Consider the following 56,271-nt stretch of genomic DNA (forward strand, 5'->3'; position numbering starts at 1 on the left):
CCTGCCAGAGACCTGGCCACGGTGAATGGAACCCACAGCATTTGCAGCATGATCAGCTTGAAGAACAAGCTGGCCACGAAGATTCCGTCCATGGAGTCGACGAACCGGGTTCCGAGAGCAATAGCGCCGCAGGCCATGAACATGAACATGGAAGAAAACAAGGTGAGCTTAAGTCCATCTTCGCGGGCCTCTACATGAAGTTGCAGCATGTACTCGTCGAGTTCGATAGTGGGTAAGTCGGCGGAGTCGATAGTCTTGCGCAGCTTGGACACGCCGAAGCCGGTTACACAGGTACCCAAGCAGGCCAGCATGAAGGACGTGAAATCGTCCCAGAACTGCAGCGGGATGGATACGACGATGATTGCAAGCCCGACGTCGGCGAGGCGTATGAGGCGGTTGCGCTTTGTGACGCGAGCTTTGGTGGTGGTGGACGTCATGGCCTAGTCCTTTCGGTAGATCTCGGTGGATAGCGGCTGGAATTCGGTGCGCGAGAAGACGGCTTCGACGGGGAGGTCGAATACTTCACAGATGCTGAACGCGAGGTCGAGGCTGGGAGAGTGATCGCCACGCTCAAGAGCACCGATGCTTTGGGGGTTGACCCCGACGGCGTCGGCAAGCTGGGCGCGCGACATGTCCCTCTCGACCCGGAGCAACCGAACTCGATTGAAAATTGGGGAAGACGGCTTTTTCTTTGGGGACATAAACCAAAGTGTTGTATAAACCCAACACTTTGTCAAGGAGTATGAGGGCTTTGTTAGCATAGGCGGCATGCACTCCGCGCTTTCCCCAGACATGCATCCGGTCTCCCGGAAGCTGACCACAGCTCGCTATATTCACCACCTGAGCTGGTCGGCAGTCTTTGCTATCGCTTTCGCGGTTGCGGGGTACTTCGCCAGCTCATTTTGGTACTGGTTCGCCGGAGCCTGGGTAGTGTGGTTCGTCTACTTGCTCTGGCTCATCCCCGCACAGGTGCGCAACATGGGGTGGAAGGAAACCGACGATGAGCTGGTGATTACCCGCGGCAAACTGTGGTACCGCCTGACCATCGTCCCCTTCGGTCGCATCCAGTTTGTGGACGTTTCCGCCGGACCCATCGAGCAGGCGTTGGGATTGAAGCGCGTGAAGATTCACACGGCGTCGGCAAGCTCAGATGCGCGAATCGCGGGTCTCGTTGCAGAAGACGCGGATGCGTTGCGCGAGCGGCTTGCCGTCAAGGCACGCGAACGGATGAGCGGACTATGAGCGGCCGGCATCGTCTGCGCAAGGACCGCGCGTCCGTGGACGCGGAAGGCTTTCGCCGCGTTCACCGCCTGACCCCGTTGCTGCGCTTTTGGTCGCTGATCCTGGCGCTGGTGGCATTGTTTGTGGTCAACATCAACGCAGAAATGCTTTCCGACGTCGCCACCTACCTGCACGGCGGGCACTGGAGCGACATCGGATTGGGCACAGTCATCGCCATCGGTGTTTTCGTAGCGGTGTGCCTGGGCATTTGGTTCATATCGGCCATTTGGTGGCGCAAGCTGGGTTACAAGCTCGACGAGCATGAAGTCTCCTTGCGTCACGGCGTGATTTCCTCGTCCTTCCGCTCTGCTCGCTATGACCGCATTCAGGCCGTGGACGTGGTGGAGACGGTCATCGCGCGCATCTTTGGTCTGGCGGCGGTGCGCGTGGAAACCGCAGGCGGCACTGCGTCGGTCATCGAGATCTCCTTCCTGCGTAAGGCGGAAGCCGAGCAGCTGCGCCAAGAGCTGCTCGCGCACGTGCATCGCCCGGCAGCAGGAAACGCCCCGGCAACCGTGGAACCCGACGCGGCCGGTGACGACCTCATCCCGGAGATTCCCGTGGGCCGTACCCTCGCGGCGGAGGCGCTGCGCCTGCCCACGCTTATCGCCGTTGCGGTCATGACGATCCTCGTCATCTTGCCCTTCTTCCGCGCGGCGGCGCTGCCCATCGTGGTGGGATTTGTGCCGAACATCTGGAATCTCATTGATACGTCGTGGCGCTTTAACTCCCGCTATGACGCGCAGGATGAGGTGCTCAATATTGCATATGGCCTAGCCGATCGCCGCCGGCAGACCATCCGCCGCTCCCGCATCCATGCGGTGCGCGTGACGCAGCCGCTGCTGTGGCGCATGTTGGGCTGGTACGAGGTTCAGGTCTCCGTCGCGGGCTATGGCGCGAAGGCCGGCGGCAAGCAGTCGGGTTCCACGCGAATTCTGCCGGTGGGTACGCGCGACCAGGCACTCGCGCTCTTGGAGCTGGTCTCCGATCTCGACGCCGCGCAGATTGAGGAATTTGCCCGCCCCGAGGGGCACACGCGCCCCACGTACGTTTCACCTGGCAGGGCTTGGTTGGCATCGCCTGTGGACTTGCGTCAGCAAGCGGTCACGCTGGTGGGCACCGAGGTGGCGGTTGTGCATGCCGGGCGCCTGGCGCGCCGGGTGATGGTCGTGGGCACCCCGCACATCCAGGAGCTCACGGTCAAGGCGGGCCCGCTCAACCAGCTTTTGGGCGTGCGCAACATCAACTTCGACTTGGTCCGCGGGCCGGTGGCGATGGCAGGACGCCAGCTAGCGCTTGCCGACGCCGCCGATCTCCTTGAGCGCCTGCGCAAGCGCCAGCTGCCGAGCATGGCGCAGGAGGCTAGGATGCTTTCGCCGGAGCCGGGTGACTCGGCCGACGCAGAGTAAGCAACACTGGGGCGCCGGTCTTGCGCGGGGCGCCGCACAGCGCGGAGGCTGCGCAGGAGCCGCAGGCCGTGGTGGGGCAGGTGCTGAGCGTTTCGGCACTGAGCTCGCCGGTGGCAAGAAGGTGCGACATCACCAGGTTGACCGTGCCGATTTCTAAGCCCGTGGCTTTGGCGACTCCGGCGCGGGTGGTGATTCCTGCCGCGATGGTTGAGCGGACTGCTTCGATGGGGGAGTTCACAGCAACCTCAACAATTGGAAGACCACGACAGCCAAGACCCACGCCGTGGTGAGCTGAACTGCGAAGCCGAAGAGCGTCCAACGCCATCCGATTTCGCGCTTTTGCGCAGCCAGAGTGGCCACGCAGGGGGTATAAGCCAGCAGGAAAAGCATGTAGGCCCACACTGCCGCGTTGGTGTGGCCGCCGGAGGCCGCCGCGAAGTCGGCGCGCACGCGATCGCTGAGCGAGCTTGCGGCCTGTTCCTCGGGAGTGGCGTCGGTGACGTCCTTGACCGCGTAGGTCTGCGACCACGTGGAGATGAGTGCCTCCTTGGCCACGAAACCGGTGACCAGTGGGCCGGCCAGCGACCAAGAGTCGAAGCCCGCCGGCGCGAAGACCGGAGCGATGGTGCGCGAGACCGCGCCATAAGCAGACTCCTGCGGGGCCGGGGTGGTGTAGCCGCCATCGACGGAGGTCGCGGCACCCACCGGGATGGTCATGAGCAACCAGATGACCACGACCGTGGATACGATGATGCCGCCCGCCGTGTGGAGGAAGCCCTTCAGGCGCGTCCACATCACGGATAACGCCAGGCGCACCGTGGGCAGTTGGTAGGTGGGCAGGTCGATGACCAGGGGATCCTGTGGAACCGCACGCCATAGCGTCTTGCGCAGTGCTAAGCCCACCAACACGAGCAGAGCGATGGAGACCACGTACAAGGCAAAGACCACGCTGCCGGCGTGGGCTGGGAAGAAAGTCTGCGCCAGCATCACAAAGACCACGAGGCGCGCCGAGCACGACGTGAACGGTATGAGCAAAGAAGTCATGATGCGATGGCGGGGCGAGCCCAGAACACGCGTGGCCGCAATGGCCGGCACGTTACAGCCAAAGCCCACCACGATGGGGATAAACGCCTTGCCTGGAAGGCCAATGGCACGCATGAGGCGGTCGGTGACCACCGCGGCACGCGCCATGTATCCAGAGTCTTCAAGGACGGCGAGGCACAGGAACATCAAGGCCATGAGCGGCGCGAAGGTGAGCACCATGCCGACGCCGCCGATGAGGCCATCGACTATAAGGCCCTCGACCAGCGGATGGTGAAGGCCGACTGCCTTCAGAAGGTGGCGTGCTGCGTCAGAGATGGGTCCTGAGACCAGCGCCTCCAAGCCGTCCTGCAGAGGAGCGGCCACCGTGGTGGTTATCTGGAAGACCAGCCACATCACCGCGAGGAAAAGCAACGGGCCGGCTACCGGGTGCAGCGCTACCGCATCTAGGCGCTGCGAACGCGTGACCGGCTGCGACTCGGTGTGCACCGCTGCTTTGGTAGCGGCGTCGAGATCCGCAAAGCGGGCGTCGATGCTGGCGTCCTCGCGCCGGACCTGTGGCTCCTCAGTAAGGGAAACCTGCACCGTCTCACGCAGGCGTTCCAGGCCTTCCCGCCGGCGGCCATCAACGCAGACGACCGGGATTCCCGTGGCCCTCGCGAGCGCATCGGCATCGACCCGCAAGCCCTGGTCTTGTGCTACGTCCAGCTTGGTCAGCGCGATGCTGAGCCGGCAGGGAAGCTCCGCGAGCTGGAAAGCCAAGTTGAGCCCGCGCGCAACCGCAGTCGCGTCGACCACCACGATGACGCGATCGGGGCGCTCGGCAGGGGCGGCGTCGTAAAGCATGGCGCGGGGTCAGCGCCTCATCCGGGCTGAGCGGATCCAGCGAGTAGGTGCCGGGGAAGTCAATGAGATCGGCAACCTCGGCCGGGCAACACGAATGCGCAATGTTCCAGGCGCCGCGGCTGACCTCCACCGAGGTACCCGGCCAGTTGCCGGTCTGCACCTTGGCGCCGGTCAGCGCGTTGAAAAGCGTGGACTTGCCGGAGTTGGGAGCGCCCACCATCGCGATGATGGCTGCGCCCGCGGGAGCCAGCGCCCCGCCAGGATTTCCGTGGCAGCTAGGGGAAGTGGAGCTCATTACTAGACCCCGATGGATTGCAACGTCTGCCGGTCGATGGCGTAGCGGCAGGTATCAACAGTTACGATGCGTGCCCCGCCCGCCACGTGCGCGCCCAGAGTCAGGCACGCGCCCGGCCGGATCCCGAGCTCGCACAAGCGACGCGCCATCGCTGGGTTCTGCACACAGTCGAGGCATTCGGGGCGGAGGGTAACAGTGCAGCCAACAGGCAGGGAGTAAGCCGATGAGTGAGTGGTCGACTCGCCTGAGCTCAAACGCAAAGGCAACATGACAAAGAGTCCTTTCGAATCACTTATAAAGTTACCCTTGCCGAATATTAGGTTGGCCACACTTTGTGAACTTTATCCCAGTGCGTTTTCCCAGCTGCCGATCTGGCGCAGCTTCTGCTCAAAGGGAGCAATTCCGCTTAACGACGTCGACAAGCAGAGGCACCACAGGGCGCTGCGCCAACTCCATGCCTGCCTGCGCAAAACCGAGCACGTTGTGCGCGGCAGCCTCAATTGCCGTGATGAGATCGGTGAGACTAGACCGCGCCCTTGAAACCCAGTTGGCGCCAGGCCTCGTACACGGCGGTGGAGGCCGCGTTGGACAGGTTCATCGAGCGGCGCGCCGGGACCATAGGGATGCGAACCTGCTCGGTGATGCGTGGGTGATTGACGTGCTCCGGCGGCAGGCCAGTGGGCTCGGTGCCGAAGAGGAGGACGTCGCCTTCTTGGAACTCGACGTCGGTGAACCACTTGTCGGTGTGCGTGGTGAATGCGAAGACGCGCGCACCAGGTAGGGCAGCCATGCAGGCGTCAAAGTCCTTGTGGATCTGCAGATCTGCGAGGTCGTGGTAATCCAGGCCAGCGCGTTTGAGGTGCTTATCGTCGAAGTTGAAACCCAGCGGCTCGATGAGATGCAGGGAGGCACCCGTGACGGCGGCGGTGCGGATGGCGTTGCCGGTGTTGGTGGGAATCACGGGATTATCAAAGACGATGTGCAGCTGGCTCATAGTGCTCAGTCTAGGATGGACTGCATGAGCGCTACCAAACTAGATGGCAATTTGTACCGCGACGAGATCTTCGAGGACCTGAAGGCTCGCGTTTCCGCCCTGCAGGCCAAGGGCATCCAGCCTGGCCTGGCCACCGTGCTGGTCGGTGACGATCCAGGCTCCCACGCTTACGTGAAGATGAAGCACCGCGACTGCGAGCAGCTGGGCATCAACTCTATCCGCAAGGACCTGCCAGGAGATATCACCCAGGAAGAGCTGGAGAAGGTCATCGACGAACTCAACAACGATGACGCCTGCACCGGCTACATCGTGCAGCTGCCGTTGCCGAAGCACCTGGATGAGAACAAGATTTTGGCCAAGATTGATCCGGAGAAGGACGCCGACGGCCTTCACCCAGTCAACTTGGGCAAGCTGGTTCTCAACGAGGAGGCTCCGCTGCCGTGTACTCCGAACGGCTGCATCCATCTCCTGCGTCGCTTCGGAGTGGAGCTCGATGGCGCCAAGGTTGTGGTTATTGGCCGTGGCGTGACCGTGGGTCGCCCGATTGGCCTTATGCTTACCCGCCGCAGCGAGAATGCCACCGTGACCTTGTGCCACACCGGCACCAAGGACTTGGCTGCTGAGACCAAGGCCGCTGACGTCATCATCGCGGCTGCGGGCAATGCTCACATGCTCACCGCGGACATGGTCAAGGAAGGCGCTGCGGTCCTCGACGTGGGAGTCTCCCGCGTGGATGGCAAGCTGGCTGGCGACGTCGCGCCCGACGTGTGGGATAAAGCCGGCTACGTGTCCCCGAACCCAGGCGGCGTCGGCCCGCTGACCCGTGCCTTCCTGGTGTCCAACATCGTGGAGCGCGCAGAAAAGCTGGCGGGCCTGGCTTAAATGGCCTCCGAAAAAGGGGGTGCCCACCGGGCGAAGGATCTCAACCTGGATAACCCCCACGACGTTAAGTTGCGGCCTTCGCGCTTGCCGGCCGGCGTGCAGTGGGTTGCCGTGGGGCTCTTCGTCGCGGGCGTTGCGCTGTCTGCGGTCTTTGCCATTTCTGCACACTGGCGCCGCGCCACCGTGATTCTGGGGGCGTCGCTGTTGTGGCTGTCGCTGGTGCGTCTGACATGCGACTCACGCATCGTCGGCGTTCTCGCTGTGCGCTCGCGGCGTTTCGACGCCGCCTACACAGCCTGCCTGGGAGCGTTGATGACGTTCCTGGCGGTGTCCGTGGATTCGCTGGGTTCTTAGATGTAGTACTCGTCGCCCACATACATCGGACCCAAGTCCAGGCCGTCCGGCGCGGAGAGCGCCAGGAAGTTTCGCAGGATGCGGTCCATCTGGCGCGACTCAGCCAGGAAGGCATCGTGGCCGATGGGGGAGACCACCTTGGCCATGGCCAGCAGATTGCCGATGTTGCGGGAGATGTGTTCCTGCTGGTGGTACGGGTAAAGAATGTCCGTGTCCACGCCCACGACCATGGTGGGCACGGTCGAGGAAGCCAGTGCCTTGTTGAGGCCGCCGCGCCCGCGCCCGACGTCGTGCCGGTTCAGCGCCTCAGTCAGCGTCACGTAGGAGCCGGCGTCGAAACGCTCGGTGAGCTTGTCGCCCTGGTAATCCAAGTAGGAATTCACGGCGAAGCGCTGGTTGGGCTCGCGGTATGGGCCAAGCGGGTTCTCGTCGCGCTGGGCTTGGACTCCGAAGCGCTCGTCGATTTCCTGCTCACCGCGGTAGGTCAGGTGCGCGATGCGGCGGGCCGCCGCGAGGCCCTCGCGCGGGGCCTTGTTGTATTCGTAGTAGTCGCCGCCGTGCCAGAAAGGATCGCGCTCAATCGCAGAGATTTGCGCGGACTGGATGCCGATCTGCCATGCGGAAGCGCGGGCAGACACCGCGATGACACAGGCCGCGGAGAGAAACTCCGGATGCAGCAGGCTCCACTCCAAAGTGCGGGCGCCGCCCATCGAGCCGCCGATGACGGCGTGGACGTGCTCGAACCCCAGCTCCTGCAAGAACTTATGCTCGGCTTCGACGAGATCGCGGATGGACAACGCCGGAAAGCGCGAGCCCCAGGCCTTGCCGTCTGGGTGCGGGGAACACGGGCCAGTGGAGCCCTTGCAGCTGCCGAGCGCGTTGGTGACAATCACGCACCACTGCTGCGTATCCAGCGCCTTGCCTGAGCCGATGAGGTCGCCCCACCAGTCGGCGGCGTTGGAATCACCGGTCAGGGCGTGTTCGATGACCACGATATTGTTTGCGCCATGTGGGTCGCCGGCAAAGGCGCCCCAGCGTCGATAAGCGATGGTGACGTCCGCAATGGAAGCTCCGGCTTCCGTAGCGAAATCACCGATCTTGACGTGGTCCAGCTCGCCCTCAGGGGCGAGCTCCGGAATCGTGGTCACGCGAAGAAACTCCCTTCGTTGTTGCGCAGTTACAGGGCAGCGAAAGCCTGCTCGAGGTCAGCGATGATGTCCTTGACATCCTCGATGCCGACGGACAGGCGCACCGTTGCCTGGGTAATACCAGCGGCGCGCAGGCCCGCCTCGTCAGACTGGGAGTGAGTGGTGGTTGCCGGGTGGACCACCAGCGAGCGAGTGTCGCCGATGTTGGCCAGGTTGGAGTGCAGCTTCAGGGCGTCGATGAACTTCCACGCCACTTCCTTGGCGTCCTTGCCACCGGTCTCGATCTCGAAGGAGAGCACCGAGCCGGTGTAGCTGTAGCCCAGCTTCTCCTTTACGGACTTGTACGGGGAGGAATCCAGACCCGCGTAGTTGACCTTGGCGACCTTGTCGTGGTCCTCCAAGAACTCAGCGACTGCCTGAGCGTTCTCGTTGTGGCGCTGGACGCGCAGCTCGAGAGTCTCCAGGCCGGTCAGGGTCAGCCAGGCGTTGAATGGGGAAGCGGCTGCGCCGGTGTCGCGGATGATGCCAGCGCGGGCACGCAGCGCGAATGCCGGGGCTCCAAGGTCTGCGTACTTCAGGCCGTGGTAGCTCTCGTCCGGCTCGGTGAAGAACGGAAAGACGGACTTGCCGTCGCGCTCGACGGTCCAGTCGAACTTACCGCCGTCGATAAGCACGCCGCCGATAGCAGAGCCGGAGCCGGAGTAGAACTTGGTAGTCGACGCCACGACGATGTCAGCGCCCAGCTCCAGTGGACGAGCAAGCACAGCGGTGGCCATGGTGTTGTCCACGATGAGCGGCACCTGGTTGGAGTGTGCGACCTCGGAGATAGCCGGGATGTCGAGCACGTCGGCGATCGGGTTGCCAAAGGTCTCGCCGTAGAAAGCTTTGGTGTTTGGCTGCACAGCTGCCTGCCAGGACTGCGGATCATCCGGGTTCTCAACCAGGGTGGTCTCGATGCCGAGGCGCTTGAGGGTGTGGGTAAACAGGCTGGAGGTTCCGCCGTACAGGCGCGGGGAGGCGACGATGTGGTCGCCTGCGCCAGCGAGGACCTCGATGGCTGCGGTCTCAGCAGCCTGGCCGGAGGCAAACACTACGGCGGCGACGCCGCCTTCGAGAGCTGCTAGGCGACGCTCGAGCGCGTCAACGGTGGGATTGGTCAGACGCGTGTAGATGGGGCCGGCGTCGCTAAGCGCAAAGCGTGCTGCAGCATGTTCTGCGGAATCGAAGACATAAGAGGTGGTCTGGTAAATCGGGACGTTGCGCGAGTTGGTCGAGCCGTCGAGGTCTTGACCCACGTGCAGGGAACGGGTGGACAGTGCCCAGTTTTCGAAGTTGCTGTTGTCGTACTTGGTAGTCATGGAGGTAAGACTAGACCAAGCGGTACAAAAGCGTATAGGGCTGCCGGAATTTGGCCTTGTTTCCGCTGGCGAAGTAGTGAATAAAAACAGACAAAGCGGTCGGCATGAACCGACCGCTAACCATTAGCGAGGATGGCGCCGAAGAGAAGTAGCGCTGTTGCAATGGAGCTCATGGTGACAGTAACCGTTTTGCGGGGGGCGAACTGCTCCCCATAATCCGGACTGAGAAATCAGAAACCAGATTGTGGGGAGTATTTCTATGCTTCCACCGATTCGCCAACGGCTAGGCGCCGGTAGCCGCTAACGCCAGCTTTCTGGAGCATGCCGTCGGTGAGCTGCTTGCCGACGTCGCTAAGCACAGCGTCATGAATCGGCACCACTGTCCGCGCGCCGATGGTCATGGCGTAGTCCGCGGCATCCGCGCCACGCACCCAGGGTGCGGCAATCGGGAGGAAGAGCAGCTCTACGCCCTCGACATGCACCCATTGATCGCCAGGGTGGAGAACACCGCCGAAGAAGAAACCCACGTTTTCTGGGCGTGGAATCGCCGGGTGAATCTCTTCGTGCAACCCGCCGACTGCCTGGACTTTTATCCCGAGCACTTCGAAAGTCTCGCCCGCGCGGACCGCAGTGCCGTGGCCCACGGCGTCGACAGTCTCTTGCGTGCCCCATACCGGCAGGCCACAGTCGCGCACGGCCTCGATGTCGAGGTGATCCGCATGCGCGTGGGTAACCAACACGGCATCTGCCGAATCCAAGCACGAGGAGTCCGTGAATCCACCGGGGTCGATGACAAAGCGGCCCGCAGGGGCGTCGACTGCGATTGCGGAGTGGCCGAGCATGGTGACTTTCATGGTCCCAGCCTAACCAAACGTGAAGGAATAGAGTTTGACGCCCTCGCTGACTTCGATGTCGAGAACTTCGGTTTGCGGGGCGTTCTCTTTAACGAGGTCGAGCGTTCCGTCTTCCTTCACAGGGAACTCACGCGTGGTGCCGTCTGCGTGGCGCACCGTCACGGTTCCTTTGCCGGAGACCACCAGCTGGACCCACGCCGCGTGGTAGTTCAGGCGCAGGCGCGCATCCTTGCCGGCAGTAATCGGCTGGTCCTCGAGCGTCCACGTTCCGCCGAGGGAGTACTGGCCACGCTCCGGCGTTCCGAGCTCGAAGTCGTGTGTTCCTGGGGCGTAGTTGCGGTTGGCGAAGTAACGCGCACGCGCCGTGCCGAGGTAGGTCTCTGGATTGCGGCCCTCCGTGGAGGCTTGGTCGGCGGATTCCAGCGGCGCGGGGAGTTGGACGTTCGGGTCGCGCTCTTTAAGCAGCTCGCGGATGTGATTTTCAGTTTCGGCGTAATCGCCCTCGCCGTGGTGAGATTCGCGCAGGATTCCCTGTGCGTCAACGAGGTAGTGCGCTGGCCAGTACTGGTTTTCGAATGCACGCCAGGTGGTGAAGTCGTTGTCTTGGGCAACGGGGTAGTGGATTCCCTGTTCCCGCGCCGCGCGCTGGACGTTGGCGGCCTCGCGCTCGAAGGAATATTCCGGGGCGTGGATGCCCACTACTTCGAGCCCAGAGTCCTTGTAGTGGTCGTATATTTTGGTCAGATGCACGTTGTTGCGTTGGCAGTTGATACAGGCATAGGCCCAGAAATCGATGAGCGTCACCTTGCCGTTCGTGCGCGGGTCCACGGGCTCATCCGTGTTGAACCAGCCGGTCAGCCCCTGGAATTCGGGTACTTGCTGTCCCGCCTTGCTTGACGACGCCTCTTTCGCCAACACCTCCTGCCCAAACTCCGGGGAGGGCAGTTTCTGCTGCAGCCACGCCGGCGCACCGACGGCGATGGCACCTGCCATGGCGATGACCACTACGCCCGAGCCGAAACGGAAGCCCCGCTGATGTGATTGGAAGAAGTCCACGCGTTTGCCCACTTCGTTGCCGCCGAGGGCGAATGCCATCAGCGGAATAGCCACGCCGACGGCAAAGGCGAGGCAGAGGATGAGGATGTGGGCGTCGATTGTGCCTGTCGCACCGGCGACGGAAATAGCCGCCAGCACCGGACCCGCACACGGCACAAAGACCACGCCGAGCGCTAAGCCCACCGCGAATCCGCCTTTGTCGCGCGCTTTAGCTTGCAGACCGCCTGCTTTGGGAAGCTTGAGGAACGGCCACTCGAGGATCTCCTGGAATTTGGGGAACATCATGCCCAGGCCCACGAGGACCAGCAGCCCGATGCCCACCTTCCACACTAAGTCGCCGGGCAGGTGCAGCGCGTTGAGCAGTGTTGTGGCAAAGAGCGTCACCGCTGTAAAACTCGTTACCAGCCCGCCGATGACCAGCCATGGTCGCGACCTTCCGCCGTTTCCGCTCACCGCAAGAACCAGCGGCAGGATGGGCAGGATGCATGGTGAGAGACCAGTGACTAGGCCACCGACAAGCCCGATGGACAGGGTTGACAACATGGGAAACCTTTCTGTTGGGGTATACCCATCTGTTCGGAGCGGAACCAGCGGACGGATTGGTGAAAATTTTTCCAATCCACTTTCCGCCCCCGCTCCGAATGACTTTGTGAAGGGGCCAGAAACGCTGGCCCACAGTCAAAAGGAGAAAACTCATGAAGAAGCTCATCGCTACCGCCGCAGCCCTGGCCATCGCCGGAACCGGTCTCGCTGCCTGCAACGACAACAAGGAAAGCAAGGACGAGATGATGACGTCCGAGATGATGGCACCGTCCTCCGGTGCGATGATGTCGGAAGAAATGTCCAAGTAAGTCCAAATGTCCGCGCCAGCGCCTACGGCGGAGGTAAACTCAACGTCCGTGTCCACCATGTCCCCACAACAAATCGCCCGGCTCAACGACCAGCTCGTTGCGACCGCGGCAGGGGACAGGCATGCCTTTTCGCAGCTTTACGACGTCCTCAGTCCTACCGTCTTCAGCGTCTGTCTCCACGTGCTCAATAATCAGGCGCTGGCGGAAGAAGTCGCTCAAGATGTGTTCGTGGAGACGTGGAATAAGGCGGCCAACTTCGACCCAGAGCGTGGGAATGCACGGTCATGGGTTGCGCGGTTGGCGCATGGGCGCGCGGTAGATCGGTTGCGCTCGCACGTGGCGAGCGTGGAGCGCGACGATAGGGACGCGCATCTTGAGGAGCCAACACGCTTTATCGACGTCGAGTCCGAAGCGCTGGAGCACGTGGAATCGCAACGCTTGCGCGCGGCTGTCGACGCCATCGGCGAGCCTCACCGCACCGCAGTCCTGCTGGCTTTCTTCGGTGGATTGAGCCATGCTGAGCTGGCAGAATCAACAGGAGTGCCGCTGGGTACCGCGAAGACGCGCGTGCGCGACGGAATCAAGAAACTCAAAGCCACACTGGGAAAGGAGGAGCGATGAGTAACACCCGCGAATTCGACGACGAGTCCTTCGAGGCGTTCCTCGACGCTCTTCCCGACGTCGAGCCGCCAGAGCATCTCAAGCACTCCGTCTTCGCCGCTATCGATGCCGGCGAGCACACCTCGCCGACTGCGCAGCCCATAGCGGAGGTGGTGGAGTTGCCGCGTCGTCGTACGCGTGGCTTCTTCGCAGCTGCCGCGGCGGCAGTGTTGTTGATGGTGGGTGGAATTGGCGTCGTCCAGCTGCGTCCGCAGGAAGACGCGCGGATTCAAGCCGCGGGAGTGGAACAGATGCACGCCATCATGGCTGCTGATGACCTCCTGACCGGCAACGCGGATGCCTCCGGTGCAACGTTAGACATTGTGTCCTCGAAGGAGATGGGCAAGTCTGGCGCGATGGTCGACGGCCAGCCTGCACTCGCTGACGGCATGGGCGCCCAAGTCTGGGCCGTGGCCTCCAATGGTGAGGTGACGTCGGCGGGCGTCATCGGCCAAGACCCGCACGACGATGTGTGGATGCCCTTCGACGGCGATGCCACCAAGGTCATGATCACTGAGGAACCCATGGGCGGCAGCGCCAAGCCCACGGGCCGGATGCTCGCCGAGGTCCGCCTCAGCTAGCCATACCAGCATTACCCAAACTGGCTCGAGAATCGTTTCATCGCTTATGGTGTGCTGAGGCAGTCGCGCACGATATGCAATGCGGTGGTGAGCTCGACGTCGCTTAGGTGTCCGAATCCCAGCACGATGCCCTTCTCAGCAGTGGCGCCGCCCCAGTAATCGCGAAGCGGCGTCAGCGTCAGCCCGCGGGTGGCGGCTCGGTCTACAACGGATTCGTCGCACAGCAACACTGCATGGAGGCCGCCGTTGATGGGAAGGAGGGTGGCGGGGGCGTCGGAAAGCATGGCGTGGACGAGGTCGCGGCGCCGCTTGTAGGCCCGGCGCATCCGCCCGGTGTGCCGCCGCAGTGCGCCGCTAGCTAGATAGTTCGCCAATGCCGCCTGCGGGATGGAGCCCACGGACTGGCCGAAAACCTCACGGACGTCCTGGACCGCGGGCAACAACCGCTCCGGAACCACGAGGTAGCCGCACGCAATCGACGGCGAAATCACCGAAGAAAACGTTCCCAAAAGCACCGTATGCTCCGGCGCCAGCGCTGTCAGTGCGGGCAGAGGCTGGCCTACGTAGCGCAACTCGGAATCGAAGTCATCTTCGATCAGCAACGCGTTCTCGCGGCGCGCCCACTCCACCAGCGCGCCCCGGCGAGCAGCGGGAAGCGACGCCCCGTAAGGGTATTGGTGGCTCGGCGTGACGATGAGCGCATCCAGCGGGCCGGGCACGGTAACGCCCTCGGCGTCAGTAGGCACCTCCACCAGCTCGTGGCCCAACGCCTCGGGAATACGCCGCAAGCTCGGGTAACCCGGCGACTCCACACCCACGCGTAGGTGGCCGCCGAGCGCGCGCAGCAACAGCGTCAAACCGTCGCGGGCGCCGGCCGTGACAACGATTCGCTGCGGATCCACCCGCAGCCCGCGCATGTGCCGGACGTGGTGGGCGATTTCGTGGGGGAGTGAGGTGGCGTCGGAAAGCGGATGATTGGCCGCTTCACGCCACGCGGCCCGCCATTCGGGGGTAAGGATGCCGTCGGTATCCGGCAGCCCGGGCGTGAGCCTGACTGTCGACGCCGCCGGCGCCGGGCGCTCCACCTTCACCTCCCGCAGCTGTGAATGTGGCAACCGTGGATTGACGACGGTGCCGGATCCCACCTCGGCGGTGAGGTAACCCTCGGCGGTGAGTTGTTCGTAGGCGGTAACCACGCTGCCTCGGGAAACGCCGAGTTTCGCGGCAAGCGCGCGGGTGGAAGGAACCTGTTCACCCGGCAGCAGAATGCCCGCCGTCACCTGGGTGCGCAGGGCTTCCGCGATTTGGACGGGCAGTGCGCGTGTATCAGAGGGGGCAAGCCGTATAGACATGGTCCCAGCATAAGTGGTCTAATTCAACACGCTTGAATTGGCTCTTGTCTTAGACCATTTCTTAGTGTGAGGATGGTCCGCATGACTGAAAATACTTCTTCTAAAAATGAAACGACGCGAGCAACTACTCGCGTAAAGCGCGGACTCGCAGACATGCTTAAAGGTGGCGTCATCATGGACGTCGTGACACCGGAGCAGGCAAAGATTGCCGAGGACGCCGGAGCTGCAGCTGTTATGGCGCTGGAGCGCGTCCCGGCAGACATTCGCGCGCAGGGTGGCGTGGCCCGTATGAGCGACCCAGACCTCATCGAGGGCATTGTCGACGCCGTCTCCATCCCCGTCATGGCCAAGGCCCGTATTGGCCACTTCGTTGAGGCGCAGATTCTCGGCGAGCTGGGCGTGGACTTCATCGACGAGTCCGAGGTTCTTTCGCCGGCGGATTACGTTAACCACATCAACAAGTGGGACTTCGATGTGCCTTTCGTCTGCGGTGCGACCAACTTGGGCGAGGCGCTGCGTCGCATTACTGAGGGTGCTGCGATGATTCGCTCCAAGGGCGAGGCCGGTACTGGCGACGTCTCCGAGGCCGTCAAGCACCTGCGCACCATCAAGGGAGAAATTGCGCGCCTGCAGAACCTGGACCGCGATGAGCTTTACGTTGCGGCCAAGGAGCTGCAGGCACCGTACGACCTGGTAGCCGAGGTGGCAGAGGCCGGCAAGCTGCCGGTGGTCCTGTTCGTTGCGGGTGGTGTTGCTACGCCTGCCGACGCCGCCCTGGTCCGCCAGATGGGCGCCGAGGGTGTCTTCGTCGGCTCCGGCATTTTCAAGTCCGGCAACCCGGCTGCGCGTGCGGAGGCCATCGTGAAGGCCGCGACCCTCTACGACCAGCCTGCCGAGCTGGCGAAGATCTCCCGCGGCCTGGGCGAGGCCATGGTGGGAATCAACGTCAAGGACGTGCCGGCACCGCACCGCTTGGCTGAGCGCGGATGGTGATTGGAGTACTGGCGCTGCAGGGCGGCGTCGAGGAGCATGCGGCGATCTTGAGCTCGCTGGGCGCACAGGTGCGTCGGGTGCGGCTGCCGCGTGACCTGGACGGGCTGGACGGAATCGTATTTCCGGGCGGCGAGTCCTCCACGATCGACCGTCTTGCTAGGGCCTTCGACCTTGCTGCGCCGCTTCGCGACGCCGTCCGCTCCGGCCTCCCCGTCCTCGCCACGTGTGCAGGTTTGATTTACTCCGCCCGCGAGCTGGAGAACCCAGCGCCCGGGCAACAGACGCTGGGGATTCTGGATGTGACCGTGAAACGCAATGCCTTCGGCAACCAGCGCTTCTCCGAGGAACGCACCGTCACCGTCGACGGCGTTTCTGTGGAGGCTAGCTTCATCCGAGCGCCCGTCGTCACGCGCGTGGGCTCGGGTGTTGAGGTCATTGCCACCATCGCGGGTGACGTCATCGTCGGCGTGCGCCAAGGTCACGTCACTGCCTTGAGTTTCCACCCGGAAGAAAACGGTGAGACTCGCATCCACGAAACGTGGCTCAACTGCTGTTTAGGAGCTACTAGTACCGGATAGCCGGCGCAGTTGGGCGTCGTAAAGCGCAAGCAAATCCTTCATACGTTGAAACCTCACGGGGGTAAACGAGCGGAAAAGCGCCGACGGGATAGTGACCTGAGATACATTTAAGCGTGTTAATTCTGTGAAACACAGCGAAAGGCGAATCCGGTGACAAATCCGCACATCGACCAAGTCCGAGAAGACATCCGCCTCCTAGGCCGAGTGCTGGGCCGAGTACTCGCGCAGCAAGAGGGCGAGGACGTCTTTGAGCTGGTCGAATCCACCCGCAAGATGGCCTTCAATGTAGCCCACGGCAACGCCAAGCCCGAGGACCTCGTGGCGGTTTTCCGGGACCTGGACATCAATAAAGCCAACCTCGTGGCGCGCGCGTTTAGCTATTTTGCACTTTTGGCAAACCTTGCCGAGGACCTCGCGGACGAGGCAGTGGAGGCGCCGGTGAGCTTGCGCAAGACCTTCGCCAAGCTGAAGGAGGAGGGCGTCGCCCCCGCGGATGCGGCCGCCGTCATCCGCGACGCGCAGGTGGCGCCCGTCCTCACCGCGCACCCCACGGAGACCCGCCGGCGTACGGTCTTCGATACCCAGACCCGCATTAAGCAGCTGCTTATCGACGCCCACCGCGGTGGTGACATGGACGCCATCGAGCGCGAGATGTACCTGCGCATGACGTTGCTGTGGCAGACGGCGCTTATCCGCATTGCCCGGCCGACGCTGGAGGATGAGGTCGACGTCGGGCTGCGCTACTACAAGCTTTCGCTTCTGGAGCAGGTCCCGGCGCTCAACCGCGCGATTCGCCATAGCATGCGGGAGACCTTTGGGCTGCAGCTTCCCGACGCCCCCGTCGTGCGACCCGGCTCCTGGATCGGCGGTGACCACGACGGCAATCCGTACGTCAACGAGCGCACGCTGACCTACGCTACCCGTAAGGCAGCGAAGACGATTTTGCGCTACTACGAGTCGGAGCTCGATGAGTTGGAGCGCGAGCTGTCTTTGTCGGATCGCTATTCCTCGTGTTCTACCGAGCTGCTGTCCTTGGCGGAGATTGCTAACAACGACTGGGAATCGCGCGTGGACGAGCCTTATCGCCGTGCGATTTATGGCATCCGCAATCGCGTGCGTGCAAACCTGCATGCGTTGGGAGAGAAGAAGGCGCCGAAGGGCGACTTCACCCCGTACGCTTCGCCGGAGGAGCTGCAGCGCGACCTCGACGTCATCGATCGCTCGCTGCGCCAGTTCAACGACGACATCATCGCCGATGACCGCCTGGCCCGCATCCGCTCGGCCGTGACTACGTTTGGTTTCCATCTTTATTCACTGGATATGCGTCAGAACTCGAAGTCTTTCGAGCAGGTGCTCACGGAGGTCTTCGCTGCCGCAAGCCTGTGCGATGATTACGCCGCGCTGAGCGAGGCGGAGAAGGTCGAGCTGTTGGTCCGCGAGCTGCAGACCGCGCGCCCGTTGCTGTTTCCTGGCGCAGACCAGGACTTCAGCGAAGTCACGGCCAAAGAGCTGGGCATTTTCCGTGCGGCGTCGCAGGCGGTGCGCAAGTTTGGCCCGCAGTCGGTTTCGCACTGCATCATTTCGATGACGGGCTCGGTATCGGACATCCTGGAGCCGATGGTCCTGCTCAAGGAAGTGGGCCTGAGCGAGGTCGACGTTGTTCCGCTCTTTGAAACCATCGATGATCTGAAGGCTGGCGCGCGCATCCTGGAGCGGCTGTGGGCCGTGCCTTTCTACCGCGAGCACCTGCGCGCACGTGGGGACATTCAGGAGGTCATGCTGGGCTACTCCGATTCCAACAAGGACGGCGGCTACCTGCAGGCGAACTGGGCGCTTTACGACGCCGAGCTTTCCCTCGTCGAGCTGTGCACCCAACATGGGATCGAGCTGCGCCTGGCGCACGGCCGTGGCGGCGCGGTTGGCCGCGGTGGTGGTCCGACTTACGATGCCATCCTGGCCCAGCCCAAGGGTGCGGTGTCGGGTTCGGTGCGCATCACCGAGCAGGGCGAGGTCATCTCCGCCAAGTATGGTGCTCCGGAGACGGCGCGTCGCCACCTTGAGGCGTTTGTGTCCGGCGCGTTGGAAGCATCGCTGCTGGATACGGAGCCCATCGCCGATACGGAGCGCGCCTACGCAATCATGCGTGAGCTCGCAGCGTTGTCCGGCGAACGCTACGACGATCTCATCGGCGACCCTGGCTTTATCGAGTACTTCACCCAGTCCACGCCGCTGCACGAAATCGGCGACCTCAACCTCGGCTCGCGCCCGGCGGCCCGCAATCAGACCACTGCGATTTCGGACCTGCGCGCGATTCCGTGGGTGCTGTCCTGGTCGCAGTCGCGTACCAACATCCCGGGCTGGTTCGGCGTGGGCAGCGCAGTGACACAGTGGGTGGAGCAGGCGCCGGCCAGCGAGCAGGCGGCACGCTGGGAGGAGCTGCGCGAGCTGTATCGCACTTGGCCTTTCTTCCGCTCGGTGTTGTCGAATATGGCGCAGGTGATGGCGAAGGCGGAGCTCTCGCTCGCTCGTCTCTACGCGGACCTCGTCGACGACAAAGCCGTTGCCGACCGCATCTACGCCCTCATCGCCGACGAATTCGCCCTCACCCGCGAGGTCTACCTGCACATCACGGGCAATGCAGACCTCACCGCGGAGAACCAGCGCCAAGCGCGATCGCTCAAGCGCCGCTACCCATACCTGCTCCCGCTCAATGCGGTGCAGCTGGAGTTGCTGCGCCGCTACCGCGCCGGCGATGATCAGTTCCTCGTCTCGAAGACCATTCAGGTCACGATGAATGGACTAGCTACTGCGTTGCGTAACGCAGGCTAGTTGAATTTGCTGGTGGGGATGGGCGCGGCGTCGTAAGGCGGCTGCCATGCCACCCTGCCGCCGACGCGGACCATCCGCCCGCGCATGGGCGGGGCAGTGGGGTCATCGTCGTTGACTCCGTTGTGATACGGACATAATGGAACCAAATTTAGGATATTCGTCGATCCGCCCCGCGCCCAGGCCACCATGTGGTGAATCTGGCACTTCTCAAATGGGACCGGGCAGTCCTTCCACGCACAACATGGGCTCTCCGCCATGAGTGCCAGCCGCTGCTTGTCCGTGGCGAAGCGGCGCGTGCGAAAGACATCCAGCGGTCCGTGCTCGCGGCTGACAGCCACGATGACGCCTTTTTCTAGCAGCGCGCGCTCCACGAGCTGCGAGCCGGTCAGCGTGGCACCGTTGGTCATGCGCACGATGAACTCTTCGCCATCCTTGTCCGTGTTTCCTTTGAGCAGCTGCGCATAGTCGTCGACCTGCAGCACCGCCATGGTCATGACCTCAGTTTTCACGCCTTTGCCGTCGAGGTTTTCCAGAAAGCTCTCGCCGGGACGCTGCTGGTCGATGCCCTGGAATACGTCGGTTAGCTGCATAGAATCCGCCGTCACAGTCAACGTGGCCAAGCCGTTGCCATGCTGGGTCAGCTTCGCGCGCTCGGCGTACTCGCGGGGCTTGCGCCACTCGCGCAGGCGCTTGCGCGCAACCTTTTCCACCAGCTCGGCGCTGGTCTGGCACAGTTCCACGCGCAGGTCCCAGGCCTTGTTATGGTCGCGAACCTTGGCCACGAAAGACTCAATTTGCCGCAGCGTAACCAGCCCATGGCCGCGGCTGCGCGCCGCTGCTACCGCCGTGCGCTGCTTCTTGGTGGAGTGCGTGGGCCCGAAGTAGGAGTGATGGAGGGCGAGGAGCTCGGCGGCGTCGGCAGGCGCGGCTCCTAATGCCAGCAGATCGGATTCAGACATGCCCGCGCACTCGGCCACCAGGTCAATGGCCCGGCCGAGTGCGGCGAAGAAAGTCTGTAATCTCATGACCTCAACGCTAAAGCGCGGTCAAGCCCGCTTCAATAGTCAGTTTTCGCGAGAGGCCAAATTTGTGGATAACTCAGGAGCTCGCCGCAAGTTATCCACATTCGCAAGCTAGCTGGCTAGTTAAGAGCCCAACAAACCGCGGCGGCGCAGCAAGGGCTGCACGTCCTTGTCGCGTCCCCGCAGCTCGCGGTAGACCTCGGTGAAATCGCGCGAGGCGCCCTTGGACAGGATGAGTTCGCGGAACTTTTGGCCAGCTGCGCGGGCTTTAGCATCGTCCCCGTCGGCCGAGTCTGCCGCGCCGACTTCCTTGAACCAGGAGAAGCCGTCGGCGTCGAGGACCTCAGCCCACAGGTAGGAGTAGTAGCCCGCGGAGTAACCGCCGGCGAAGATGTGATTGAAGTACGTCGAGCGGTAACGCGGCGCGATGAGCGGGTTGTTCAGCCCGGCCTTGGTCAGCGCGTCCTTTTCAAACTGTTCGATGTCCGCGGCCGTGAGCTGGGCAGCTTCCTCGTGTGAGAGCGAGTGCCACGCCAAGTCCACAATCGACGCCGCCAAGTACTCCACCGTGCCGAATCCCTGACCGAACTCGCTGGCAGCCGTGACTGCTGCGAGCATCTCGTCGGAGATAACCTTGCCGGTATCAACATGGCGCGCGTAACGCTTCACCAGTGCCGGCTCTAATGCCCAGTTCTCGTTGATCTGCGAGGGGAACTCCACCCAATCGCGCGGGACGTTGGTGCCGGCGAAGGTGGGGTAGCGGACGTCGGAAAGCAGCCCGTGCAAAGCGTGGCCGAACTCGTGGAAGACGGTGTGCAGCTCGTCGAGGCTCAGCAGCGGCTGGGAGCCGTCGGCAGGCTTGGTGATGCCCATGACATTGACGATGACCGGCTTGCGCTCCAGTAGACGGGACTGCCCCACGAACTCGCTCATCCATGCGCCGCCGCGCTTGGTGGGGCGCCCGAAGTAGTCGGTGACGAACAAGCCGATGCCGTTGTCGCGGTCAGCTTCGGGCTCCTGGCCCGCGTCGAAGACTTCCCACACGCGTACGCCCTCGGCGTAGCCCTGCAGGTCCTCGCGCGGGACGACGGTGATGCCGTAGAGGCGCTCGGCGGCGGCAAACACGCCGTCGACAAGCACGCGATCCAGCGGGAAGTACTTGCGCAGCTCCGTCTCATCGAGGGAGAAGTCGCGGGCGCGGACCTTAGATTCCCAATACGGCCAGTCGGCGGCGGTGAAGCCCTGGCCGTTGAGTGTTGCTTCCTCTGCGAGGAGCTTCTGCTCGCCTTCGGCGTTGGCCGCGGCGGCGGGGGCGAGGTCGAAGAGCATGGTGCGGGCGGCGTCGGCAGTCGCAGCGGTTTCTTCGGCGATCACGTAGTCGGCATGGGAGGCAAAGCCCAACAGCTCGGCGCGTTCGGCGCGCAGCTGGACGGCCTCGATGAGACCTGGGATGTTGTTCTCGGAGCCCCTGCTTGCCGACGCCCCATACAACCTCCCCCTCGCATCCTCCCGCGCCAATCGGCTCAGCTCCGACTGCACGGTCGGCAGCTCGAGCGGGATGACGAAGCCCTCGCGGCCCAGCGCCTCAGCATCGGCTTTGGCGGAGGCGATGCGTTCGGCGGGCAACCCCTCGAGTTCCTCCTCGCTGAACTCAACGGCTTTCGCGCGAGTAGAGGCCATGAGGTTGCGGCCGAATTCCTCCGAGAGTGCGGACAGGCGTTGGTTGATGTCGGAGAGGCGGGACTTGCCGGCGGCGTCGAGATCCGCGCCCTTGCGCTTGAAGGTCCGCAGGAGGTGGTCGTGGAGACGGTGGCCTTCGGGGTCGTCGTCAAGCGGCGTTGCCTCCTTGATGCGCGCGTAGAGCTTTTCGTTTTGATACATGCCGTCATAGTGCGCGGCGAGGCGGGGGTAGATATCGGCGGCAATCTCCTCCATCTCATCGGTGACGTCGGTGCCGGAGAGGTTGCCGAAGACGGCCATGACGCGGTCCAAGTCCTGGCCGGAGCGCTCCAATGCTTCGACGGTGTTTTCCCACGTGGGGGCGGCGGAATTATCAGCAATGGCGGCGATTTCGGAGCGATGGCGCTCGAGTGCCTCGTCGAAGGCGGGGCGGAAGTGCTCTACCTTGATGTCTGCGAAGGGCGGAAGCTGGTAGGGCAGTGGCGAAGGGTGGAGTAATGGGTTAGTCATAGATGAACACTGTACCCATTAGCCCCGCTCTATGTGATGGCTTTCACTATCTAGCTCGTGGGAAGCAACTCGGGTTCCTGTGCTCGCGTTGGCGTGGTGGGGCGGTTCATGAGGATGACGTCAAGAACAAGGAACGCGGCCAGAGTGATGCCCAACAGCGGAAGGAAGGCGCCGACGGTGGCGGCAAAGACAGCGCCGAGCGCCGTGGTGGCCCAAGAGAACTGTTTCATCGAGCCCGGCACGAAGCGGGGGCGGCGCTTGAACCACATGTAATAGCCCAAGACCACGAGGGCGGCGATAGCCAGGCCCAGCGCGAACAGCGCGATCTGCAGCGGTAGGCCGAACATGATGCCCATGTGCAGGTAGATGCCCCAGCTGCTGAGCTTGCTAAACAACGGAAGGCTGGAGAAAGGCTGGCGGTCGATGACCTCACCGGTGGAGCCGTCCACGGAAATAGCATCGGAGGTGGTGCGCCATTCGACCCAACGCTCGCTGACCTGCCAGGCGGAGTGGGCGTCCTCCGGCGGGTACAGGCGCAGCGGGCCGGTCAGTCCCTCGGCGCGGCCGGTGGCGAGGACGCGCTCAGCCTCAGCAGCCACGCTGGCGCTTTCCGACGTCCCACTCATGTGGCCGCCATGTCCCTCATGGCCTTCGTGGCCGGTGTGCTCATGCGTTTCTGTACTTGCGCCGGGGAGGGCAGTTTCAATGGGGGTGGCCTTCCAGTGCATACGTTCCACGAGGGAGTTGACGTTGTCGCCGGCCAGGCCCGACCAGGTGATGCCAGTAGCAGACAGTCCAAGCAAGCCGATGAATATCCAGGCACCGATGATGGAGTGGAGGCGCGTAGCCTTCGAGCGTGCGGAGCGCTTCGGCTGCTGTTGCGTGGATTTCGCGGTTGCCTTGTTCTTGGGGCGGCGGCGAATCCACCACATGTAGAGCCCGCCGCAGGCCATGACCCACAGCCAGGAGGCGGCCAGCTCCGAGTAGAGCTCACCGACCTTGCCCAGGTGGAAGCTTTCGTGCAGGGAGGAAATCCAACGGCGCAGCGGCATCTCACCCAGTCCGGAGTAGGTTGGGTAGTCCCCGATAACTTCAGCGTTGGCGGGGTTGATGAAGACGGTTCGCTGGAGGCTTTCATCAATTCCCGGGTCACTAACCAGCACGCGGGTGGAGTCCGTGGGCGTGGTAGCGGGCCACACCTGGGTCACAGGCATATCTGGGTGCTCGTGTTGCGCGGCCTGGATTTGCTCCTCGAGGCTGAGCGGGTGCTCGACCGCCGGAACGTTCATGACATCGCGATAGGCTACCTTTTCCAAGGTGGGGGCAATGGCATAGAGGCAGCCAGTCAATGCCGCGACGAGGATGAAGGGGCCGACGAACATGCCGCCGTAGAAATGGATGCGTTGAATGAAAGATCGCAGAGCCGTCCGACTCATATGTAGTGCTCTTTTCAGTATGTACAGGTAGGGCCCGTGGCGAGTGCCTAAGGATGAATGCTTCCGAGCGCTCAAGACGGGCGATGGACAGGCGCTGATATCAACTGCACTACTAGTCGGAGGTGATGGCTTCTCGGTTCCCGCGGATTGAAAAACTTTTTAAATAGTTGACGTTTTCGGTGCCGCAGGATGGGGATCTGCTCGATATCAGGCTTAAGAAGCAAGAAACAGTCAAGAAAAGGTTATCGCAGCTCAACGGGTGAAAACGGTATCGAAAGGCGCCGTTTTGAGCCAGTTTGCGGCTTATGAAGCAAGAAAGCGGTTCCTAATTGCTCCAGAATGGAACATAACGCAATGACCGCGGGCCTGCGCTGGGATCGTAAGGGTGGATGAGTCCTTCCTCGACGGTGGCAGCAAGCAGGCGAGTGGCCTGAGCCGCTTGCGAGTCTTTCAGCCCGAAGCGCTGACGGATTGAGGAATTGTTAACGGGGAGGTTCTCAAGGAAGCGAAGGCAAGCATGTTGATAGACGGCTTGGGTCTTTTCTTCCATGGTCATCAGTGCAAAGGGGCGGTAGGCGCTGAGGGAGACGGTGGTACTTCCGTTGGCGCGGACGAGAGCCGGCGGGAAGTGCTCGGTTTCGAGGGAGGACACAATTTTGTCCCAGCCACTTCCGCGTTGTTCGACAAGATGCGCCAAACGTAAAGCTTCACCGAGATGAGTATTGCGTGTGGTGGACGCCGAGTCAATGAACCGTTGGGGGTCGATAAGCGGGGTCCCTGGGTTGGTTACTTCGACCCGATCGCTGAAAATCTCCACGGTCAAGAACCGGCCGCGCTGCTCGAGATCCTGGTGCATGAGCGCATTTGCTAGGACCTCGCGGAAGGCCACCGTTGGTAGCAGTGGAGTTACTACGCGCTTACCACTGGGATCAATATGTTCGCCGCCTGGGCGAATGGTGTTGAAGAGCGTGACTATGTGGGTGAAGGAAGACGCATAACCTTCGGTGAATTCCCATTCTCGTTCCACCGCCGTGCGTGAAGGGCCGTTGAAGTATAGGACGCGGGGAGCGCGCCCGCGCAGCTCTGGAAAGTCCTGAAGGGAACGTGCGTACATGAGCGCAGACCACGCCGGAATATGCCAGCCTTGCTCATGTGAGTAGGAGATGGCTTTGGCGTTCCTTAACGTGTCGATAAGGGCGGTGCCTGTCGTATGCGGGAGTTCCGGCCGATTGAGGAAGAAAGCCTCAGGATCAAGGAGGTCGGTAATCGATTCGGGCTCAAGGCCCTCGGCCACTACTGTGTTCTCGAATTCGAACTGGTTGAGTTTTGTCCAGAGCTGACGTTCCTCGTTAGGAAAGTCCATGAGGATTTTCATGTAGCTGCCCTTGCGGAAATACCGTTTCCCTTCGAAAGAATACGGGGCGGACAATGCGGCGGGGATGCGCAGAAGCACAACGAGGTGTCCATCAACGGTTACCTCGTCGAATGTCACATCAGGTGCTGGACTAATGACGCGGTTGAGCCAGGGGAGTAGGTCTTCGTTGCCTTTCGCCTTTGCCTGTTGCCAGTCAAACGACGTCCCAACGACAGCGTGGTCATCGTTTACTCCCCATATGAGGTATCCCGCTGGTTCATCGTGCAGGCGTGCCGAATTTCCCAAGGCGCAGGCATACTTTGCAATCTCCGCGCCGGAGGACAGCTTGTTTACCTTGAACTCGAGCCACGGTAGCTCAGCCGGAAGCGCTATAAACCGTTTCACGCGGGCAACAAGTTGTTCCTCAGGCGCAGAATTGATGGGAGTCATGAGTAAAAGTATGCGCGAGAAGCAAGAAACAGTCAAGAAAAAGTCTTCGCAGCTCAACGGGTAAAAATAGCGCCCGAATCTGTGGCTTCGGGCCGGTTTGCGGCTAATGAAGCAAGAAAAGACCGCCTCGAACTCCAGGGAGGAGACGAAGCGGTCTTTTGTTAAGCGCCTAGCGCCGAATTACTTCTTCAGGCCATCAATGATTTCGTTGAAGGCAGCAACCGGGCGCATGGTCTGGTTGAGCTTCTCCTCGTTCGGGGCGTAGTAGCCGCCGAGGTCGACGGGGGAGCCCTGGACGTCGAGAAGCGCCTGCTCAATCTCGCCTGCCTTGGCCTCGAGGGCCTCAGCGACCGGCTTGAAGGCCTCGAGGCCAGCTCGGCGTCGTCAGTCTGTGCAGCCAGCTCCTTGGCCCAGTTGAGGGTCAGGAAGAAGTGGGAGCCGCGATTGTCGTTCTCGCCCACCTTGCGGGACGGGGACTTGCCCTCATCCAGCAGGGTCTCGGTGGCCTTGTCCAGGGCAGCGGCCAGGACACCTGCCTTGGCGTTGCCGTTGGTGTTGTGCTCGTGGCGGAAGGACTCAGCCAGAGCCAAGAACTCACCGATGGGAATCCCAGCGCAGGTGGTTCTCCTTCTGCACCTGCTGGACGTGCTTCGGGGCGGAGTCGCCGGCACCGGTCTCGAACAGGCCGCCGCGCTGCGCAACGCGGGGTAGGTTTTCGGGGGCGCGAGGCGGATCCCCTGGAACCCGCCCAAGAAGCAAGAAAGAGGCAAGAAAACGTTTCTCCGGTTAGGAGAGTTTTTGGAGTGGTTTTCGGGCTGTTTTGGTACCCTTTCCCGGTTACGAAGCAAGAAAGATTTTGAGCGCACGGGCCCAGGGATAAGCGTGCGACTGATCTGCGATAGGAGGCCCGGTTCGGTTTTGGGAAGTAGTCCGTATTGGCGGCCCATTTTGGCCGTGAGCGAGGTTCGGGACTTGAGTTTTCGGGAAGGGCCCAGAAAGTAGATGACGATCAGTAAGACCGTTCGATGATGAAGGGATGTTCCAATGGGTAATTGTGAGGGCAGTAACCCGCGCTAAGGGACGCAACCATGCGTGGGCAGTCGTCGCTGCACCGTGCCTGGGAAGCCTCAAAGCCGGCGAAAATTGATATTCGATAGTGTTGCAAATCACAAAGGTAGGTTTTCCTACTTGTACAACACAAACCTGAGTTTGATAATTGCCATACGGCGGAAGTCCCTCCGCCGTTGAATACCTGCCGAAGGGAGAAACCATGAAGATTCAAAATCGAAACCGCATCACTGGTGCAGTTTTGGCGGGTGTGTTGACCTTTGCCGGCACGGGTGTCGCTGGGGCGACGATTGTCAGCATTGACGGAGGAACCTGGGATTACGGCAGTGATTCTTCCACAGTGTGGTCCCACTACTTTCATAACGGCGTTCGACATGGATCTACAGCTGTGGGGAAGTTCCGGTCAGATAGTGGCTGTGTGAACAAGAACGTCTGGTCACGCGCCACTGCTCCGCGTAAGGGAGTTGGCAATGAGTCCTTCTACCGTCATTGCTAGAACATGTCCTTTCTGAGATCAAGCCTATTAGCCGTGGGGATATTCGCCACGGCTATTCTGGCGACTACTGTGGCTTTCCTCGGCGCGAGGCTTTACTCAACGATTGATGGTCACTTGGGTGAGTACGGGGTTCAGGTGGAGTCAGATCGCGTCGCTTCGGAGCGAGTGAGTTTCTATTCCGAGCTGGCCGAGTTTGCGCGAAATAATGACTTCGACATCGCGATTAACTACTCGTCGCTCGCTGTCTCAGGTGGTGAGCAACGAGTCTACTCGTCCTCGCTTCCGCCTGACGGTGGCCGGATGGAACGGCCTCGCTTTGAACGGGGGGAAGTTGACATATTTTATCCGCTGGAAGACTTTCCATACTCTGATCCGAGACAACCTCTCCATATCAAAGGGTCGGCGGCGGACGAGCAGCACTTGCTACGGTGGTTAGATGAGCAGGGGCTTGACGCGGTGCCTCTTACCAGGTATTTCACGGAAATCTTTGCATCTTCGACTATCCCTATTCTGCTGATCTTGTCTGTCCTCCTGTGTCTGGTTCTCAGCGCAGGCCATGTTCTTGCCCGCTCACGTGAGGTTGGTGTTCATCGACTACTAGGGCTCAGCGTCGCAGAAACGACCAGTATTGAAATCAAGCGACAGAGCATCACACTTGTGCTTGCTTACCTCGGGGCCCCACTGCTCGTTGCAGGTCTGCTTTATGCCTACAACGGGTGGGCGGAAGGCTGGGTGTTTTGGAGAATTTATTTCACGATTAGCTTGATTCTGTCTGCATGTTTGCTCATTGGTTACCTGGGTGGCCAGTTTCTGGTTCGCAGGACATCGATACCCCAATCCGTCAAGGGCAAGATCCACGCGCGGCCAATTCTCTACTCCCTGACCGTTGTCCGCGGCGTGTCCCTGGTTGCTGCGCTCAGTGTGGTTGCAACCCTGGTCGGGTTTTCAGCGGAGCTTGAGGCGCGTCATCGCTTGCAGGGGGCGTGGGATGCACACCGTGGGCAGCAAGAGCTGGCGTTGAACGTTAACACAGCCTTCGAAGATTGGTCAGATAGAGAGGCCGCAGCGCCATTTCGGGCTGCCGACGAGGCAGGAGACATTCTCCTCGTTGACCCGTATTGGATTACATGGCCCGTAGAACTAGAGGCACCAGTTCTATTAGTGAACCAGGAATTCGCGCGACAGGCGGGAGCGTCGATGTTGGATGGCACTGTTGTGACGGTCTGCTCACCGGGAAAGCTGTCTCTGCAGTCGACAAACGTGATCGAGGATACGTTAAAGTTCGAGGCTAGTTATACCAATGAACCAGCACCCGACATAGAGTGGCGGGACGGATGCAGCTTGGGCTCGGTATTCACTTACGATGTTGATTACCGTCCGCAAATAGATAACCCGATTCTCGTCATCCTTCCACGGGGTCTTGCCCCGTTGGGGGACCACAACTTGATGTCGAAGGTATCCCAGCAAGTCCTTCTCACTGCCTCCCCTGATGTGCCTTCGCAAATGTTGAAGGGTGCTACTGGGAATACGCTTGCTTTCTTCAGGCCGCGCGAGGACTCATGGCAGTCGAGTATTCGCGCCGCCGAGCAGAATGTGGCTCTGTGGGGGCTGAATGGCTTTGCGGTAGTCCTGCTTGTGACGGTCTTGGTTGGAGCCACGGTCCTTACTTTTCGCGTTACCTACCGGCGCAAAATCCACGTTGCCTATGTTTGTGGGCGAAGCCCTTGGTGGGTTGCAAAAGAAGCAGTAGCTTTTGAGGTTGTATTTTTCGTAGCGACAATTGGCTGGCTGCTGTATATGGTCCGCGATCATCAGGTTCAAGCTGAGAGCCGCGCGCCCTCAACCTGGAGTATCGGGTTTGAAAATCAATGGTCACCATTGACCATCGTCGCAGTCGTGGGTTTCAGCGCAGTATGGTTTTTGGTTTCTATGGTGCTAATGCTTAGAGCTGCTTCACAGTGGGATGCAAGAGGAGGAGTGGAACCGCAATGACAATTCAGGTAAGCGAAGTATCCTGCGGATTTGGCGAGCGGACGGTTTTGCAAACTTTCTCGGCCACCTTTAAGGCAGGACAAATCACGGCGCTCACAGGGCCCTCCGGCAGTGGCAAAACAACCTTGCTCAATATGTTAGGCGGACTGACTACGCCGGATTCGGGAACGATCGAGTTCGAAGGGCTCGACATCGCATCTATGAATCCGGGCGCACGTCGCAGATTTCGGCGAGCAAACGTCGGGTACCTGTTTCAAGACTATGGTTTGGTACCCGATCTCTCTGTTATGGAGAATATCAAGATTGCTGTCCCCCGCGTCTCCCGCGAGACGATGGCAGCGGCGCTGACTGAAGTTGGGCTTGGAGGGACTGAAAAGCGAACGGTGAGTGAGCTTTCTGGTGGCGAGCAACAGCGCATTGCTTTGATGAGACTCATTCTCGCGCAGCCGAAGATTGTGTTAGCTGATGAACCGACCGGGGCCCTCGATGAAGCAAACGCGCAACTCGTTCTTAAATATCTACGTCAATTTGCTCAGGGTGGTGCAGTGGTCGTCGTGGCCACCCATTCTGCATATATTGCGAATAGTTCAGATGTGGTGTTTGGGCTCTGATGTGGCGGAAGAATATAGCTGGGAAGCCATGCCTTTTCATTGGGGCGGATTACAACATAACGGAAGCTTTGACAGATTGCTTCGGATGGGCCGAAATGGGGTGCATTAACAGTCTCAAGGATATCAACACTCTGGATTTCGGCGGTGGATCCGTGAAGAGTACATCCGTTCCGGTAATTGCTGCATGTATGTTTGCTAAGTCAAAGCGGTTAATAGTCAAAGGTGCTGGTACCGATGAGGTCTACTCGAAAACAACTGCAGATATGGTCAGGGCAACAGCTATCGCAGCGACGTCTTCGCATGAAATCGGTACTACACACTGTGATGTATTCGAAGTCGAAAATGACGAGGTGATTACTTCTCCAGAGAAGAGTGAATCGCCACCAATATTGTACTTTGTTGAGCGCTCCATGCACACCGTACGAACGCTTTTTAGCGCGATCGAAGCAGGGGCTAATGCCTACTTCATCTGTGAACAACCTACCGAGAATTTCAAAACTGATCTTGAAATGAGGCTCACCTACCTCGATCGCGGATTGATGCTTGACCACCAGCTCCCTGTATCCACAGTTCTTCGGGCTCAAAATCTCACGCCTTTCCAAACTCGGGTGATGCAATGCCTGCGCGACGGTGTGTTGTCCGACAGGGACATCGCGGCGGCACTTGGCACTTCCGAAAAGATGGTGGGAAAACTCATCGGGCAATTGTTCGGGATATTCGGATGCAACCGGCGCAGCGCGTTAGCTAAACAATCCATTTATGTTTGAATGTGCATGTTCTGGATCAAGCTTGTGGAAACTTATGCCTTGCGTCTATTTGATCTGATGTCGCAAAACGGTGCTTCAATGAAACTATCTGTATCCAAGCCTCGAAAAGGCAGCAGCGGCGGCAGAATCAGTTCAGTTCATCGAGCGTCACCCCCTGTGCCATTAGAATGCGCAGTCGCTCTGTGGCGCGTGGGCATCACCCAGTGAGTTCGGGAAGGGGTGGCTTTTGGGGATGGAGGACGAGACTGGGCTGGGCAAAGGGGCTCCCAGCCCGGCCAAACAAAAACCGGCTGGCCCAGGGTATGGCACCCCGGGCCAGCCGGCTAACTAGCATCGACAGCCCAGGCCAACGGCCCAGACAGTCAACCGAGCGCTTACTTCTTCAGGCCGTCAATGATTTCGTTGAAGGCAGCAACCGGGCGCATGGTCTGGTTGAGCTTCTCCTCGTTCGGGGCGTAGTAGCCGCCGAGGTCGACGGGGGAACCCTGGACGTCGAGAAGCGCCTGCTCAATCTCGCCAGCCTTGGCCTCAAGGGCCTCAGCAACCGGCTTGAAGGTCTCAGCCAGCTCAGCGTCGTCGGTCTGTGCAGCCAGCTCCTTGGCCCAGTTCAGGGTCAGGTGGAAGTGAGAACCACGGTTGTCGTTCTCGCCGACCTTGCGGGACGGGGAGTTGCCCTCGTCGAGGAGGGTCTCGGTGGCCTTGTCGAGGGCGTCGGCAAGCACGCCTGCCTTAGCGTTGCCGTGAGCGTTGAGCTCGTGGCGGAAGGACTCAGCCAGTGCGAGGAACTCACCCAGGGAGTCCCAACGCAGGTGGTTTTCTTCCTCAACCTGCTGCACGTGCTTCGGAGCGGAGCCGCCTGCACCGGTCTCGAAGAGGCCGCCGCCAGCCATCAGCGGAACCACAGACAGCATCTTTGCGGAGGTGCCGAGCTCGAGAATCGGGAAGAGGTCGGTGTTGTAGTCACGCAGCACGTTACCGGTGACGGAGATGGTGTCCTCGCCCTTACGGATGCGCTCGATGGAGATCTTGGTTGCCTCAACCGGGGAAGCGATGGAGATGTCCAAGCCCTCGGTGTCGTGATCCTTCAGGTACTTCTCCACCAGGGTGATGAGGTTGGCGTCGTGACCGCGCTCTGGGTCCAGCCAGAAGATGGTCTTCATACCGGACAGGCGTGCGCGGTTAACAGCCAGCTTGACCCAGTCCTGGATCGGAGCGTCCTTGGTCTGGCATGCGCGCCAGATGTCGCCAGCCTCGACGTCGTGCTCGATGAGGACGTCGCCAGCGGAGTTAGTCACCTGCACGGTGCCGTTCTCCGGAACCTTGAAGGTCTTGTTGTGGGAGCCATACTCCTCAGCTTTCTGAGCCATCAGGCCGACGTTTGGAACGGTACCCATGGTGGACGGATCGAATGCGCCATTAGCCTTGCAGTCCTCGATAACAGCCTGGTAAACGCCAGCGTAGGAGGAATCCGGGATAACAGCGAGGGTGTCCTGTTCCTCGTTGTTCTTGTTCCACATGTGGCCGGAGGTGCGGATCATGGCCGGCATGGAAGCGTCGATGATGACGTCGGAAGGAACGTGCAGGTTGGTGATGCCCTTAGCGGAGTTCACCATAGCCAGGTCCGGGCCGTTTTCGAGAGCAGCGTCGAATGCGGCCTTGATCTCCTCGCCATTCTCGAGGGACTTCAGGCCCTCGTAGATAGCGCCGAGGCCGTTCTCACCGTTGAGACCAGCTGCGAGCAGCTCCTCGCCGTACTTGTCATAAACGTCTGCGAAGAACGCGCGGACCACGTGGCCGAAGATGATTGGGTCGGAGACCTTCATCATGGTGGCCTTCAGGTGAGCAGAGAAGAGAACGCCCTCTTCCTTAGCGCGAGCCACCTGAGCCTTAAGGAACTCGTCGAGAGCCTTGGCGGAGATAAAGGTGCCGTCGATAACCTCGCCCTTGAGAACCTTGAGGCCCTCGAGCAGGACGGTGTCATTGAGCTTGATGGTCAGGGTGTCATCAGCCGGCATGATGACGGACTTCTCGTTGTGGCGGAAGTCGTTATCAGACATGGTGGCAACGTTGGTCTTGGAATCAGCGGTCCAAGCGCCCATCTTGTGCGGGTACTTCTTAGCGAAGTTCTTCACAGCAATCGGTGCGCGGCGGTCGGAGTTGCCCTCGCGCAGAACCGGGTTCACAGCGGAACCGGTAACAACGGCGTACTTCTCCGGAGCGTCCTCGTAATCCGGAATGTCGAAACCGTCAGCCTGCAGCTCGGCGATAGCCTTCTTCAGCTGTACCAGGGAAGCGGAGATGTTCGGAAGCTTGATGATGTTTGCTTCCGGGGTCTTAGCCAGCTCGCCGAGTTGAGCCAGTGCGTCTTCGACCTTCTTCTCACCCAAGCGCTCTGGGAACTGAGCCAGGATACGGCCAGCCAGGGAGATATCGCGGGTCTCAACCTCGATGTCCGCGGTGGAGGCAAAAGCCTCAACGACCGGCTTGAAAGAGTAGGTGGCGAGCAGCGGAGCTTCGTCCGTGCGGGTCCAGATGATCTTAGACATGTTTCTCCTAATAGTTCGAAAATGTTTCAACCTAACAGGATACCTGTCTTGTTACAGCTGTGCGGGCAATTACCCCTCAGAGACCCCACGCTTCCAATAGCCCATGAAGGACACCGCCGAGCGCGGCACGCCTGCCTCCTTGACCAGCATGCGACGCATGCGCTTGACGATGCCGCTTTCGCCCGCTATCCACCAATACGCACCGTCCGCGGCACGGGTGCCGAGCTCTTCGCCTGAAGCAGAAAAGCCTGGGGTCTCCCAGAGAACTTCGCGCTCAGGGGTGGCCTGTTGTGGGGTGTCCGGAGCGGGGTCGATGCCGGTGAGGGAGGAGAGGGCGTCGATAAGCGTGGCTTTGCCACCGTGCGGGAGGAACTCGATGGTGACGCCGGCAGGAGCGGCGAGGGGCTGCGCGTCCTGGAAGTAGGGCACCGCGATGTGCACGCTGCCGCTAAGCCCGTCGGGCCACTCGTCGAGGATGCGGGCGATGGCAGGCAGGGCGGTCTCGTCGCCAAAGACACGGACCTCGCGGGCCTCGCCGGGCTGGAACTCGATGCCGGGGCCGGATTCGTCGTCGGAGTGTGGGGCGATGACGTAGATTTCATCGCCCGGTGCGGCTGTCGACGCCCACATGGATGCCGGGCCCGTTTCACCAGGCGCGGTATGCAGCACGAAGTCGATAGTGAGGATGCCGCGTTCGCGGTCGAGCTCGCGCACGGAGTAGGTGCGAAGTGCGCCACGGGTGGCCGGATCGAGCTGCTGCCAAGCGGCGTACCAGTCCTCCGTGGCGGGAAGCTCCGGCAGGCCGTGGGCGCCGGGGATGATGAGCTTAATGCGCAGGTCACGGATGACGCCGGAGGGCCCCATCTCTGTCAGGCCGGTGAGGCGTACTCGTTGGAAGCTGGGGGAGATGCGCACAGAGTCCAAGACAGTGGCGCGGAATGGCTGGTAGGGCATTACTTTACCTTTCTCTTACCAATGGGCATGACGGCCGGAAGCCCCGAGACTGGGTCTTCGACGATGACGGAGTCCACGCCGAAGACGTCCTTGACCGTTTGCTGCGTCATGACGTCTTGGGGGCTTCCCTGGGCGTAGACGTTGCCGTTTGAGACCGCGATGAGTTCGTCAGAATAGCGGGCGGCCAGGTTGAGGTCGTGAATGACCATGGCGATGGTGGTGCCGTGGGTCTCGTTGAGTTCGACGAGCAGGTCGAGGACCTCGAGCTGGTGTTTGATGTCGAGGTAGGTGGTGGGCTCGTCGAGCAGCAGGATGTCGGTGCGCTGGGCGAGTGCCATGGCGATCCACACGCGCTGGCGCTGGCCGCCGGAGAGTTCGTCGATGGAGCGCTCCGCGAGTTCAGCCACCCCGGTCATCTCCATGGATTCCTGCACGATGTCGTAGTCTTCCTGGCTCCAGCGGCCGAGCAGCCCCTGGTGTGGGGTGCGGCCGCGGCCCACGAGGTCCGCCACCACGATGCCGTCCGGGGCGATGGGAGACTGCGGCAGTAGGCCCAGCGAGGTGGCCAGCTGTTTGGTGGGAATCTCGGAGATGGCTTTGCCGTCGAGGAAAATCTCGCCGCCGGTGGGCTTGAGCAGGCGGGACAGCGAGCGCAGCAAAGTGGACTTGCCGCAGCCGTTGGGGCCCACGATGGAGGTCACCTTGCCGGGTGCGAGGTCGACGCTGAGCCCGGTGATGATGTCGCGCTCGCCGTATCCGAGGGAGATGTCCTTCGCGGTGAGCTGAGCAGGTTTGTGCATGACAGTCCTAACGATTCGAGCGAGTGAGCAAGTAAATAAGGAATGGCGCACCGAGCACGCCGGTGATGACGCCGACGGGGTAGCGGGTGCCAAAGAAGTATTGACCAGCCATGTCAGCGACGAGCACCAGGATGGCGCCCACCGCACCGGCAGGGGCGATCATGGAGGGGCCAGCCTTGAACAGGCGGGTGGCAATCGGCCCGGCCATGAATGCCACGAAGGCAATCGGGCCTGTCGACGCCGTGGCCACCGCAATGAGGATCACCGAACCCACGATGGCCGAAACACGCACAACGTTGAGCCGCAGGCCAAGGCCGACGGCGAGGTCGTCGCCAAGCCGCAAAACGTTGAGCTGGTGACCCAAGAAAATCATGACGGGCGCGATGATCAGCACCGTAAGAAGAAGTGGCAGGCCGCGCTCCCAGGACATGGTGTTGAGCGAGCCCGTGATCCAACGTGTGGCCGTAGGCAGGTCGTAGGACGGGGCCTTCGACAGCACGAAGTTGGTCCACGCCTGCAGAATCGCCGACATACCAATGCCGATGAGGATAAGGCGCGTGCCGGTGAAACCAGACTTCAGCGACAGCAGGTAAATCAGCGCGGCGATCGTCAGCGAGCACACCAGCGACACCAAAGACACGGTGGTCTGGGAGACGTTATAAAACACAATCGCCGTGATGCCCGCGGCGGAGGCACCGGAGGAGATACCGATGATATCGGGAGAGGCCAGCTGGTTGCGCAGCATGGTCTGGAAAGTCACGCCGGCGATACCGAAAGCGATGCCCGCGGCGACGGCTACGGTGGCACGCGGCAGGCGCAGGTCGCCGACCGTAAAGGACGCGCCGGGGACGGTCTCACCGAAAACAACACGAATCACCTTGCCCGGACCATAGAAGGTCTCGCCCACCATGAGGCTGGTGGCCCACAAAACCACGATGATGACGGCGAGCACGCTCAGGCGCCAGGCAAAGGAACGCGCGCGGGCGTGGCGTTGCTGTTGCAGCGTCGCGGAGGTGGAGGCCGAGGAGGTTTGATTCGGCATTAGAGATCACGCACCTTGGTTCGGCGGACAATCCAGATGAACAGCGGTGCGCCTAGAAGTGGGGTGAGGATGCCCACGGCGACCTCGCTCGGCTTGGCGACGACGCGCCCCACCGTGTCCGCCGCCACCAACAGGAAGGCGCCGGCCAGGCCGGTCATGGGCAGCAGCAGGCGGTGGTCGGTGCCGAGCACTAGGCGCATGACGTGGGGGACGATGAGGCCTACGAAAGCGATGGGGCCGGCAATCGCGGTGGCAGTACCGCACAGAATGACCGCGCCCACGGCGGAGAGCAAGCGCGTACGCACAACGTTGATGCCGAGGCCGGTAGCGACGTCGTCGCCAAGCGCAAGTGCGTTAAGTCCCGTGGCGCAGGCCAGGACAATGATGAGGCCGATGACGAGGAACGGCACGGCCATACTAATTTGGGACCACTGCGCGCCACCGACGGAGCCGATTTGCCAGAAACGGAACTTGTCCATGACGTCGGTGCGCGGGAGCAGCACGGCGCTGACCATGCTGGAACACGCGGTGGCCGTGGCAGCGCCTGAGAGTGCGAGCTTGAGCGGCGTGGCGCCGCCGCGGCCTAGGGAGCCGACGACGTAGACGAAGGTGGCGGCAGCGAAGGAGCCGATAATCGCCACGATCATCGTGGGCACGGGGCGGGAGAGCCCGAAGAACGCGATGCCCACCACGACGGCCAGCGCGGCGCCGGAGAGGATGCCGAAGATGCCAGGGTCGGCGAGCGGGTTGCGGGTCATGGCTTGGAACGTGGTTCCGGACATGGCGAGCGCGGCACCGACGAAGAGCGACAACACGGTGCGTGGGACACGCAAATATGCGGCGGCCTCACTGGCTGTCGCGGTCGAACCGCCGAGGGCCGAGAGGGCGTCGGAAGGGGAAATTGTGCGCACGCCAAACATGACCGAAGCCACCACTGCGAGAGCGGTGGCGGCTAAGAGTCCGATGATGACGGCGATTTTCTTGGCCGCCACGTGATTTAAGCCTGCAGACCGGAGTTCAGCTGCTCGAAGTACTTGTCGATGCCCCACGGAATAGACAGCGGGGACTGGTTCGCCGAAGCGCCCAGCGGGCCGTTCTCGAGGAAGACCACGTTGCCCTTCTGAACTGCCGGGATCTTGCCCTTGAGCGGATCCTTCTGCAGCTCCTCGAGGGTCTTCTTGTCATCGTCGGCGTTTCCGGTGGAGTAGGCCACGATGAGGTCAACGTCGTTGAACTCTTCTGGCTTCTCAGCGGAGACCTCGACCCAGAACTGCTCGGCGTTCTCGGAGTTCTTTTCCACGATGTCCGGGGTGCCCAGGCCATGCTCGGCCAGGAAGCCCATGCGTGGGTCGTCGGTGGTGTAGAAGCCGATCTTGGAAGCATCGGTGCTACCGCCGAAGGCGGTGAACAGGACCTTCTTGTCCTTGAGAGCCGGGTACTTGTCCAGGGCCTTCTCGGTTTGGGCATCGAGATCCTCGATGAGCTTTTCGCCCTCGTCCTTCTTACCGATGGCCTCAGCGTTCAGCTCAATCATGTCCTCGAGGGAGGTCGCCCACGGGACGTCCGGGTAGGCCACGACCGGGGCAATCTTGGACAGGGTGTCGTAGTCCTCCTGGGTCAGACCGGAGTAGGAAGCGAGGATGACGTCCGGCTGGGTGTCAGCGACCTGCTCGAACGGGATGCCGTCGGTCTCATCAAAGAGGACCGGAGTCTCCGCGCCGAGCTCCTTGAGCTTCTCCTCGGTCCACGGCAAGACGCCGTTGTTGTCATCGTCGCCCCAGGTGGTCTTGGACATGCCCACTGGGACAACGCCCAGCGCCAAAGGAACCTCGTGGTTAGCCCAACCCACGGTAGCCACGCGTTCTGGTGCCTTCTCGATGGTGGTCTCGCCGAACGCGTGCTTGATGGTCACCGGGAATGCGGCGGAGTCCGCGGAGTTAGACGACGACGCGGAGTTGTTCTCTCCAGTGGAAGAGCTGTCCGAGGAGCAGGCTGCCAAAGTGAAGATGGTGGCCGCTGCCGCGACGGTGGCGATGATGCGTTGCGCTCGCACTAGGGAACTCCTTTGAAGAGTAGGTAAAGCTTTTCTAACTTAGGCAAGACTATTGCACCACACTCGTGTTGTGTAATTTGACCTCTGTGATGTGTGACATAAACCCATCATGATGTGGGAAAAGCACATTTGGGCGGCCGTGGCTTACGAAGGATCCCTCCCGCGCGCTAAGGTCTCCGCTCGTGAATTCTGTCTCCTTAAGCTCCCAAAACAACCACGACCGCGCCGACCAACCGCGCGTGCCCCGCCAAACTGAAATCTCGTCGACCCGCCGCACCCTCGTCACGCTCGCCCTGGCGCTGGGTGCCTTTTCCATCGGCACCACGGAGTTCGTCTCCATGGGTCTGCTGCCGCTCATCGCGGGTGACTTTGGTATTACGGAAGACACCGCCTCGACACTAATCACCGTCTACGCCATCGGCGTCGTCGTCGGCGCTCCCGTTATCTCAGCCGTGACGGGCAAGCTGCCGCGCCGCCGCCTCATCATCTTGCTCATCGGCTTCCTCCTCGTGGGCAACCTGCTCACCGCCTTGGCACCGAACTACGCCACGCTGCTGGCCGCTCGCTTCATTGCAGGTCTGCCGCACGGCGCGTACTTCTCCGTGGCCAACCTGTCCGCCGCCGCCATGGCGCCGAAGGGCGGTCGCGGTAAGGCAATGGCTGCCATCGGCATGGGCCTGGCCGTGGCCACTGTTATGGGCGTTCCCGCGGCCCAGGCACTCGGCCAGAACCTGGGCTGGCACGCTGCCTACTTCCTCGTGGTCATCCTCGCGCTGGCAACGATGGTCTTGCTATACTTCCTCTTCCCGCACATGACGGAGATGCCGTCCACTGACATCTCCACCGAGCTCGGCGCGCTGAAAAACCTGCAGGTTTGGCTGTCGGTCATCATGGGCATCGTCGGATTCGGCGGCATGTTCGCGGTCTACACCTACATCACATGGACCATGACCGAAGTCGCCGGAATGCCGGATCGCTGGACCTGGGCAGTGCTCATGGTTTATGGCATCGGCATGACCATTGGCAACGGCGTCGGCGGCGCGCTGTCTGACCGCAACACCGAATACTCCATCCTTTTCGCCCTCGTATTCCTCGTGGCGACGTCCCTGGTGTTCTACTTCGGCGCGCACAATCTCTGGGCAGCGACCATCGCGTTCGGCTTCCTCGCCTTCTTCGGCGCGGTCCTCATCCCGTCGCTGCAGCTGCGCCTCATGATCGTTGCTGGCGACGCCCAGACCCTCGCCTCCGCGCTGAACCAGTCCGCGCTCAATATTGCCAACGCCATGGGTGCGGCCCTCGGTGGCCTCGTGGTGGGCGCCGGTTTCAACTACAACGCCACCTCCCTGGTGGGCGTCGTCCTCGCCTCGCTGGGCATCATCGTGTGGATCGTTTCCCAGGTCACCGCCAAGCGTAGCGGCGTGCATGTAAAGATCATCGAGCAGAGCTAACACCCAGCACACGGTGGGGCACGACGGCGGTGGTCTTGTTCCTTTTGCGCGCAAGTAGACTAGCGCGCATGACTTTTACTATTGCGAGCGTCAACGTCAACGGCATCCGCGCCGCCTGCAAGCAGCGCAATGAAAATAACCCGGGAATGAATGTCTGGCTCGAGGAGACCACCGCCGACGTGGTCCTCATGCAAGAAGTTCGCGCGAATCCGAAGGAAACCCAGAAGGCACTCGCGCCCGCTCTTGAGGCCGGCTGGCACTTGGTCCAGGCCGAGTCCGCCGCGAAGGGCCGCGCGGGCGTGGGCATTCTTTCGCGCACGCCGCTGAGCGACGTCTCAGTTGGCTTCGGGTCCTTCTCCGAGTCCGGTCGCTTCATCGCCGCGACTGTCGACGCCGAGGGCGGCCCGGTACGCGTGGCCTCCCTGTACCTGCCGTCTGGCGATACTGATTCCCCGAAGCAGGATGAGAAGTACCTCTTCCTCGACGAGTTCTCGGAGGTCCTCGCCGACTTGGCCGCGACTTATCCGCAGGCCGTTATCGGTGGCGACTGGAACATCTGTCACCGAGCGCAGGATCTCAAGAACAACAAGTCCAATGAGAAGAAGTCCGGCCACCTGCCTGAGGAGCGTGCGTTCATGGACCACGTGTTTGGCTCCTTCCCGGATGAGCTTCCGCAGGACAAAAAGGGCCTTGGGGACTACCTCGGCGTGATCGACTACGCCACGAATACCGACTGGTCAGCCCGCGTTCCGGGGGAGGACGCCGTGCAGTGGTACGACGTCGCCAGGCGCCTTGCCCCCGATGCTGACGGTCCGTACACCTGGTGGACCTACCGCGGCCAAGCGTTTAATAACGACGCTGGCTGGCGCATCGACTACCAGGCTGCCACCAAGGCAATGCTGGAGCGCGCGGAGAAAACCTGGGTTGAAAAGGCACCCACGGTGGAACAGCGCTGGTCGGATCACTCGCCTTTGCTGGTGCAGTACCGCTAGACGGTGCTAAGCTGTGCGAGTCTCAAAAATCTTAGATTCTTAAAACGGAGAACCTCATGACCCGCGCAATTATTTACTTCGTGCTCGGCGCCGTCCTGCTCGGCCTGGGTATCTGGTGGTGGACCATCGTCGGTCCGTCCTTCGCATTCCTGGCTCCGATCATCCTCCAGGGCGTCGGCGGCGCGTTCATGGTCGCTGGTTGGGCAATTATGCTCGACATTCACTCGCCGACTTCTCGCAAGCTCTAAGTTTGCATTTGCTGCTAAAGCACTCACCTGCAGGTGAGTGTCTCCCCCCCATTAGGTTCGTCTGAAAGAACAGACGCTGCCTGGTGGGGATTTTTTATGTCGTTACACCGACTATAAGCTCTTCGAACTGCCGCCTCGTAGCTTTGTGGCTGCTCCACGTGTCGGCTCACTGTGAACATGTTAACCTTGGGCCGAAAGCAGGAGTGAAACACCGGGGTTATTTACGACTCTAGGCAAAATTTTCTCAATGGTTTTACCGTCATTGATGACGTAGAGAACTTCGCCGATTATCAGGCTGCTTCCGTATGTAGCTAAGGGGAGCTAGCTTGGGTCTTATGAACGTTCTTCTTGATCTAGCCCAGCGCCCTATCGACACGCTTGATGCACTGCCGGAGGTTTCCGTCGAGCAGGCCAACGCCCATCTGGGTGGGCACCCGAATTCGATTGCTTGGTTGCTGTGGCATACCGGCCGCATGGCGGACATTCAGCTCGCTGCCCTGACTGGTGAGCCCGAGGTGTGGGAGCGCTTCGACATCGCGCTGCCGGATTCCATGGGCTACGGGCAGGCCCCGGAGGAGGCGCGGGCGATTGCGGTAGATGAGGCGTCGCTAAGCGCAGTGCGTGATTACGTCCGCGCCACCCTTGAGGCGGTGCGCGACTATTGCGCAACGCTTTCCGACGCCGCCCTCGACGACATCGTCGACACCAACTGGACTCCGCACGTGAGTAGGGGAGTGCGCTTGGTTTCCATCATCGATGATGCCGTGCAGCACCTTGGCGCAGCCAACCACTTGGCAGGCGTGCCACGAGGGTAGACTAGTCAACCATGACTGAGCAGAACATCTCCCGCGTACTTTCCGGTATTCAACCCACGGCAGATTCCTACCACCTGGGAAACTACTTGGGAGCGCTCAAGCAGTGGATTGATCTGCAGAACGATTATGACGCGTTCTACTTCATCCCGGACCTGCACGCCATCACCGTGGAGCAGAACCCAGAGGAGCTGCGCAACCGTACCGTTGCTGGTGCCGCACAGCTCATCGCACTGGGCATTGACCCTGAGAAGTCCACGCTGTTCGTGCAGTCCCATGTCCCGGCCCACACTGAGTTGACCTGGGTCCTGCAGTGCCTGACCGGCTTTGGTGAGGCCTCCCGCATGACGCAGTTCAAGGACAAGTCCGCTAAGCAGGGCACTGACCGCACCACTGTTGGTCTGTTTACCTACCCGGTGCTCATGGCGGCGGATATCCTCCTATACTCCCCGAACTACGTGCCGGTGGGGGAGGATCAGCGTCAGCACTTGGAGCTGACCCGCAACCTCGCGGAGCGTTTCAACAATAAGTACGGCGAGACGTTCCGCGTTCCGGAGCCGTTCATTCCGGAGGACTCGGCCAAGATTTATGACCTGCAGGAGCCGACTGCCAAGATGTCGAAGTCGGGCGCCAACCCGAAGGGCATCATCAACCTGCTGGATGAGTCGAAGACCTCGGCTAAGCGCATCAAGTCCGCTGTGACCGATGACCTTGGTGTGGTGGCTTTCGACCGCGAGACTCAGCCGGGCGTGTCCAACCTTTTGGTCATCCAGTCCGCGCTGACGGGGGAGAAGATCGACGACATTGTGGTCAAGTACGAGGGTAAGGGCTACGGCCACCTGAAGGTGGACACCGCCGAGGCTCTGGAGGCCTTCACTGCGCCGCTCAAGGCACGCTATGAGGAGCTCATGGCTGACCGCGGTGAGCTGGAGCGACTGCTTGCGCAGGGCGCTGAGCGAGCTTCTGAGGTTGCGGAACCGCTCGTGGAAAAGGTCTACAAGGCGGTTGGTTTCCTCCCCCGCCTGCGTAAGTAATCTGCACGGTGGTGCGTAGTCACGCTAACCTGGGTAGTCCGAACTTATTAGTGAAAATTTGTAAAGGACCGACTGCCCGTGGCTACCTCCACTCAGACAGATCAATCAAAAACGGACGATTACGGCATCGAGCGCGCACATGCCGATGATCCGGGTCCTGTGGACAAGGTGAGGGAGAAATCCCCCTTCGTCGACCACATCATGCGCATGCTGGGGCGCTATGGCGAGCAGGGCGGCAACCAGTTTGCCGCCGGCATTACCTACTTCTCAGTGCTGGCAATCTTCCCGCTGTTCATGCTTGCGGTTGCTGGCGCGGCCACAGTTTTGGCTACCCGCCCGGACCTCATGCAGCAAGTGCAGGACCAGATCGCGAACTCCGTGTCCGGCGACTTGGGCGACACCCTCAATGAGCTCCTTGAGACCGCCATCGCCCAGCGCGGCGCTATGTACGGCATCGGTGGTTTGACCACCCTGTGGTCCGGCCTGGGCTGGATGAATAACCTGCGCATCGGCATCTCCGCGATGTGGGATAAGGACCCAAACGAGACCCAGGGCAACTTCTTTACGCAGAAGCTCAGTGACCTGTTGGGCCTCATCGGCCTGCTGGTGGCGCTCATCATCGCCTTCGGCGTAACCGCTGCGGGTTCCTCTGGACTGACTCAGAAGGTCTTCGAGTGGGTCGGCATTGAGTCCTTCCCGGGGATGGATGCAGTGCTGGTCTTGGCCGGCATCGTGATCGGCTTGGTGGCCAACTTCCTGGTGTTCTGGTGGATGATTGTCTTCCTGCCGCGCACCGACGTGCCGACCAAGTCAGGACTGAAGGGCGCAGCTATCGGCGCGGTGGCCTTCGAGGCCATCAAGCAGCTGTCCACCGTTATCATGTCCTCAGCTTCGGGCAACCCGGCCGGTGCGGTATTCGGTCCAGTCATCGTGCTTATGGTCGTGATGTACCTAATCTGGCGCGTTGTTCTGTACGTCTCCGCGTGGACTGCAACCACCGAGGAATCCATGGAGCTTGCTGAGCCGCCAGTGCCGGAGCCGGCCGTCATCCGCGTGCGCAACGAGGTCAAATCTGGCCCGTCCACCGGTGTGACCTTGGGCGCGGGCGCCGTACTTGGTGCAGCCGCCGCGGGCGTTGCTGCGCTGCTGCGCCGTAAGTAGCATTCCCCGTAGTTCAAATAGTTTCCGATCCCTGACTTAGACTGCTTGCTATGACTCCAGATTCCTTTGCCCCAGACCTGTATGAGCACTTCGACCTTGACCGCCGCAACACCTCCCGTGAGCTGGGAATTTTATTGGCAGCGAAGGATGCACGTCTGGAACAGATGGGGTTTGAAATCGGCGATGATCGCCGTCAGGAAGCGCAGATTGCGCATACCATTTTGTCTTCGCCAGAGATTCGTGCGACTTATGATCAGGGACTCGAGGATCAGCTGCGCCCAACGTGGCCGCAGCTGAGCGAGCTAGCGGCTTATGGTGAGTGGCCCTTCAATGTTCAGCACAGCTTCCAGCAGTCCAATCAGCAGCAGTACGGATTCGCACCGACTGCACAGGCGCAGCAGTCACCGTTCGATCCCTTCACACATCCCAACCAAGCCTCTGTGCCAGCGCTTCAGGCAAGCCCTTATACCCCGGCAGCCTCTGCGCAGGAGCGCCCTTTGGCCAGCACCCGCGCCATCATGGCTATCGCGGACATCTTCGTCTGCAGCATCATCAGCTCGCCGGTGCTGGCTTTCGCCACCGATACCTCGACTTTTTCTGCCTCGTTTTTGATGGGGCTGTGTGCCATTCTCTATTGCGTAGGCTTCGAGGTGGTTCTCGGCGGAACCCCAATGAAGAAACTTATGGGCTACGAGGTTCGCGATTCCACCACGGGCGAAAAACTCAGCTGGGTTCAGTCGCTGAAGCGTCAGTGGTGGCGCGCCATCACCATCGTTCCGGGTCTGGGCAGTGTGGTGAGCTTCTTCGCCGCTATCTTCTACGCCACCTCTATCAAGCAGGAAAACGGCCTACTTGGCGCGCATGACAAGCTTGCTAACGCCGAAGTAGTGAAAAAGCAGCGCTAACGATAACTAGCAGGGCCACAATTGCGGCCACGGCCCAGCCAGCCCAGCCTTCGATTCCCTCGAGGGCTGATTTTTTATGGGCAGATGCGCTTGGCGACGTCGTCGGTGCAGGCTCTTTTGTCTTCGTCGCGGTAGAGGTGTTGCTAGTGGGGGCGGCGGCGTCGGAAAGCGTGCCCACTCCCTCGCCTGGCTTTACCTTGTAGGCTTCGTCTAGCAGCATCTGTGCCTGCTGCCAGGCGCGGAAGCCGTGCTCGACGGTGGTGTCGAGGATGACTGCCTGAAGGCGGCGGCCGCCGCGGTCGAGTGCGCCGACGAACGTGTGGTGGGCGTCCTCGGTGTAGCCGGTCTTGCCGCCGATGCCGTCTGGATCGTTGAGGAAGAGGCCGTTATCGTTCCACAGCTCGTAACCGGGCAGCTCGCCCCAGCCGGGGAACTCGACGTGTTCTGTGTCCACGATGCGGGCAAAGGTCTTGTTGCGGAATGCAGCGCGGTAAATGATGGAGATATCTTCCGCGGACGTGGACATGCCTGCGGAGTCGAGGCCAGAGTAGCTGGCGGCGCGGGTGGAGCGGGTGCCGAGCTTCTTCGCGAGGGCGTTGACCTTCTTGGACGCTTCCTCGTCGCCGCCAAGCTGGCCCGCAAGGGCGTGTGCGGCGTCGTTGCCGGATGCCATGAGCAGGCCCTGTAGGAGCTGCTCGACGGTGTATTCGCCGTCCGGGCCGATGCCCACGGCGGAGCCTTCGATGGAGGCGTCCTTCATGGTGGCCTTGACCTTCTTGTCGAGCGGAACCTCGTCGATGACCACGAGCGCCAGCAACGCCTTGATGATTGATGCTGGGCGGTAGCGGCCGTTGGGGTCCTTCATCGCGATGATTTCGCCGGTGTCGATGTCGCTGACCATCCACGCGGAGGCGACGACGTCCTTGTTGACCTCAAAGCCATGGGGCGCGGTGACGCCGCAGCTTTCAGATGACTCCACGGCGGGCAGCGGCGTCGGCGTGGGCTGGCCGGGGGCGAGGCGCTCGGAGGTGGACACCGGTTCGGCGGGCCTGAGTGCGTGGGGGCAGTTATCGGTATTGGGCGCTTCCCTACGGATGGAGGAAGACTCTGCCTCCGCGCTCAGTTCTGCGGCGTCGCCCGGCGTGGGCTCGGTGTCCTGAGCCAATGCAAGCGGGGTGCTGGCAACGAGGCAGGCCGAGGCGAGGGCAGTAGCGATGAAGTTTTTCATAACATGACACATCTTAAGCCCGTGCCTAGGATGTTCCTTATGCATGACGCACCATTAATTAGCCCAGAAAACAAAGATTCCGTGCCGGAGCTGGTGGCACAGCTGCCCAAGGTCGAGCTCGACGCGGTCTTTGCGCCGCAGCAGGTACCGGCAGATAGCGCTGCCCTGACCGCAGCGATGACCCAGGCGGTGGAGGAGTTGGCCTCTGCAAACGTGGTGTATGCCGAGATTCGCTTCGACCCGCAGGCCTTCGACTTTGGGGCAGAGACTGCCCTCGAGGCAGCCATCGCGGGCCTGGAGGTACCGGGAATTGATGCCCGGCTCCTGCTCACCAGCGCGCCACAGGCAGCCAGCGCCCGCAGGGGCTCCAGGGTCGTGGGCTTTGTGCTCGAGGGCGAGACCGAGCCACACGTAGTGGCTGATCTGCGTGCGAATTTTGTGCCCTTCGTTGTGGACGTGCGCGACCTCGAGTTCGAGGCCGTGGCCGCGGCGGTGCAAGCAGGTGCCACCCGCTTGGCGCACGCGACGCAGCTTCCCGACGACTTCACCGCCGACCTCGATGGCATCCAGCCGGGCACGGTCTCCGCATGGATTCGTGACCGCCACCTGGCTGCTACCTTCGAGCCTTTGTCCTTCGAGGAGATCAGCGATCACCCGCTGCCCCTTCTGCAGCAGCTCGGTTTTACCTGCGCGGTCACAGCAGGTAGCGCTAGCGAGGGCAACCTCAACGTGGTGTTCTTGGCGCTGAACGAGCACTTTGGCTACGGGCTCGAAGAGTTCTTCGACCTCACTGTGAAGGCACTGGAGAACTCCTTCAGCACGGAGGAGGAGCGCCAGCACCTGATCGAGACCGTCATCTTGCCGGCTTATGAGGAGTTCTCTGACCCAGAGATGGCCGGGCCGGATACCGAGGAGTCACTGGCTGAGGAAGCAGAGGAGAACTAAATGCGTGCCTGGCGAACCGGAATCGGCTTTGCCATCGGTTTGGCAGCGGGGTGTGCCTATTACGCGTGGAACCGCCACAAAGTCATGAAGGAGGTTTCGCCGGAGCTGCGCCATCCTGCGCTGTACCTGCCCATGCATCTCCTTCCGGACGGAGGATTCGTGGCAATCAGCAAGCTCATTGCTAACCACGACTACATCCGTGCCGTGGAGCGCGACGTCGACGTCCGCGTAATCCATGGCGAGTTCGAAGGGCAGAAGTTCAGCGCCCGTCTGCTGGCCCCGCGCAACCAAAAGCCGGGCGCGCCAGCGCTGCTGTGGACGCACGGCGGTGGCCACCTCATCGGTAGCCCGGGGTTCTACGATCCGCAGAACTCTCGCATCGCGGACGAGCTGGGGGCGGTGGTGTTGGCTCCGAGCTACCGCAAGTCCACCGCGGCACCTTTCCCGGCCGACCATGACGAGTGCTATGCCGCCCTGCGGTGGCTGCAAGAGCATGCGGAAGAGGTGGGCGTCGACAAGCACCGCATCGCAGTGGCCGGGGACAGTGCGGGCGGTGGGCTGGCGGCGGGCGTCGTCCAGCGCGCACTCGATGAGGGTCACCCCGTGGTGTTCCAGGGACTCGTGTACCCGATGATTGACCACCGCACCCTGCGCGCACAGTCCGGCAGGGGAGAGTTCATTTGGACGCCGAACTCCAACCGTGGCGCATGGTCGAAGTACCTGGGCGCGGACCACCTGGAGGCGGAGATTGCGCCATATGCTTCGCCGGCGACCCGTGCGGATTTGCGGGGGCTACCGCAGACGTGGATCGGCGTGGGCTCGTTGGATTTGTTCTATGACGAAGCAAAAGCCCACGCGGACGCCCTGCAGGAAGTAGGCGTGCCGGTGGACTTTCAGGTTTATGAGGGCGCGTACCACGGCTTCGACCACATTCGGCCGAAAGCCCGGGCTTCGCGGGCGCTTGTCGACGACCTCATCGCCGCCCTTCGCCGCACCCTGGAGGCTCTTTAGAAGCGGGAGAAGCGCTTGATGAGCATCTCCTCCAGGCCCTTCCATGCCTCGGCGTGGTGGTTATAAGGCTTGGAGGGGATGTAGCCAGCGTGCTCGGTGGAGCCCAGCATATAGCCCAGGTAGTCCTGGAAGCGGGGGTTTTCCAGCATGTAGGAGTTGATGGAGTCGTCGCCAGCCCAGTCTGCGGCGTCGGCACACACCTCGTAGCAGCGGCCCATCTGGTCAGCATCGACGGCCTCCGGGCCCTTCTCGATATCGCGCACGATGCCGTTGAAGGTGTACTGGTTGTCTGGGTGAACGCTGGCCTTCAGCTCGCCGGCGTTAGCTGCTGAGACGAGCTCTTCCCAGGTGGAAACGCGGGCGAGATCGTGGTCGTCATTTTCCATGATCCAGCGCACGAGCGTCTTCAGGGAGTTGAAGGTGTAAATCTCGCCCCACTTGCCCAAGAAGACAGGCTTGCCATCGAGGTAGGTGCGCAGGGTGTACACGGACTTCATGTCCGCGGTGATCTTTACTGGGTCGATGCCAGCAGTGGCCCACGGGGAGTTGTCATAAGGGTCGGCGGCAGCGGACGCAGCCTTGCGCTCTTCCTCGGCCTCCTTGCGGGCCTTTTCGGCAGCCGCGGTGGCGGCGGCGATGCGCTCTTCGGCATCCTTGACCTGCGCGGAATCGAACTCGGAGGAGTCGACGACCTTGACCTGCTTGTCGAGGTCCTCAATGACGCTCTTCCAGTTCGCTAGGACCACGCGGCCCACGCCGGACCACTCGCTCATGCCTTGGTCCCCGGCGTAGTGGCTAGCGCCGCGGGTGACGTTGCGCAGGATGGAGTGCGACGCGAAGAAGATTACGGTGTGCTGCGCGCCGGCGACGTTGGCGAGCGCCTCGGCGATCTCCAGGTTGCGGGCAACAGCGGTGACGTTCTCGTGGCTCGGGCGGCCCGCCAGATGGGAAGGCATGCCGACGAGGTCGAAGTGATCCTTTTTTGCTGGCGTGATGCGATCCTCGCCTTGGGCGCGGAAATCGGCCCACTTGGGGTGGTCGACCAAGTCGTGGTGCTTACCGGACTCTAAGAAGCACAGCATTTCTGCTGCGGAGTTGAAGGCGAGGACGGATTCTTCGTCGCCCAAGAATGCCTGCCACTCGGAGCCATTCTGACGCCACTTTGGTGCCCACAGGGTGTAAAAATCGCCCTCGGTCAAGGAGAGCTGGACTGGAATGATTGCGCGGGTGCTCATGGGTAGACAGTCTAACTTACCCATTTATTAAATCCGCATAAGAGCGTGCTAGCCGGTGGGGCGCCAGAACCCCTTGAATGCCATGCCCATATTGGTGGTGCGCAATGGGCTGGTTTCCACGGGGCTACCAGCTTCGATCATTTCGCCGCCTCCCTTGTACATGGCCACGTGGCCATCCCACACCACGAGGTCACCGGGCTGTAGCTCGTTGGCGCTGACCTGCCTGCCTACGGTCTGGGACTCGGCGGTGCGCGGGATCTCCACTCCGGCCTGGCGCCACGCCCATTGGGTAAGCCCAGAGCAATCGAAGCCGCCATTGCCCGTGCCGCCCCATACGTAGGGAGTACCGAGCTTGCTCATCGCGGCGGCCACCGCGGCCCGCCCCTGTGCCGACCCACTGGACTCATCGCCGCCGATGGCCGTGGAGTGTTTCGCTGAAATTGCGTGGGGCTCTGGAGTCTTAGAAGGCGAAAGCTCGTTCCCGGTTCCTTCTGCGCGTCCTTTTACCGTGGGTTCGATGGCGCGCTGCGCGATGGGTAGCAACGGCCTCGCCACAGCGACCAGTTCTGCCAGCAATTGTTTGACGCGGGCAAAAGCGTTGGCCAAGTGTTCTGTAATGAGACCGTGCAGGCGTGCTCGTGCAGCTGCCTGCACTGCTGGGTTTGGAACCAAGAGCCCAAGCGCCAGGGGTGCGGCTTGGGTGAGCAGCTGCAATCCAATACCGATGAGGTCCTGGCCTGTGGCCTGGATGAGCGTGCGGGCCTTGGCCACCGCGGCGTCGATGGTGTCGCGATCAGCGGCGAGGACACCGGCGGCGTCGAGAAGCTTGCTCGGATCGCCGTGTACGATGTCCGCCAAGGGGCCGATGGTGCTCAGATCCGGCAACTGCGGCAGGCCCACCGCTGGGAGCGCGGGCGGTGCCATCTGGGAAATCTGTTTGACCGCTGCCTCAATCACGAGAGCACACCTCCCAATCCGGCCGCTAGGCCAGAATCAGTAGATTCTGCCTCCTGTGCCATGGCGAAAGACGCGTCAGCAACCATTTCCATGTCAGTACGCAGACTCTCCGTCCGCGCCCCGACGTTGCGCAAGGCTGCGCACAAAGCGGAACCAAAAGCGGAAAGCGTTCCCTCTGGAATCTGGGGCAGTGGTGGAGTGGTGCCCTGGGCAGCGTCATAAAGCTCGCGGGCAAGATGGCGGGTGAACTCAGTATCAATCTTAAAAGTTGTCATGCCTTATTGGACTGCGCAAAAGCGCCCGCGGTTCCCTCACCAACGAGAAAAGTATTGCCCATTGCAGGGGCGGGGGAAACGTTTAGATACCAGAACCGGCAGGGGAGGGGATAGAGTAGGAAACCATGGACATCCACGTAGTAGATCACCCCCTTGCCGCCTCCCGCCTGACCATCATGCGCGATGCTCGCAGCAACAACTCTGCCTTCCGCGCCGCCCTCAAGGACCTGGGCACCATGCTCGTTTATGAAGCAGCCCGTGACCTCGCCGTCGAGCACTTCGACTGCGTCACTCCTGTCGATACTGCACAGGGCACCCGCCTTCTGGACCCGCCCATCATCGTCCCCATCATCCGTGCGGGCCTGGGCATGATCGACCCAGCTCTAGCCATGATTCCGGATGCCCAGGTGGGCTTTATCGGCATGGCCCGCAATGAGGAAACCCACCAGCCGGTTCCTTATCTCGAGGCGCTGCCCGAGGATCTCACCGGCCGCACCGTATTCGTCGTGGACCCGATGCTCGCTACCGGCGGCTCCCTCCTGCACTCCTTGAAGCTGCTGGCCGATCGCGGTGCCACCGACATTACTGCAATCTGCATGGTCTGCGCGCAGGAAGGCGTGGATGCGCTGGCGAATTCCGGCCTGCCGGTCCGCCTGGTTACCGCGGTTATTGACCCGAGCTTGAACGAAGACGCCTACATCGTCCCAGGTTTGGGCGACGCCGGCGATCGCCTCTACGGACCGCGCAACATCGACCTCTAAAGTGCGCTAGGCTTGCCCCCACGAACGTCTGAATGGGGGGTCAAGACTCGTGTCCATTTCTTTTGGTGGGTGGTCCGCCTTGGGCCACGATTTCGCATCCCGCTTGCGTGAGACGCGCGAGCGGCGGGGCATGTCGCAAAAAGCGCTCGCGGAGATCTCGGGGGTCTCGCGCAGTCAGATTTCCAATCTGGAGCGCACTGACAAAGCGTTGAATCTGCGGGCCGATCCGCAGCTGTCCACGCTGTTCAAGCTGGCTTATGCACTGGAGGTTCCGCCTTCGCTGTTGCTGCCGGGCGGGGTCGGGGATGAGGTCGTTGCAGCGCTTGACGACGTCGCGGCCTTCTCAGCCTCCTATATCGATCGCCGTCGCTTCGCTGCGGCCGATATGGTGCTGGATTGATCACGCGCACGCGCGGTTTCCCACGCGGCTATTAGGTCAGCAAAATGACATGCCGCGCTCCGTACCGCTCTGTATATTACAGCGATGAGCTGCGCGACTACCTGTACCGCTTTGTCTAGTTGTAGACTGCACTGAAAGACAACGACCCCGGTTTCGCATGTTCTGCGGGTGGGTGTGCAGGAGGTACGCAATGATTTCGACATTCGTGAACGCGTGGTTTGATAGCCACCGCGCGGAGGTTATCTCGTGGCGCCGTCATATCCATCGCCACCCGGAGACCTCCAACAACGAGGTGGAGACCACCAACTTCATCGCGCGCACCCTCAAGGAGTACGGGCTGCAGCCGCAGCGCTTCCCCGAGACAGGCCTCATGGTGGACATCGGTCCGGACACGGAACTGGGACGCCTCGCTTTCCGCGCCGACATTGACGCACTGCCGGTCACCGAGGTCACCGGATTGGAGTACACCTCAGAGAACCCCGGCACCATGCATGCCTGCGGCCACGACGTGCACACCACCATCGCCTTGGGGCTTGCCTGTGCAATGGCGGACTACCAGCGCGAACACTCCCTCGAGTTGGGGCTGCGCATCATCTTCCAGCCTGCCGAGGAAGTCTGGGTAGGCGGTGCCACCGACGTTATCGAGTGGGGTGCGCTGGAGGGGGTTAACTCGATCTTTGCCGTGCACGTAGAGCCGAAGCTGCGCGTGGGTCGCATCGGTGTGCGTGCAGGTGCTATTACTTCGGCAACGGACGTCGTGGAGCTGGAAGTCAAGGGGCCAGGGGGCCACACCTCGCGTCCGCACCTGTCCGCCGACGTGGTCTATGCGTTGGGCAAGGTCATCACGGAGTTGCCCGCGTTGCTGTCGCGCCGCGTCGATCCGCGCACGGGCACCGTACTGGTCTTTGGCCAAGTCAACTCGGGCTATGCGCCGAATGCGATGCCGGAGTCCGGAACGCTGACCGGCACGATGCGCACCGCGGACATCGCCATCTGGCGCGACATGCAGAACCTGTTTTCCGAGTTGGTGGACCAAGTTCTGGCACCGGTGGGCGTGGAACACGAGCTGACTTATCACCGCGGCGTTCCGCCCGTGCTTAACGACGACGTCTCTACCGCATTGTTGGCCTCCGCCGCACAGGCCATCGACCCGCAGGCCGTGGTGCAGGCACCTCAGTCCTCGGGTGGCGAGGACTTCTCGTGGTACCTCGAGCATGTTCCGGGTTCCATGGCGCGTTTGGGCTGCTGGTCCGGCGAAGGCGAGCAGCATGACCTGCACATGGGGGACCTCAACGTCGATGAGCGCTGCATCGGTGTAGGCGTGAAGCTTTTCGGCTCCGTAGTGGAGCAATTCGCCGACGTGCAGGAATAGGGGCGCAACTACTACACTGTCAAAAGGATTTACCCCATGTCCTTAACAAACTTTATAAAGGAGCAATAGACAGTGACAAAGGAAGCGCTTGACGCAGTAATCGAGGATGCACCGCGCATCGTTATTATCGGTGGCGGCCCAGCAGGCTACGAAGCTGCGATTGCCGGCGCCAAGTATGGAGCACACATTACCCTGGTAGAGGAGCAGGGTCCCGGTGGCTCCTCCGTCCTGTTGGACTGCGTTCCTTCCAAGTCCTTCATTGCTGGTGCAAACCTGCGCACCGACTTCCGTCGAGCTGAAGCCATGGGGCTCAACGAGCAGCTCGGCTCTATGCAGCTGAAGCTGCAGGCGCTCAACGAGCGTGTGCAGGCGCTGGCTGCAAACCAGTCTGCTGATGTGCGTGCGGGCTTGGAGAAGATCGGCGTCAACGTTATCGACGGCCGCGCGAGCTTCAGCGAGGACCAGCATGGTGTGCAGGGCGCGGCGCACAAGGTCGACGTCGCCAAGAGCGATGGCTCCACCGAAACCCTCGAGGCAGACCTCGTGCTCGTGGCAACCGGTGCCACCCCGCGTATCCTGCCGGGCGCGCAGCCGGACGGCGAGCGCATTCTGACCTGGCAGCAGGTTTATGACCTGAAGGAAGAGCCGGAGCACCTCATCGTGGTCGGTTCCGGTGTGACCGGTGCTGAGTTCGTGTCCGCTTTCGCGGAGATGGGCGTCAAGGTAACCATGGTGGCTTCCCGCGACCGTATTCTGCCGCATGACGACGCCGATGCTGCCGACGTCCTCGAGACCGTGCTGGCTGAGCGCGGTGTGGAGCTGGAGAAGAATTGCCGCGTGGAATCCGTATCCCGCACTGAGGACGGCAATGTTGTGGTCAAGACGCAGGACGGCCGCGAGATTCATGGCTCGCACGTCATCATGTCCATCGGCTCCATCCCGAATACCAAGGACCTGGGCCTAGAGTACGTGGGCGTGGCTACTCAGAAGTCCGGCCACATCAAGGTCGACCGCGTCTCCCGCACCAACGTTGCTGGCATCTACGCAGCCGGTGACTGCTCTGACCTCTTCCCGCTGGCTTCCGTGGCGGCTATGCAGGGCCGCATCGCGATGTACCACGCGCTCGGTGAGGGTGTGTCCCCGCTGCGCCTGAAGACCGTGGCCACCGCGGTGTTCACCCGCCCGGAGATCGCCGCCGTGGGCTTTACCCAGGCTGAGATTGAAGCTGGCGAGGTTTCCGCGCGCACCATCACGATGCCGCTGAACACCAACCCGCGCGCGAAGATGCGCTCCCTGAACCACGGTTTCGTGAAGCTGTTCTGCCGCGCCACCTCCGGCCGCGTTATCGGCGGCGTCATCGTCGCGCCGACCGCGTCCGAGCTGATTCTGCCGGTCGCCGTTGCCGTGACCAACCAGCTGACCGTAAACCAGCTGGCTGATTCCTTCGCGGTCTACCCGTCGCTGTCGGGCACCATCACCGAGGCGGCACGCCGTCTCGTGGCACACGACGACTTGGAGTAGAACCGAGAAGTTCTTCCTACATGCCCAGCTGGTCTACGGCCTGCTGGGCTTCTTCGTAGGTGAACTTCTCGCCGTAGTCGCTGGTGAGCTGGTCAATCAGCGCGGCGCCGGACATGCCCATGGTGTCCTGGTAGTTGCGCGCGGACTCCGCGGCCTCGGCGTTCCAGTCGGCTTCGACGTTGTCTACAGCGTACTGCGCCTGCTCCGCAGTGAACTTCTCGCCGTAGTCACTGGTGAGCTGGTCGTAGAGCTTGGCCTTAGAAAATGCCATGGTCTTGATGTAGTTCTTCGCGGAACCTAGGGCCTCGGCGTTCCAGTCCGCCTCGACGTTATCGATGGCGTACTGCGCAGCATCGGCCGGGAACTTCTCGCCGTACTCACTGGTCAACTGATCGTAGAGCTTGGCCTGGGAGAAGTTCATGGTCTTGATGTACTGGTTGGCCTTGCGCAGTGCGTTGCGGTGCTCTACGGGAGCGTTGGGGTCGCCCTCGTCGCCGCTCATGTTTGCTAGGGCGTCGGAAAGCTTGGCGAGGTCACCCGAGGTATCGGAATCTTGTGCAACGTTGCTTTCGGGGACAACGCTGGTCGGATTGTCTGCCGCGGTGTCTTCCTTGTCGCCGCCAGCGCCGGTAGCGACACCAATGATGACGAGCACGGCCAAGGCGCCAGCGCCCCACTTGAAGCAGCCGCCCTTCTTCTTTTTCTTCGGTTCCTGTGGCGGTACAGCACCTGCGCCGTAGGTACCGTCAGCGGCGGGGAAACCTGGTTGTTGGCCAGGTTGTTGGCTGGGTTGTTGACCGGGCTGCTGCAGAGGGTTTGCGTATGGATTGTTTGAGTTGGTCATGGAAAACCTCCAGAAAGAAACAGTTGAGGAGGATGCCTCCCCAGCGAGAGAAATGCTGGGGTGCAACCTTGGGAACACAAGCAGTTTCGCAAAGGCGCTGGACACGGCTTCCGTGCGTTTCGAACGTACGCGCTATCTGGTTTGGTAAGCGTTCTCTGGAGTGGCGTTGAGCTCGAGCTTTACCGGGCGGCTGGCTAGTGGGAAAGCGCGCTGGGCGCAGTTTTCGCGCGGGCAGGCGCTACATCCGGGGCCAATCGGCGTGGCTGCCGACGCCGTGAGCGTCAAAGCATCCGCGTACACCAAGCGGTCGGCTTGGGAGATGTCGCAGCCGAGGCCCACCACAAACTCCTTACGCGGGGTACCCCAGGCCTTGGCTTGGCCTTGCACGAAACGTGCAATCCACAGATAGGTGTGGTCATCCGGCATGGAGGCCACCTGGCGGGTGATGCGGTTGGGGGTTTCGAAAGCGCGGTGGACTATCCACAGCGGGCAGGAGCCGCCACCGCGGGCGAAGTGGAACGCGGTGGAGGACTGGCGCTTGGAGATATTGCCCGCGCGGTCAGTGCGGATGAACGAGAAGGGGACGCCCTTGTTGCCGGGGCGCTGCAGGGTGGATAGACGCTGCGCGGTGGTCTCAAAACCGGTGCCGAAGGTGCCGGCGATGATGTCGATGTCGTAGCGGGTTTCCTCGGCTGTCTCCAGGAACTGGCTATAGGGCATCGTCACGGCCGCGGCGAAATATTGAGCCAGACCAAGGGTACCGATGCGCTGGGCGTCGCCAAGCGGCAGCTCCGCCACGAGCTTCTCGCACAGCTCAGTGTGTGCCAACAGGCAGTACTGCAAAGCCATCTCAAAGACGAGTTGCGACTCCGTCAGTCCCGCACGCAGGTGCAACTCCCTCGTCTGTGGGCGAAACTCACGCCGGGTGACCGGGCTGGAAAAGCGCACGCTCACACCCAACTCCTCCTGCAACTTCGCC

The 56,271-nt window shown here is 61.6% G+C and carries 53 protein-coding genes and 2 pseudogenes (1 of these 55 running past the window's edge); 27 read left to right on the forward strand and 28 right to left on the reverse strand.

Annotated features, from left to right (window positions below; all coding sequences use genetic code 11):
- Both HMPREF0308_RS13825 and HMPREF0308_RS01120 read right to left on the reverse strand, forming a co-directional pair.
- Window positions 1–437 (reverse strand): hypothetical protein (locus HMPREF0308_RS13825; RefSeq protein WP_005527928.1); only part of this gene is annotated, 437 nt, incomplete at its 3' end.
- Between the two features lie 3 nt (window positions 438–440).
- Window positions 441–701, reverse strand: coding sequence for a helix-turn-helix transcriptional regulator (locus HMPREF0308_RS01120; protein WP_005527929.1), 261 nt, complete (start codon window positions 699–701; stop codon window positions 441–443).
- A 91-nt stretch (window positions 702–792) separates the two neighbouring features.
- On the opposite strand from HMPREF0308_RS01120, the gene HMPREF0308_RS01125 reads away from it, so the two are divergent.
- On the forward strand, window positions 793–1,242 hold the full coding sequence (locus HMPREF0308_RS01125; RefSeq protein WP_034656623.1) for a PH domain-containing protein: 450 nt from the start codon (window positions 793–795) through the stop codon (window positions 1,240–1,242).
- A complete protein-coding gene (locus HMPREF0308_RS01130) occupies window positions 1,239–2,690 on the forward strand; it encodes a PH domain-containing protein (RefSeq protein WP_005527931.1) in 1,452 nt (483 codons plus the stop codon). The genes HMPREF0308_RS01125 and HMPREF0308_RS01130 overlap by 4 nt, the downstream gene beginning before the upstream one ends.
- On the opposite strand, the gene HMPREF0308_RS13120 is transcribed toward HMPREF0308_RS01130, so the two are convergent.
- The 4 genes and pseudogenes from HMPREF0308_RS13120 to HMPREF0308_RS01145 form a co-directional block, all read right to left on the reverse strand.
- Window positions 2,644–2,928: a hypothetical protein gene (locus HMPREF0308_RS13120; RefSeq protein ID WP_005527932.1), complete on the reverse strand. Its 285-nt coding sequence runs from the start codon at window positions 2,926–2,928 to the stop codon at window positions 2,644–2,646. The genes HMPREF0308_RS01130 and HMPREF0308_RS13120 overlap by 47 nt on opposite strands.
- A pseudogene (gene feoB, locus HMPREF0308_RS01135) lies at window positions 2,925–4,872 on the reverse strand (ferrous iron transport protein B). Before feoB ends, HMPREF0308_RS13120 begins: the two are co-directional and overlap by 4 nt.
- A 2-nt stretch (window positions 4,873–4,874) precedes the next feature.
- Entirely contained in the window at window positions 4,875–5,141 is a 267-nt protein-coding gene (locus HMPREF0308_RS01140; protein ID WP_050765398.1) for a FeoA family protein, read from the reverse strand.
- 254 nt (window positions 5,142–5,395) lie between these two features.
- Window positions 5,396–5,866, reverse strand: coding sequence for a tRNA (cytidine(34)-2'-O)-methyltransferase (locus tag HMPREF0308_RS01145; RefSeq protein WP_005527936.1), 471 nt, complete (start codon window positions 5,864–5,866; stop codon window positions 5,396–5,398).
- 24 nt (window positions 5,867–5,890) lie between these two features.
- Between HMPREF0308_RS01145 and HMPREF0308_RS01150 the strand changes: the two genes are divergently transcribed.
- A complete protein-coding gene (locus HMPREF0308_RS01150) occupies window positions 5,891–6,748 on the forward strand; it encodes a bifunctional methylenetetrahydrofolate dehydrogenase/methenyltetrahydrofolate cyclohydrolase (RefSeq protein WP_034656544.1) in 858 nt (285 codons plus the stop codon).
- Window positions 6,749–7,102: a DUF3017 domain-containing protein gene (locus HMPREF0308_RS01155; RefSeq protein WP_005527939.1), complete on the forward strand. Its 354-nt coding sequence runs from the start codon at window positions 6,749–6,751 to the stop codon at window positions 7,100–7,102.
- Here the strand turns inward: HMPREF0308_RS01155 and metX are convergent.
- The 4 genes from metX to HMPREF0308_RS01175 form a co-directional block, all read right to left on the reverse strand.
- Complete coding sequence (gene metX, locus HMPREF0308_RS01160; protein ID WP_005527940.1) at window positions 7,099–8,250, reverse strand: homoserine O-acetyltransferase MetX; 1,152 nt, start codon at window positions 8,248–8,250, stop codon at window positions 7,099–7,101. The genes HMPREF0308_RS01155 and metX overlap by 4 nt on opposite strands.
- Before the next feature lie 29 nt (window positions 8,251–8,279).
- Entirely contained in the window at window positions 8,280–9,608 is a 1,329-nt protein-coding gene (locus tag HMPREF0308_RS01165; RefSeq protein WP_005527941.1) for an O-acetylhomoserine/O-acetylserine sulfhydrylase, read from the reverse strand.
- Between the two features lie 257 nt (window positions 9,609–9,865).
- Complete coding sequence (locus HMPREF0308_RS01170) at window positions 9,866–10,462, reverse strand: MBL fold metallo-hydrolase (RefSeq protein ID WP_005527942.1); 597 nt, start codon at window positions 10,460–10,462, stop codon at window positions 9,866–9,868.
- Window positions 10,463–10,471: 9 nt separating this feature from the next.
- Window positions 10,472–12,061: a redoxin domain-containing protein gene (locus HMPREF0308_RS01175; protein ID WP_005527943.1), complete on the reverse strand. Its 1,590-nt coding sequence runs from the start codon at window positions 12,059–12,061 to the stop codon at window positions 10,472–10,474.
- A gap of 152 nt (window positions 12,062–12,213) precedes the next feature.
- On the opposite strand from HMPREF0308_RS01175, the gene HMPREF0308_RS13830 reads away from it, so the two are divergent.
- Genes HMPREF0308_RS13830 through HMPREF0308_RS01185 form a run of 3 tightly spaced genes read left to right on the forward strand, consistent with a single transcriptional unit; the run spans window position 12,214 to window position 13,610 of the window.
- Window positions 12,214–12,369, forward strand: coding sequence for a hypothetical protein (locus HMPREF0308_RS13830; protein WP_005527944.1), 156 nt, complete (start codon window positions 12,214–12,216; stop codon window positions 12,367–12,369).
- Between the two features lie 57 nt (window positions 12,370–12,426).
- Window positions 12,427–12,990, forward strand: coding sequence for a sigma-70 family RNA polymerase sigma factor (locus tag HMPREF0308_RS01180; RefSeq protein WP_034656629.1), 564 nt, complete (start codon window positions 12,427–12,429; stop codon window positions 12,988–12,990).
- Window positions 12,987–13,610 carry an anti-sigma factor gene (locus tag HMPREF0308_RS01185; RefSeq protein ID WP_005527946.1) on the forward strand — a complete coding sequence of 208 codons (624 nt, stop codon included), beginning with the start codon at window positions 12,987–12,989 and terminating at the stop codon, window positions 13,608–13,610. Before HMPREF0308_RS01180 ends, HMPREF0308_RS01185 begins: the two co-directional genes overlap by 4 nt.
- Before the next feature lie 44 nt (window positions 13,611–13,654).
- Here HMPREF0308_RS01185 and pdxR read toward each other — a convergent pair whose 3' ends face one another.
- Window positions 13,655–14,962, reverse strand: a complete 1,308-nt coding sequence (pdxR, locus tag HMPREF0308_RS01190; protein ID WP_005527947.1) for a MocR-like pyridoxine biosynthesis transcription factor PdxR — start codon at window positions 14,960–14,962, stop codon at window positions 13,655–13,657.
- 72 nt (window positions 14,963–15,034) lie between these two features.
- Here pdxR and pdxS point away from each other — a divergent pair, with 72 nt between their 5' ends.
- The 3 genes from pdxS (at window position 15,035) to ppc (ending at window position 19,362) form a co-directional block, all read left to right on the forward strand.
- The gene (gene pdxS, locus HMPREF0308_RS01195) at window positions 15,035–15,955 is read left to right on the forward strand and encodes a pyridoxal 5'-phosphate synthase lyase subunit PdxS (RefSeq protein WP_034656545.1); all 921 of its coding nucleotides are present in this window, start codon (window positions 15,035–15,037) and stop codon (window positions 15,953–15,955) included.
- A complete protein-coding gene (pdxT, locus tag HMPREF0308_RS01200) occupies window positions 15,949–16,533 on the forward strand; it encodes a pyridoxal 5'-phosphate synthase glutaminase subunit PdxT (RefSeq protein ID WP_005527949.1) in 585 nt (194 codons plus the stop codon). Before pdxS ends, pdxT begins: the two co-directional genes overlap by 7 nt.
- Window positions 16,534–16,683: 150 nt before the next feature.
- Window positions 16,684–19,362 carry a phosphoenolpyruvate carboxylase gene (gene ppc, locus HMPREF0308_RS01205; protein WP_005527950.1) on the forward strand — a complete coding sequence of 893 codons (2,679 nt, stop codon included), beginning with the start codon at window positions 16,684–16,686 and terminating at the stop codon, window positions 19,360–19,362.
- Here ppc and HMPREF0308_RS01210 read toward each other — a convergent pair.
- The 5 genes and pseudogenes from HMPREF0308_RS01210 to HMPREF0308_RS01230 form a co-directional block, all read right to left on the reverse strand.
- On the reverse strand, window positions 19,359–20,387 hold the full coding sequence (locus HMPREF0308_RS01210) for an HNH endonuclease signature motif containing protein (protein ID WP_005527951.1): 1,029 nt from the start codon (window positions 20,385–20,387) through the stop codon (window positions 19,359–19,361). The two genes, ppc and HMPREF0308_RS01210, sit on opposite strands and share 4 nt — an antisense overlap.
- Before the next feature lie 120 nt (window positions 20,388–20,507).
- Window positions 20,508–22,574, reverse strand: a complete 2,067-nt coding sequence (locus tag HMPREF0308_RS01215; protein WP_005527953.1) for a M3 family metallopeptidase — start codon at window positions 22,572–22,574, stop codon at window positions 20,508–20,510.
- Between the two features lie 50 nt (window positions 22,575–22,624).
- Window positions 22,625–24,010 (reverse strand): PepSY-associated TM helix domain-containing protein, encoded by a 1,386-nt coding sequence (locus HMPREF0308_RS01220; protein ID WP_005527955.1) that lies wholly within the window; start codon window positions 24,008–24,010, stop codon window positions 22,625–22,627.
- 325 nt (window positions 24,011–24,335) lie between these two features.
- Complete coding sequence (locus HMPREF0308_RS01225; protein WP_034656546.1) at window positions 24,336–25,814, reverse strand: RNA-binding domain-containing protein; 1,479 nt, start codon at window positions 25,812–25,814, stop codon at window positions 24,336–24,338.
- Between the two features lie 180 nt (window positions 25,815–25,994).
- Window positions 25,995–26,504 (reverse strand): annotated as a pseudogene (locus HMPREF0308_RS01230) (NADP-dependent isocitrate dehydrogenase); the annotation flags it as partial.
- A 580-nt stretch (window positions 26,505–27,084) separates the two neighbouring features.
- Here HMPREF0308_RS01230 and HMPREF0308_RS13125 point away from each other — a divergent pair.
- The 4 genes from HMPREF0308_RS13125 (at window position 27,085) to HMPREF0308_RS01245 (ending at window position 30,748) form a co-directional block, all read left to right on the forward strand.
- Entirely contained in the window at window positions 27,085–27,378 is a 294-nt protein-coding gene (locus HMPREF0308_RS13125) for a lactococcin 972 family bacteriocin (RefSeq protein ID WP_005527961.1), read from the forward strand.
- Between the two features lie 69 nt (window positions 27,379–27,447).
- Window positions 27,448–29,370, forward strand: coding sequence for a hypothetical protein (locus tag HMPREF0308_RS01235; RefSeq protein ID WP_141276757.1), 1,923 nt, complete (start codon window positions 27,448–27,450; stop codon window positions 29,368–29,370).
- A complete protein-coding gene (gene ccmA / locus HMPREF0308_RS01240; RefSeq protein WP_005527963.1) occupies window positions 29,367–29,981 on the forward strand; it encodes a heme ABC exporter ATP-binding protein CcmA in 615 nt (204 codons plus the stop codon). The genes HMPREF0308_RS01235 and ccmA overlap by 4 nt, the downstream gene beginning before the upstream one ends.
- Window positions 29,982–30,049: 68 nt before the next feature.
- Entirely contained in the window at window positions 30,050–30,748 is a 699-nt protein-coding gene (locus HMPREF0308_RS01245; RefSeq protein ID WP_141276760.1) for a helix-turn-helix domain-containing protein, read from the forward strand.
- A gap of 374 nt (window positions 30,749–31,122) precedes the next feature.
- Here HMPREF0308_RS01245 and HMPREF0308_RS01250 read toward each other — a convergent pair whose 3' ends face one another.
- From HMPREF0308_RS01250 to HMPREF0308_RS01275, 6 genes are all read right to left on the reverse strand, one after another.
- Window positions 31,123–33,294 carry an NADP-dependent isocitrate dehydrogenase gene (locus tag HMPREF0308_RS01250; protein ID WP_005527965.1) on the reverse strand — a complete coding sequence of 724 codons (2,172 nt, stop codon included), beginning with the start codon at window positions 33,292–33,294 and terminating at the stop codon, window positions 31,123–31,125.
- A gap of 69 nt (window positions 33,295–33,363) precedes the next feature.
- The gene (locus tag HMPREF0308_RS01255; RefSeq protein WP_005527966.1) at window positions 33,364–34,248 is read right to left on the reverse strand and encodes a siderophore-interacting protein; all 885 of its coding nucleotides are present in this window, start codon (window positions 34,246–34,248) and stop codon (window positions 33,364–33,366) included.
- Window positions 34,248–35,048, reverse strand: coding sequence for an ABC transporter ATP-binding protein (locus HMPREF0308_RS01260; RefSeq protein WP_005527967.1), 801 nt, complete (start codon window positions 35,046–35,048; stop codon window positions 34,248–34,250). Before HMPREF0308_RS01260 ends, HMPREF0308_RS01255 begins: the two co-directional genes overlap by 1 nt.
- Before the next feature lie 7 nt (window positions 35,049–35,055).
- Window positions 35,056–36,090, reverse strand: coding sequence for a FecCD family ABC transporter permease (locus HMPREF0308_RS01265; RefSeq protein ID WP_005527968.1), 1,035 nt, complete (start codon window positions 36,088–36,090; stop codon window positions 35,056–35,058).
- On the reverse strand, window positions 36,090–37,082 hold the full coding sequence (locus HMPREF0308_RS01270) for a FecCD family ABC transporter permease (protein ID WP_005527969.1): 993 nt from the start codon (window positions 37,080–37,082) through the stop codon (window positions 36,090–36,092). Before HMPREF0308_RS01270 ends, HMPREF0308_RS01265 begins: the two co-directional genes overlap by 1 nt.
- 5 nt (window positions 37,083–37,087) lie before the next feature.
- Window positions 37,088–38,143: an iron-siderophore ABC transporter substrate-binding protein gene (locus HMPREF0308_RS01275; RefSeq protein WP_005527970.1), complete on the reverse strand. Its 1,056-nt coding sequence runs from the start codon at window positions 38,141–38,143 to the stop codon at window positions 37,088–37,090.
- A 182-nt stretch (window positions 38,144–38,325) separates the two neighbouring features.
- On the opposite strand from HMPREF0308_RS01275, the gene HMPREF0308_RS01280 reads away from it, so the two are divergent.
- From HMPREF0308_RS01280 to HMPREF0308_RS01310, 7 genes are all read left to right on the forward strand, one after another.
- Entirely contained in the window at window positions 38,326–39,591 is a 1,266-nt protein-coding gene (locus tag HMPREF0308_RS01280) for an MFS transporter (RefSeq protein ID WP_050765391.1), read from the forward strand.
- Window positions 39,592–39,659: 68 nt separating this feature from the next.
- Window positions 39,660–40,583 (forward strand): exodeoxyribonuclease III, encoded by a 924-nt coding sequence (locus HMPREF0308_RS01285; RefSeq protein WP_005527972.1) that lies wholly within the window; start codon window positions 39,660–39,662, stop codon window positions 40,581–40,583.
- Window positions 40,584–40,639: 56 nt separating this feature from the next.
- A complete protein-coding gene (locus tag HMPREF0308_RS01290) occupies window positions 40,640–40,831 on the forward strand; it encodes a hypothetical protein (protein WP_005527974.1) in 192 nt (63 codons plus the stop codon).
- A 335-nt stretch (window positions 40,832–41,166) separates the two neighbouring features.
- On the forward strand, window positions 41,167–41,646 hold the full coding sequence (locus HMPREF0308_RS01295; RefSeq protein ID WP_005527976.1) for a DinB family protein: 480 nt from the start codon (window positions 41,167–41,169) through the stop codon (window positions 41,644–41,646).
- An 11-nt stretch (window positions 41,647–41,657) separates the two neighbouring features.
- Window positions 41,658–42,677, forward strand: coding sequence for a tryptophan--tRNA ligase (gene trpS, locus HMPREF0308_RS01300; RefSeq protein WP_005527978.1), 1,020 nt, complete (start codon window positions 41,658–41,660; stop codon window positions 42,675–42,677).
- 78 nt (window positions 42,678–42,755) lie between these two features.
- Window positions 42,756–43,838, forward strand: a complete 1,083-nt coding sequence (locus HMPREF0308_RS01305) for a YhjD/YihY/BrkB family envelope integrity protein (RefSeq protein ID WP_005527980.1) — start codon at window positions 42,756–42,758, stop codon at window positions 43,836–43,838.
- 50 nt (window positions 43,839–43,888) lie between these two features.
- The gene (locus HMPREF0308_RS01310) at window positions 43,889–44,743 is read left to right on the forward strand and encodes an RDD family protein (protein ID WP_005527981.1); all 855 of its coding nucleotides are present in this window, start codon (window positions 43,889–43,891) and stop codon (window positions 44,741–44,743) included.
- On the opposite strand, the gene HMPREF0308_RS01315 is transcribed toward HMPREF0308_RS01310, so the two are convergent.
- Window positions 44,712–45,971 (reverse strand): D-alanyl-D-alanine carboxypeptidase family protein, encoded by a 1,260-nt coding sequence (locus HMPREF0308_RS01315; protein WP_005527982.1) that lies wholly within the window; start codon window positions 45,969–45,971, stop codon window positions 44,712–44,714. The genes HMPREF0308_RS01310 and HMPREF0308_RS01315 overlap by 32 nt on opposite strands.
- A 39-nt stretch (window positions 45,972–46,010) precedes the next feature.
- Between HMPREF0308_RS01315 and HMPREF0308_RS01320 the strand changes: the two genes are divergently transcribed.
- Together HMPREF0308_RS01320 and HMPREF0308_RS01325 are read left to right on the forward strand one after the other, a co-directional pair.
- Window positions 46,011–46,916 carry an amidohydrolase family protein gene (locus tag HMPREF0308_RS01320; RefSeq protein WP_236251923.1) on the forward strand — a complete coding sequence of 302 codons (906 nt, stop codon included), beginning with the start codon at window positions 46,011–46,013 and terminating at the stop codon, window positions 46,914–46,916.
- Window positions 46,917–47,927 carry an alpha/beta hydrolase gene (locus HMPREF0308_RS01325; protein WP_005527984.1) on the forward strand — a complete coding sequence of 337 codons (1,011 nt, stop codon included), beginning with the start codon at window positions 46,917–46,919 and terminating at the stop codon, window positions 47,925–47,927. It begins immediately after the preceding gene.
- On the opposite strand, the gene HMPREF0308_RS01330 is transcribed toward HMPREF0308_RS01325, so the two are convergent.
- From HMPREF0308_RS01330 to HMPREF0308_RS01340, 3 genes are read right to left on the reverse strand one after another with little or no spacing between them, the layout of a single operon-like run.
- Window positions 47,924–49,162 carry a hypothetical protein gene (locus HMPREF0308_RS01330; protein WP_034656547.1) on the reverse strand — a complete coding sequence of 413 codons (1,239 nt, stop codon included), beginning with the start codon at window positions 49,160–49,162 and terminating at the stop codon, window positions 47,924–47,926. The genes HMPREF0308_RS01325 and HMPREF0308_RS01330 overlap by 4 nt on opposite strands.
- Before the next feature lie 48 nt (window positions 49,163–49,210).
- The gene (locus tag HMPREF0308_RS01335) at window positions 49,211–50,119 is read right to left on the reverse strand and encodes a C40 family peptidase (RefSeq protein ID WP_005527986.1); all 909 of its coding nucleotides are present in this window, start codon (window positions 50,117–50,119) and stop codon (window positions 49,211–49,213) included.
- On the reverse strand, window positions 50,116–50,394 hold the full coding sequence (locus tag HMPREF0308_RS01340) for a hypothetical protein (protein ID WP_005527987.1): 279 nt from the start codon (window positions 50,392–50,394) through the stop codon (window positions 50,116–50,118). The genes HMPREF0308_RS01335 and HMPREF0308_RS01340 overlap by 4 nt, the downstream gene beginning before the upstream one ends.
- 125 nt (window positions 50,395–50,519) lie before the next feature.
- On the opposite strand from HMPREF0308_RS01340, the gene upp reads away from it, so the two are divergent.
- From upp to HMPREF0308_RS01360, 4 genes are all read left to right on the forward strand, one after another.
- Window positions 50,520–51,155, forward strand: coding sequence for a uracil phosphoribosyltransferase (gene upp, locus HMPREF0308_RS01345; RefSeq protein ID WP_005527989.1), 636 nt, complete (start codon window positions 50,520–50,522; stop codon window positions 51,153–51,155).
- Between the two features lie 49 nt (window positions 51,156–51,204).
- Window positions 51,205–51,555 (forward strand): helix-turn-helix domain-containing protein, encoded by a 351-nt coding sequence (locus HMPREF0308_RS01350; RefSeq protein WP_005527991.1) that lies wholly within the window; start codon window positions 51,205–51,207, stop codon window positions 51,553–51,555.
- Between the two features lie 190 nt (window positions 51,556–51,745).
- Window positions 51,746–52,927 carry an amidohydrolase gene (locus tag HMPREF0308_RS01355; RefSeq protein ID WP_034656548.1) on the forward strand — a complete coding sequence of 394 codons (1,182 nt, stop codon included), beginning with the start codon at window positions 51,746–51,748 and terminating at the stop codon, window positions 52,925–52,927.
- Window positions 52,928–52,999: 72 nt separating this feature from the next.
- Window positions 53,000–54,448: an NAD(P)H-quinone dehydrogenase gene (locus HMPREF0308_RS01360; protein ID WP_005527995.1), complete on the forward strand. Its 1,449-nt coding sequence runs from the start codon at window positions 53,000–53,002 to the stop codon at window positions 54,446–54,448.
- 16 nt (window positions 54,449–54,464) lie between these two features.
- Here HMPREF0308_RS01360 and HMPREF0308_RS01365 read toward each other — a convergent pair whose 3' ends face one another.
- Window positions 54,465–55,292 carry an Ltp family lipoprotein gene (locus tag HMPREF0308_RS01365; protein WP_005527997.1) on the reverse strand — a complete coding sequence of 276 codons (828 nt, stop codon included), beginning with the start codon at window positions 55,290–55,292 and terminating at the stop codon, window positions 54,465–54,467.
- Window positions 55,293–55,424: 132 nt separating this feature from the next.
- Window positions 55,425–56,271 carry the 3' portion of a short-chain fatty acyl-CoA regulator family protein gene (locus HMPREF0308_RS01370; protein ID WP_034656549.1) on the reverse strand. Its footprint extends 467 nt past the window's final position, so the window shows 847 of its 1,314 coding nt (coding positions 468–1,314); its start codon lies beyond the right edge, outside the window — the gene reads right to left on this strand; its stop codon occupies window positions 55,425–55,427.

The organism is Corynebacterium striatum ATCC 6940 (genome assembly GCF_000159135.1).
Classification (GTDB): domain Bacteria; phylum Actinomycetota; class Actinomycetes; order Mycobacteriales; family Mycobacteriaceae; genus Corynebacterium; species Corynebacterium striatum.

Coding starts and splice junctions, on each gene's coding strand:
- HMPREF0308_RS01120 (WP_005527929.1), bottom strand. CDS start 701: ATGTCCCCAAAGAAAAAGCCGTCTTCCCCAATTTTCAATCGAGTTCGG.
- HMPREF0308_RS01125 (WP_034656623.1), top strand. CDS start 793: ATGCATCCGGTCTCCCGGAAGCTGACCACAGCTCGCTATATTCACCAC.
- HMPREF0308_RS01130 (WP_005527931.1), top strand. CDS start 1,239: ATGAGCGGCCGGCATCGTCTGCGCAAGGACCGCGCGTCCGTGGACGCG.
- HMPREF0308_RS01140 (WP_050765398.1), bottom strand. CDS start 5,141: ATGTTGCCTTTGCGTTTGAGCTCAGGCGAGTCGACCACTCACTCATCG.
- HMPREF0308_RS01145 (WP_005527936.1), bottom strand. CDS start 5,866: ATGAGCCAGCTGCACATCGTCTTTGATAATCCCGTGATTCCCACCAAC.
- HMPREF0308_RS01150 (WP_034656544.1), top strand. CDS start 5,891: ATGAGCGCTACCAAACTAGATGGCAATTTGTACCGCGACGAGATCTTC.
- HMPREF0308_RS01155 (WP_005527939.1), top strand. CDS start 6,749: ATGGCCTCCGAAAAAGGGGGTGCCCACCGGGCGAAGGATCTCAACCTG.
- HMPREF0308_RS01165 (WP_005527941.1), bottom strand. CDS start 9,608: ATGACTACCAAGTACGACAACAGCAACTTCGAAAACTGGGCACTGTCC.
- HMPREF0308_RS01170 (WP_005527942.1), bottom strand. CDS start 10,462: ATGAAAGTCACCATGCTCGGCCACTCCGCAATCGCAGTCGACGCCCCT.
- HMPREF0308_RS01175 (WP_005527943.1), bottom strand. CDS start 12,061: ATGTTGTCAACCCTGTCCATCGGGCTTGTCGGTGGCCTAGTCACTGGT.
- HMPREF0308_RS13830 (WP_005527944.1), top strand. CDS start 12,214: ATGAAGAAGCTCATCGCTACCGCCGCAGCCCTGGCCATCGCCGGAACC.
- HMPREF0308_RS01180 (WP_034656629.1), top strand. CDS start 12,427: ATGTCCCCACAACAAATCGCCCGGCTCAACGACCAGCTCGTTGCGACC.
- HMPREF0308_RS01185 (WP_005527946.1), top strand. CDS start 12,987: ATGAGTAACACCCGCGAATTCGACGACGAGTCCTTCGAGGCGTTCCTC.
- pdxR (WP_005527947.1), bottom strand. CDS start 14,962: ATGTCTATACGGCTTGCCCCCTCTGATACACGCGCACTGCCCGTCCAA.
- pdxS (WP_034656545.1), top strand. CDS start 15,035: ATGGTCCGCATGACTGAAAATACTTCTTCTAAAAATGAAACGACGCGA.
- pdxT (WP_005527949.1), top strand. CDS start 15,949: ATGGTGATTGGAGTACTGGCGCTGCAGGGCGGCGTCGAGGAGCATGCG.
- HMPREF0308_RS01210 (WP_005527951.1), bottom strand. CDS start 20,387: ATGAGATTACAGACTTTCTTCGCCGCACTCGGCCGGGCCATTGACCTG.
- HMPREF0308_RS01215 (WP_005527953.1), bottom strand. CDS start 22,574: ATGACTAACCCATTACTCCACCCTTCGCCACTGCCCTACCAGCTTCCG.
- HMPREF0308_RS01220 (WP_005527955.1), bottom strand. CDS start 24,010: ATGAGTCGGACGGCTCTGCGATCTTTCATTCAACGCATCCATTTCTAC.
- HMPREF0308_RS01225 (WP_034656546.1), bottom strand. CDS start 25,814: ATGACTCCCATCAATTCTGCGCCTGAGGAACAACTTGTTGCCCGCGTG.
- HMPREF0308_RS13125 (WP_005527961.1), top strand. CDS start 27,085: ATGAAGATTCAAAATCGAAACCGCATCACTGGTGCAGTTTTGGCGGGT.
- ccmA (WP_005527963.1), top strand. CDS start 29,367: ATGACAATTCAGGTAAGCGAAGTATCCTGCGGATTTGGCGAGCGGACG.
- HMPREF0308_RS01250 (WP_005527965.1), bottom strand. CDS start 33,294: ATGTCTAAGATCATCTGGACCCGCACGGACGAAGCTCCGCTGCTCGCC.
- HMPREF0308_RS01255 (WP_005527966.1), bottom strand. CDS start 34,248: ATGCCCTACCAGCCATTCCGCGCCACTGTCTTGGACTCTGTGCGCATC.
- HMPREF0308_RS01260 (WP_005527967.1), bottom strand. CDS start 35,048: ATGCACAAACCTGCTCAGCTCACCGCGAAGGACATCTCCCTCGGATAC.
- HMPREF0308_RS01265 (WP_005527968.1), bottom strand. CDS start 36,090: ATGCCGAATCAAACCTCCTCGGCCTCCACCTCCGCGACGCTGCAACAG.
- HMPREF0308_RS01285 (WP_005527972.1), top strand. CDS start 39,660: ATGACTTTTACTATTGCGAGCGTCAACGTCAACGGCATCCGCGCCGCC.
- HMPREF0308_RS01290 (WP_005527974.1), top strand. CDS start 40,640: ATGACCCGCGCAATTATTTACTTCGTGCTCGGCGCCGTCCTGCTCGGC.
- HMPREF0308_RS01295 (WP_005527976.1), top strand. CDS start 41,167: ATGAACGTTCTTCTTGATCTAGCCCAGCGCCCTATCGACACGCTTGAT.
- trpS (WP_005527978.1), top strand. CDS start 41,658: ATGACTGAGCAGAACATCTCCCGCGTACTTTCCGGTATTCAACCCACG.
- HMPREF0308_RS01310 (WP_005527981.1), top strand. CDS start 43,889: ATGACTCCAGATTCCTTTGCCCCAGACCTGTATGAGCACTTCGACCTT.
- HMPREF0308_RS01315 (WP_005527982.1), bottom strand. CDS start 45,971: ATGAAAAACTTCATCGCTACTGCCCTCGCCTCGGCCTGCCTCGTTGCC.
- HMPREF0308_RS01320 (WP_236251923.1), top strand. CDS start 46,011: ATGCATGACGCACCATTAATTAGCCCAGAAAACAAAGATTCCGTGCCG.
- HMPREF0308_RS01325 (WP_005527984.1), top strand. CDS start 46,917: ATGCGTGCCTGGCGAACCGGAATCGGCTTTGCCATCGGTTTGGCAGCG.
- HMPREF0308_RS01330 (WP_034656547.1), bottom strand. CDS start 49,162: ATGAGCACCCGCGCAATCATTCCAGTCCAGCTCTCCTTGACCGAGGGC.
- HMPREF0308_RS01340 (WP_005527987.1), bottom strand. CDS start 50,394: ATGACAACTTTTAAGATTGATACTGAGTTCACCCGCCATCTTGCCCGC.
- upp (WP_005527989.1), top strand. CDS start 50,520: ATGGACATCCACGTAGTAGATCACCCCCTTGCCGCCTCCCGCCTGACC.
- HMPREF0308_RS01355 (WP_034656548.1), top strand. CDS start 51,746: ATGATTTCGACATTCGTGAACGCGTGGTTTGATAGCCACCGCGCGGAG.
- HMPREF0308_RS01365 (WP_005527997.1), bottom strand. CDS start 55,292: ATGACCAACTCAAACAATCCATACGCAAACCCTCTGCAGCAGCCCGGT.